Origin of the sequence: Flavobacterium zhairuonense (assembly GCF_004352915.1) — a bacterium.
Taxonomy (GTDB): domain Bacteria; phylum Bacteroidota; class Bacteroidia; order Flavobacteriales; family Flavobacteriaceae; genus Flavobacterium; species Flavobacterium zhairuonense.
The window spans coordinates 1-57671 of record NZ_SJSY01000072.1; the positions used below are offsets into that span (position 1 = coordinate 1).

Below are 57671 nucleotides of genomic sequence, written 5' to 3' on the forward strand. Positions count from 1 at the left end.
GACAATCACGGTAGCTCCGGGCACAGCCTCAGGAAGCTATGAAGTGGAATACACGATCTGCGACAACGATCATGCACTGAACTGCGATACAGTGAAGAGCTATGTTTTAGTGACGGGAGATTTACTAGTATTGAAAGATGATTTAGCGGGCCCAATTGCGGGAGTCAACCATCCAGTGACAGTTGTAAATGTTTTAGGAAATGATACTAAAAATGGATTACCAATTACAGCTTCTGATATAGATCTTTCAGTAACAGTTGCTGATCCAGCAGGATATTTAAGCTTAAATCCAGACGGAACGATAGTGCTGAAAGAAAATGCACCGGCAGGAACTTATGAACTTACTTATCAAGTATGTGAATTAAATACAACAAATTGTGCAACAGCCAATGTTAAAGTTTCAGTTGTTCTTCCTACAATGACAGTAACGACAAACAGCTATTGTTCTAATGATGTACCATACGTGTCATACAATGTAACACCGGATAATTTTACAACAAATAATTTATTGACTGTAAAATGGATTGACAGTGATAACAATGTAGTGGCTACTCAAACGAACTTGCCATTGAGTGGAAGTATATTATGGCCAGGAGCAATCGTAGACAGTAACGGAATTGGAGTTGATTGGCCAGGATGGTTACTGACAAATGGCCAATGGACAGAAGGTGCAGATGGATTTGAAAAAACCAGAACTGGTGTAACAATGGAATTTTCGTTAAACCCAACAGTAAATGTTGTAGTGAGTTATCCGCCTGCAACACCACAGTGTAATGCTAGACCAAAATTTGTAATCAAAGCGAACAATGACAGCGCAGGACCAATCGATGCTAAAAAAGGTATTAGTACTGCATTGAATATATTTAACAATGACCGTTTGAATGGAGTTGTAGTAAATCAAACTGCAGTTGTTTTGAGTACTGTAGTTGCAAATCCTAATTTGATTTTAAATACAGATGGTTCAGTTGATGTAAAAGAAGGTACGCCATCAGGAACATATCAATTGACATATCAAATTTGTGAAGCGTCTAACTTATCAAATTGCAGTCAAGCAGTTGTGAATGTAACAGTGGTGAATTCAGAAGATCCAGCATCAACGCCACAGATTGTTACGAAAGATGACCTGCAAGTAAGTGTAGACGGAGTTAACGGACAGCTTGAATTTGTAAATGTTTTAGATAATGACTTATGGAATGGCTTGCCGATTGATCCAGCAAATGTGGTGATTTCTAATACGCCAAAAAGCCCATATTTTGAATTTAATGCAGATGGAACGGTAAATGTGAAACCAAATACACCTGCAGGAACTTATGCCTTAGTTTATCAAGTATGTGAAAAAGCAAATTCATCTAATTGTAGTTCATCTACATTGAATGTTTTTGTTGAAGTTCCAAATATTGCGATTATCAAAACAGCTGTATTTAATGACGAAAACGCAAATGGATTTGCAAATGCAGGTGAAACTATCACTTACAAATTTAAAGTAACCAATACAGGTAACGTTCCATTAAAAGGAATTACAATTACAGATCCACTACCGGGTGTTGTTGTTTCTGGACAGGCAATTAATTTGGAAGTAGGAGAATCAAACGACAATAATTTTACGGCCAAATATAAAATTACTCAAAGTGATATTATTGCAGGAAAAGTAAGCAATCAAGCAACTGCTTTAGGAAAAAGCATAAGAGGAGTTGAAGTTGAAGATAAATCTGATGATGTGAGCAATACAGGTGATAATCCGACAGTGTTGGATTTAGATGGTTGTAAAGTAAAAGTGCTGAATGCTTTTTCTCCAAATGGAGATTTGAAAAATGCAAGATTCTATATTCAAGGAATAGAATGTTATCCTGACAATACGGTTGAAATTTACAATCGTTGGGGTGTCTTGGTTTTTGATATTGATCATTACAACAATGAAGACCGAGTTTTTGTTGGGTTTTCAGGAGGACGAGCGACGATAAAAGAATCAGATGGTTTGCCAGGAGGAACTTATTTCTATACGTTGAAATATAAAGATAACGATTCAAATCAGCACGAACAGTCAGGTTACTTGTATCTAAATAAATAAAAAATAATAAACGGCTTGACTTTTAGCTGAGCCGTTTTTTAAAGCTTACTAAATGAAAAAATTAATTTTAATTTTTATGTTTTTTTCGGTTGTGTGTTCCGCTCAGCAAGATGCGCAGTATACACAATATATGTACAATACAATTTCGGTGAATCCAGCTTATGCAGGTTCTAGAGGCGTTTTAAGTTTGTTTGGATTGTATCGTACACAATGGATTGGGCTTGATGGCGCACCAGAGACAAGTACATTTTCATTAAATACACCTCTAAGTGATAACAGTAAATTAGGATTGGGTGTTTCTTTGGTCAATGATAAAATCGGACCAACAGTTGAAAACACTTTATCTGCAGATTTGTCTTATAGTATTCCGACCTCTGAATCATTTAAACTTTCATTCGGAGTAAAAGCAACTGCGAATCTTTTTAATCTTGATGTAAGTAAATTGAGTTTCGAAAACCAAGGAGAGGAGCAATTTCAAGATCTTCAAAATAAATTTACACCAAATGTTGGCGCTGGGGTTTATTGGCATTCTGATCGAGCTTATTTAGGATTTTCTATACCTAATTTTATCGAAACAAATCGCTATGACGATAATACGACTGCTATTTTTAAAGACAAAATCAATTATTATTTTATTGCAGGTTATGTATTTAATCTGGACAAGTTAGAATATATAAGATTCAAACCTGCATTATTAACAAAAATGGTGCAAGGAGCACCTTTGCAAGTAGATGTTTCTGGGAATTTCATGTTTTATGATAAATTTACTGTAGGTCTTGCTTACCGCTGGAGTGCTTCAGTAAGTGCTATGGCAGGTTTTCAGGTATCAAAAGGAATGTATATTGGTTACGGCTATGATCATGAAACAACCAATTTAAGACGATACAACTCAGGATCTCATGAAATTTTCCTTCGTTACGAGTTTTTCAATAGTTATAAAAAAATGATCTCTCCAAGATTCTTCTAATTCGTTACAATCATGAGAATTAAAATTTTAAGCTTTTCTGTTTTATTTGTTTGCTTTTTCTTCAATGCAAATGCACAAATGACCAACATAAGCTCCGCAGATAAAAAGTATGATGATTATGCTTACGCAGATGCCATAAAAGCATATGAAAGCCTTATCGAAAAAGGAACAAAAGATGAAAAAATAATGCAAAGACTGGCTAATTCCTATTATTTTTTAAGTGAATTGCAGTCGGCGTTGCAGTGGTATGATGAATTGTTCAGAATGAATGAAGAACAAGAACCTGAATATTTATATAGATATTCGCAATGCTTAAAAGCAACTGGGAATTATCAAAAAGCGAACGAAGTTTTAGAAAAATTCAATTTAAAAGCAGGTTCAGAAAAAAGAGCTTTTTTGATCAGAAATGAGAAAAATTATTTAGACGATATTAAGTTTAATTCTGGACGATATGAAATTGCCGATGCTGGAATAAATTCACCTTATTCAGATTATGGAAGTGTAATTTACGACAAAAAAATTGTTTTTACATCAGCCCGAGATACGGGTGGAATTACGAAAACAAGTTTTAAATGGACAAACAAATCGTTCTCTAAATTATATATCTCTGATTTGATGCCAGACGGAAGTGTTAGTAATCCAAAGCAGCTTCGTAAAAATCAAAAATCAAAATTCAACGAGTCAACGCCAATTTTTACAAAAGATGGCCGAACAATGTATTTTACCAGAAATAATTTCACAGACGGCAAAAGAGGGCAAAACGACAAACAAGTAACGCTTTTAAAACTGTATAAAGCTGATTTTATTGATGGCCAATGGGTAAATGAAAAAGAGCTTCCATTCAACAGTGATCAGTACAGTACTGCACATCCAACTTTGAGCATTGATGAAAAAACATTGTATTTTGCCTCAGATATGCCGGGAACTTTAGGACAATCTGATTTGTTTAAAGTTGCAATAAATGCTGACGGAAGTTTTGGCCAACCTCAAAATTTAGGCTCAATAATTAATACCGAAGGAAGAGAAACTTTCCCATTTGTTTCGGCTGAAAATGAACTTTATTTTGCTTCTGATGGACGCCCGGGGCTTGGCGGACTTGATATTTTTGTAACTAAAATAAATGCAGACAACACGATCGAAGATGATGTGCAAAATGTTGGAGAACCCGTAAATAGCAAAAAAGACGATTTCGGATTTACGCTTGATGGTAAAAACAGAAACGGGTATTTTTCTTCTAATAGAGATGGAGGACATGGTCTAGATGATATTTATCGTTTTACCGAAATTAAGAGATTGGTTTGCGAACAAGATTTAATGGGAACAATTACTGATTCTGAATCAAATGAAGTTTTAGCAAATGTAACTTTGGCTTTGTTTGACGAAAATTTAAATCCGCTTGCAACAATCGCTACAGACGAAAAAGGGAATTACATTTTTCCAAAGATAAAATGTGGCAAAAAATATTCGATAAGAGCTTCAAAAAGTGATTACGGAATGAAAGATGTTTCGGCATTGCTCAAAAAAGAAAATGGCAAAACTACCATGGATTTTACCATGCAAAAAATATTCAAGCCTTTAGCAGCTAAAACCATTGAAATTAAAAAGACAGCAGTAAAGCCAGTAAAAATTGGCCCAATAAAAATTGGTACAGATTTGGCAAAACTTCTTCATATTCCAATGAACTTTTTTGATTTAGGAAAAGCGACGATCAAAAAAACATCTGAACCAGATTTACAAAAAGTCGTCGATGTTTTGAATCAGTATCCAAATGTAAAATTGGATATTCGTTCGCATACAGACAGCCGTTCATCATCTGAAAGCAATCAAATTTTATCAGATAAAAGAGCGCAATCTACAAAAGATTGGCTCATAAGTAAAGGAATTGATGAAAGCCGATTGACAGCAAAAGGATACGGTGAAACAAAATTAGTAAACAAATGTGCTGACGGAGTAAAATGTACCGAAAAAGAACATCAGCAAAACAGACGAAGTGAATTTATAATTGTTGGTCTGTAAAAATAAAAAATAAAAAAAGCTCTTTTCTGTAGTAATGAAAAGAGCTTTTTTTTGCACAAAAGGCAAAAGCGTTAAAAAAACTTATTTTTCACAAAAAATACTCCAAATTGATTTCAATCTTTGCCAGATAATTTTTAAAAATGAAAAAGCAGTGTATTTTATTTAAAATGAATGTGTTAGGTTTTTAAAAAGTTTAGTTGAAGAATAAATTATGTCTTTTTTTTTATAACTTTATAAATCTAAATTTTTTCAGATATGACTGTAAATCAAATACTAAACGCAAAAGGAAGAAATGTTTATTCCGTACTTTCATCTACAACAGTTTATGAAGCATTGAAAGTAATGGGCGAAAAAAACATAGGGGCAATTCTTGTAATTGATGGAACTGACCTAAAAGGAATATTATCTGAAAGGGATTATGCTCGAAAAATTGTTTTGAAGGATAAATCGTCAAAAGAGACTTTTGTTCATGAAATTATGGAAAGCAATGTTATCACAGTAAATCTTTCAAATAATATTGAAGATTGCATGGAGCTGATGAGCACAAAAAGATTCAGACATTTGCCAGTTTTAGAAGATGGAACTGTAGTGGGAATTATTTCAATAAGCGATGTTGTAAAAGCAATTATCGAAATTCAAAAAGATACCATAAATCACTTGAATTCTTATATTTCGCAATAAAAAGAAGCCAAAATATATAGATGAAAAAATAGTCCCGATTTTGAAGGACTATTTTTTTTTGATGTAATAAATTGTTATTTTAACAAAAGAAAGCACTAAAAAAGCCCCATTTTAAACTAAGACTTATATCTTTGTAAGCTAGAATAAAAGCTAAAAATAATGAACAAAGAGAGTAAAAGAAGAGAAGCGCTACTGTACCACTCAGAGCCGACTCCAGGAAAAATTCAGGTAGTTCCAACAAAAAAATACGCAACCCAGAGAGACTTGTCATTGGCATATTCGCCAGGAGTTGCAGAGCCATGTTTAGAAATCGCAGCAGACGTTGAAAACGTTTATAAATATACAGCAAAAGGAAATTTAGTTGCCGTAATTTCAAACGGTACAGCTGTTTTAGGACTTGGAGATATAGGACCTGAAGCAGGAAAACCTGTAATGGAGGGGAAAGGTTTATTATTTAAAATATTCTCTGATATTGATGTTTTTGATATCGAAGTTGATACAAAAAATGTTGAAGAGTTTATCCAGACAGTAAAAAATATTGCTCCAACTTTTGGAGGAATTAACCTTGAAGATATCAAAGCGCCAGAATCTTTCGAAATTGAAAGAAGACTTATTGAAGAATTAGATATTCCGGTAATGCATGATGACCAGCATGGAACAGCAATCATTTCTTCTGCAGCCTTAATTAATGCACTTGAATTAGCAGGCAAAAAAGCTGAAGATGTAAAAATGGTAGTTTCTGGTGCAGGATCTGCAGCAATTGCTTGTACAGATTTATATGTTTTACTAGGAGTAAAGGTAGAAAACATCTTAATGTACAACAGTAAGGGACTTTTAACAAAAGACAATCCTTCACTTTCAGAATTACAATTAAAATATGCTGTTGATGGTCCAAAGATTGAATTGGCAGAAGCTGTAAAAGGCGCTGACGTTTTCATTGGATTATCTTCAGGAGATATTTTGTCGCCAGAAATGTTGTTGACAATGAAAGATAACCCGATTGTATTTGCAATGGCAAATCCAAATCCGGAAATCGATTATAATTTAGCTGTAGAAACTCGTAAAGATGTTATTATGGCTACAGGCCGTTCTGATTTTCCTAATCAGGTTAACAACGTACTTGGATTTCCATATATTTTTAGAGGAGCGCTAGATGTAAGAGCTAGAAAAATTAACGAAGCTATGAAAATGGCTGCGGTAAAAGCTTTAGCTATTTTGGCAAAAGAACCGGTTCCAGAACAAGTTAACGTAGCTTATGGCGCTACAAAACTTGGTTTTGGACAAGAATATATCATTCCGAAACCATTTGATCCAAGATTGATCACTGTTGTGGCTCCTGCAGTTGCGAAAGCAGCAATGGAATCTGGAGTTGCAAAAAATCCAATTACAGACTGGGCAGCTTATGAAGATGTACTTCGTGAGCGCATGGGGAATGACAATAAAATGGTGCGTTTAATTACAAATCGTGCTAAATTAAATCCTAAACGAATTGTTTTTGCTGAAGCAGATCATTTAAATGTCTTAAAAGCAGCTCAAATTGTTTATGAAGATGGAATCGGTTTTCCAATTTTATTAGGAAACAGAGAAATCATATTAGAATTAAAAGCAGAATTAGGTTTTGATGCAGATTTAGAAATCATTGATCCTAAGACAAATGAAGAAGAAGCGAGACGTAACCGTTTTGCAAATTCATACTGGGAAACAAGAGAGCGCAGAGGAGTTTCATTACTTGATGCTCAAAAATTCATGCGCGAAAGAAACTATTTTGCAGCTATGATGGTGAACGAAGGTGAAGCAGATGCAGTTGTAACTGGTCATTCGAGAAGTTATCCAAGTGTTGTGAAACCAATGCTTCAATTGATTGAAAAAGCTCCAGGCGCTTCACTTGTTGCAACCGCCAATATGATGCTTACAGCACGTGGACCAATGTTCTTGTCAGATACAGCAATCAATATTGATCCATCTTCTGAGGATTTAGTGAATATTGCATTGATGACGGCTAAAACTGCAAAAATGTTTGGTATTGATCCTGTTATTGCAATGGTTTCATATTCAAACTTTGGATCATCAACGCATCAAAATGCATCAAAAGTTAGAGAAGCTGTTGCTTATCTGCATAAAAATCATCCTGAATTAACTATTGATGGTGAAATTCAGGCGGATTTCGCTTTAAATTCAGAAATGCTTAAAGAAAAATTCCCATTCTCTAAATTAGCTGGCAAAAAAGTAAATACGCTGGTTTTCCCTAACTTAGAGTCAGCAAATATTACTTATAAGCTATTGAAAGAATTGAATAAAGCAGGTTCAATTGGCCCAATTATGATGGGACTTAACAAGCCTGTACACATTTTCCAACTAGGAGCAAGTGTTGAAGAAATGGTAAATATGGCAGCAATTGCTGTGATAGATGCTCAAGAAAAAGAAATAAAAAAAAATAAATTAGCCCAATAGACTTACAAGAATAAGATATTATTGTCTTAACTTTTTATGTATATTTGGTACTATAAATTATTTTTATGATAGCACATTTGCAAGGGAAGCTGGTTGAAAAGAATCCCACAGAAGTCGTAATTGATTGTGGTGGAGTGGGATACCATGTAAATATCTCTTTACATACTTTTTCGCTAATTCCTAATGCTGATTTTATAAAATTGTATACGCATCTTCAAATTAAAGAAGATGCGCATACTTTATTTGGCTTTGTAGAAAAGTCAGAGCGCGAAATATTCAGAATGTTGTTGTCGGTTTCTGGTATAGGCGCTAATATTGCGAGGACGATGTTGTCTTCAATAGAACCTAAACAAATTATTAATGCTATTGCATCTGGAGATGTAGCAGTTATACAGTCAATTAAAGGAATTGGCAGCAAAACTGCACAGAGAGTTATACTTGATTTAAAAGAAAAAGTGTTAAAGTTGTACGATTTGGATGAAGTTTCGGCAATTCAAAACAATACAAATAGAGATGAAGCGTTATCTGCTTTGGAAGTTTTAGGATTTGTTCGTAAAGCATCTGAAAAAGTAGTTGAAAGGATTGTAAAAGAAGACCCAGAAGCTACAGCAGAAACCATCATAAAAAAAGCGTTAAAAAGCTTGTAACACAACTAACATAAACCAATTGTATGCGTAAAATTTGTATTTTTTTACTGGTTTTATTTTGCGGCAATGTTTTGCGAGCGCAAGTAAATCCAGCAGTTCAAGATACAACCAAAACTCAGTATTCTACAGGAAAAGTAGAGCTGAAGGATCCTCCAAGCATACTATCGGCATATAAATACGACCCAATTTCAGATCGTTATATTTATACCAATTCGGTTGACGGCTTTCCTGTCAACTATCCTATTATTTTAACTCCCAAAGAATATGAGGATTTGGTTTTGAAAGAGTCTCGACGAGAGTATTTCAGAAAAAAAGCTGATGCAATTGATGGAAAAAAAGCGGGTAGTGAAGCCGCAAAAAAGAATTTATTGCCAAGATATTACGTAAATTCAAACTTCTTTGAAAGTATTTTTGGAAGCAATACAATTGATGTAAAACCCACAGGTTCTGTCGAAATGGATTTGGGTATTCGATACACCAAGCAGGACAATCCTTCGTTTTCACCGAGAAACAGATCAAGTCTTACGTTCGACTTTGATCAGCGTATCAGTATGAGTTTGATGGGAAAAGTGGGTACACGCTTAGAAGTTAATGCTAATTATGACACTCAATCCACATTTGCTTTTCAAAACTTATTTAAGCTAGCCTACACGCCTTCGGAAGATGATATTATTCAGAAAGTCGAAGTGGGTAATGTTAGCATGCCTTTAAACAGTACATTGATTCGTGGAGCACAAAGTTTATTTGGGGTGAAAACTCAATTGCAATTCGGTAAAACAACAATTACAGGTGTTTTCTCTGAACAAAAATCACAAACGAAGAGTGTTGTAGCCGAAGGAGGTGGTACAGTTCAAAACTTTGATTTATATGCATTGGATTATGACAATGACAGACACTTTTTCTTGTCACAATATTTTAGAGATAAATATGATGAGTCATTAAAAACATATCCGGTAATAAATAGTCGTGTTCAAATTACTCGAATAGAAGTTTGGGTAACCAACAAACAAAACAGAGTAAGTACAACTAACAATAACCTTCGTAATGTAGTCGCACTCCAAGATTTAGGTGAAGGCCGTTTAAGTGGTGTTCCAGATAATGAAGTTGTAGTGATCAGTTCAACAGCAGGATTCTTTAACCCTTCAATACCTATCGATTCTCCTGCAGAAAATGAGAATAATGCTTACGATCCTGCAGCAATTGGACAGCCAGGCTCGTTTTTAAATTCAAATATTAGAGAAATCGTCACAGCAAAGTCTGGATTTAACAATACAAATGTTAGTGAAGGAACTGATTACTCGATATTAGAAAATGCTAGAAAATTAACAGCAAACGAATTTACTTTTAACCCGCAGTTAGGATATATATCGTTGCAGCAACGTTTGGCAAATGATGAAATTTTGGCTGTTGCTTATGAATATACTGAAGGAGGCAAGATTTATCAAGTAGGGGAATTTGGAAGTGATGGAGTTGATGCGACTGTTGTTACAGGGAATAATAATTCAAATCAGGCAATTATTACTCAGAGTTTGATTTTGAAAATGCTTAAGAGCAATTTGACAAATGTTCAAAATCCAGTTTGGAACTTGATGATGAAAAACGTTTATCAAATTCCGCAAGCATACCAAATCAAGCAGGATGATTTTAGAATGAACATTCTATATACAGATCCTTCTCCTATAAACTATATCTCGCCAGTTGCAGGAACTTCTTTTCCATCTAATCCAACGCCAGACAATAAAGTAGATCAGACACCTTTATTGAATGTCTTTAATTTGGATAAATTGAACTACAATAACGATCCACAAACAGGTGGAGACGGCTTCTTTGACTACTTGCCAGGTATTACGGTTGATGTTCAAAATGGTAGAATTATTTTTACTACAAAAGAGCCTTTTGGGGAATTGTTGTTTAAAAAATTGCAAAACCAAGGTTCTGGTGAAACATATAATGATCCGAGTACATATAATGCGAATCAGCAGAAATATGTATTTAGAAACATGTATCGCAATACGCAATCTGGTGCTTTGCAGGATAGTGATAAGAATAAATTCTTGTTACGAGGAAAATATAAATCTTCAGGAAGCAACGGGATTCCGATTGGAGCTTTCAACGTGCCACAAGGATCTGTTGTGGTCATGGCGGCAGGACGAAGATTGGTTGAAGGAATTGATTATAGCGTCGATTATCAATTAGGTCGCGTTCAAATTTTAGATCCTTCGCTTCAAGCTTCAAATACGCCAATTGAAGTTTCGTTAGAGAATAATTCCATTTTTGGCCAACAAACTAGAAGATTTATAGGATTCAATGTCGAGCATAAAATATCAGATAAATTTGTTGTTGGAGGTTCTTATTTGAAAATGTCTGAAAAGCCATTTACGCAAAAATCAAGCTATGGTCAGGAATCTGTGAATAATACCATTTTTGGATTCAATGGAAATTATGCTACTGAGGTTCCGTTTTTTACAAGATTAGTAAATAAACTTCCAAATATCGATACCGATGTTCCATCAAATCTTTCGATTCGTGGTGAGGTTGCTTTCTTAAAACCCGATGCTCCAAAAGCAAGTGATTTTGAAGGTGAAGCAACCATTTATGTTGATGATTTTGAAGGTTCGCAAACTACTATCGATATGAGATCCGCATATGCATGGAGTTTGGCTTCGACACCTTTTTTGGGTTCAATAAACGACAATACATTTAATGCTAATTCCAATACATTAGATTACGGTTTCAAACGTGCAAAATTAGCTTGGTACACTATTGATCCGGTCTTTTATTCGTCAAAACCAAGTGGAATTTCAAATGATGATTTATCATTAAACACAACCCGAAGAATTTATAGTAAAGAGCTTTATCCAAATACAGATATTGCACAAGGTCAGATCCAAGTAATTAATACGCTTGATTTAACTTATTTCCCATCAGATAGAGGGCCTTATAATAATGATCCAAATTTCGGAACGAATAATCCTTCTTCTAATTTTGGGGGAATTATGCGTGCGTTAAACTCTACGAATTTTGAACAAGGAAATGTTGAGTATATTCAATTTTGGGTATTAGATCCTTATGTAGGAAATGGACAAGCACCAGCAAATAATACAGGGAAAATTTATTTCAACTTAGGTGAAATTTCAGAAGATGTTTTAAAAGATGGAAGAAAACAATACGAAAATGGTTTAGGCCCCGATCAAGTAATGGTAAATCCACAACCGATTTGGGGAGATGTGCCGGCTTCGCAGTCTTTAATCTATGCATTTGATACTAATCCGGATAATCGAAGAAACCAAGACGTTGGTCTTGATGGTTTGCCGGATGCTAAAGAAGGCTCAATTTATACTAATTATGCGGGAGAAAATGACCCTGCAGCCGATAACTATACATATTATCTAAATACAGATGGAGATGTTATTAATCGTTATAAAAAATATAATGGTACAGAAGGAAACTCAGCTGTAAGTATTGATGATCCAAATCGTGGTTCGACAACATTGCCAGACGTGGAGGATATTAATCGTGATAATACAATGAGCACGATTAATGCTTACTATGAATACAGTGTTGAGCTTAAGCCCGGAATGCAGGTTGGGTCAAATTATATTACGGATATCCGTGAAGTGAGTAATGTTGAATTGCCAAATGGTGGAACTACAACAGCAAGATGGATTCAATTTAAGATTCCAGTAGCATCGCCTCAAAATACAATTGGAAACATATCTGATTTTAGATCGATTCGTTTCATGCGTATGTTTATGACTGGTTTTAATGATCAAATGACAGTTCGTTTCGGAGCTTTGGATTTAGTGCGAGGTGAATGGAGAAAATATACAGGAACACTTGATGCAAACGACCCAAATCCAGATGATGATGGCGTACAGTTTGATGTTGCGGCAGTTAACATTCAGGAGAACGGTACAAAATGTCCAGTAAATTATGTTATACCTCCAGGAGTTCAAAGAGAGCAATTGTATAATAATAATACCATAATCAACCAAAACGAACAAGCTTTAGCGGTGCGAATTGGAGGTGGCGGATTGCAGTATTTGGATTCAAGAGCAGTTTTCAAAAATGTAAGTGTTGACATGCGTCAATACAAAAAGTTAAAAATGTTCCTGCATGCGGAATCATTGCCAAATGAAGCGAATTTATTAGATGACGAAATGGTTGGTTTTATTCGTTTTGGTAATGACTTCACGCAAAACTATTATCAAGTCGAAATTCCTTTAAAAGTGACACCAACGGGAGGTTCTTGTACTATAAGTCCTGATTTGGTTTGGATGGAAGAAAATAACATTGATTTGGCGCTTGAATTATTGACTAGTATGAAAATCAAGGCAATGCCTTTGGATGTTAATTCTCCGAAAAGAGATATTAATGGAGTATATTATCCTGATGATGATCCGGATTTAGCTTCAAGTGGAGGTGATGGTGACAGCAAATTAAGATTAGGTATTAAAGGAAATCCGAATTTTGGTTTGGTTAGAAATTTGATGGTCGGAGTTAAGAGTAGGGCTGATCATAAAGATATAAAAGGAGAAGTTTGGTTCAATGAACTTCGAATGTCAGACCTGGACAATAAAGGCGGAATGGCCGCATTGTTGAATGTAGATACCAATATGGCCGATTTTGCGACAGTTTCTGCTACGGGTAGAAAAAGTACAATTGGTTTTGGATCTTTAGAGCAAGGTGCGAACGAAAGAGACAGAGAAGATATTCAGCAATATAATATTGTAACAAATTTGAATTTAGGAAAATTAATGCCTCATAAATGGGGAATTAATTTGCCATTTAACTATGCAATTGGTGAAGAAGTTATTACGCCAGAATATGATCCATTCAATCAGGATATCAAATTAGATCAGTTGATTAAAGAAACTACTGATCCAGCGGAAAAAGACAACATTAGAACCCGTGCAGTAGATTATACAAAACGTAAGAGTATTAACTTTATTGGTGTTAGAAAAGACAGAGCTCCAGAGCAAAAACCTCATGTTTATGATGTAGAAAATTTCACTTTTTCACAATCTTATAATGAAGTGGCGCGTCACGATTATGAAGTAGAAGATTATCGCGATCAACAATCAAATTCAGCTGTGAATTATGCATATAATTTTCAGCCAAAAGAAGTTGTGCCATTCAAGCAGACCAAATTCATGAAGAAAAGTGATTATTGGAAAATGCTGAGTGATTTCAATTTTAATTATTTGCCTTCAAATATTACATTCAATACAAATATTTTAAGACAAAGCAACCGTCAGCAATACAGGCTTGTTGAAGTTGAAGGAATTGGTCTTGATCCACTTTATAGAAGAAATTTTGCTTTTAATTATCAATATGGTTTTGGTTTTAATTTGACCAAATCTTTGAAGTTAACGTATACAGCGGCATCAAATAATATTGTGAAAAATTATTTGAATGAGGATAAAACGCCAAAAGAAGATTTTAATATTTGGGATGATTATTTTGATTTAGGAACTCCAAATCAGCACATGCAACAATTAGTGCTGAATTATGAAATTCCGCTTAATAAAATTCCGGTTTTGAGTTTCGTAAAAGCAAATTATGAATACAAAGCAGATTACAGCTGGCAACGTTCTTCTACGGCAATGGCTGAATTTGAAGATAATGGAGTTATATATAACTTAGGAAATACAATTCAGAATGCAAATTCAAATACGTTGTCTTCAACTTTAAATATGAATTTGTTGTATAAATATCTTGGACTTACTCCTGGTGCTAAAAAAGCAGCACCACCTAAACCAGCTGGCCCGCCAAAGCCAGGAGAAAAAGTTGTAAGTACTCCAACAAAACCAACAGTTGCTAATAATAGTCCGTTTTATGATGGTTTGATTGGAGTTTTAACAAGTCTTAAAACCGTTCAGGTCAACTATACCAAAAACAGCGGAACAGTATTGCCAGGATATACACCTAGCATTGGTTTCTTTGGTACAGCAAAACCTTCGTTAGGATTTATTTTTGGAAGCCAAGATGATGTTCGTTACGAATCTGCAAAAAATGGTTGGTTGACTAATTATGAAAATTTCAACCAGAATTTCACACAGGTGACAAACAAGCTTTTAAAAGTAACTGCAAACATAAATCCATTTCCTGATTTGACAATTGACCTGGCTATGGATCGCGCTTATTCGCAAAATTCATCAGAACAATATAGTGTGATAAATGGAGAATATATGCCTTTGTCGCCATATACGTATGGAATGTTTTCGATTTCAACGGTGTTGATTAAAACATCTTTTGCGACAAGCAATGAAACACAATCTGCAGCATTTGATGAGTTTAGAAATAATCGTTTGGTTATTGCCAATCGTTTGGCTGAAGAGCACTATGGTGCAGGAAATGAAATACCAAGGTATGGAGATGCAAACAATCCAATTCCTGCTGTTGGAGATCCGAATTATGCTATTTATACTGCGAATGTTGGGTATCCAATTGGTTACACAAAAAGCAATCAGGCTGTTTTATTGCCATCATTTTTGGCGGCCTATTCAGGAGGAAATGCATCGAGTAGTTCGACAGATATATTTAGAAGTTTCCCGATTCCAAACTGGAGTATAAAATACAACGGTTTGATGCGATATAAGTATTTCAAAGATAAATTTAGACGTTTCTCGTTGCAGCACAATTACCGTGCATCTTATACGATAAATCAGTTTAGATCTAACTTTGATTATCATGAAAACCCGAATGGGCAAGATGTTAATACGAATTTCTACAACGGTACGATAATGTCAAATGTCAATTTGGTAGAACAATTCAGCCCGTTGATAAAGGTTGATTTTGAACTTAAAAATTCTTTCCGTTTAGTGACCGAAATTAAGAGAGACAGAGCCTTGTCAATGAGTTTTGATAATAATTTGCTGACAGAGGTAAGAGGTGTCGAATATGTTATAGGAACAGGATACCGTTTTAAAGATGTTATCTTTTCATCTCGATTGGCTGATAACCCAACAGGAATTATAAAAAGTGACATTAATATAAAAGCTGATTTTTCATATCGAAATAACCAAACATTAGTTCGTTATTTAGATTATGATAATAACCAATTGGCGGCAGGGCAAAATATTTGGGCATTAAAATTAACAGCAGATTATGCATTCAGCAAAAATTTGACAGCGATATTTTATTATGACCATTCATTCTCGAAAGCAGTTATTTCGACTTCTTTCCCGCTTACAAATATTAGATCAGGATTTACGCTCAGATATAATTTCGGAAATTAAATTTAGGATTCTGAACTAAATTTTATTAGAAGATTATTACATTTGTGGCTTATTTATTAAATTATCAATTTTCAAACATACTATTATGAGCATACCAGCAAATTTAAAGTACACAAAAGATCACGAATGGGTTAGCATCGATGGAGATGTTGCGACTGTAGGAATTACTCATTTTGCACAAAAAGAGTTAGGAGATATCGTGTATGTTGAGGTAGAAACTTTAGATCAAACATTAGATAAAGATGAGGTTTTTGGAACAGTTGAGGCTGTTAAAACAGTTTCAGATTTGTTTTTGCCTTTAACAGGTGAAATCATTGCTTTTAATGAAGATTTAGAAAGCGCTCCAGAAACTGTAAACTCTGATCCTTATGGAGCAGGATGGATGATCAAAATTAAAATTGCTGATGCATCAGAAATAGATTCATTATTGTCTGACGCAGCTTACAAACAACTTATCGGTGCCTAAACAACTTCTTTTAATTTGGGCAATTATCTGCTCAGGGATCATTACGTATTTTTGTTTGACAAATTCAAGTAATATTCCAGCAATTAATTTTCCAAGCATAGATAAAATTGTTCATTTTTGTTTTCATTTTGGATTTACAATTTCGTGGATTTTGTTTTTCAAAAAAGAACTTAAAGGACAACATGCAAATGATTATAAAGCCTATCTGATTTCGTTTATATTTTCAGTTTTCTTTGGAATTACAATTGAAATTTTACAAGGAGTTTTGACAACTACGAGAACTCCAGATGTAACAGATGTTTTAGCAAATACGATTGGTGCAACCGCCGGCGTCTTTTCGGCCATAGGTTTAAGGAAGCAGATCGATAAAATAATAGGAATATAATTACCCACTTCGGTGGGTTTTTTATTATCCTAAAATGAAGCCTAATATTAGTGCTGTTTTTTGAATTTAAAATGTATTTTTGTGCCGATCTGATGTAATAGATAATCATGAACATTAAGCAATATCTTGATTCAACGTATCTTAAAACTGCTTCGCAAGCTGGGCTTTCAGAAGCAGAAAATAATGTTGTGGTTGAAAAAGCAATTGAAGAAGCAATTGCGGAAGGATTTAAATTGATTATGATTCGGCCAGAACAGGTCAGCTTGGCAAAAAAAATGATTTTAGAAGCTCATTCGGCCTTGCTTGTTGGTACTGTTATTGATTTTCCGGAAGGCAAATCAGATTTGGAAACCAAAATTAAAGAGGCAAATGAAGCTATTGAAAACGGGGCAGATGATTTGGATTTTGTCTGCAATTATGAAGCTTTCAAAAATGGTGACATTGCTTTAGTTAAAAATGAAATTTTATTAGGTACTCAAATTGGCTTAGCTCACAATAAAACTGTAAAGTGGATTATTGAAACAGCAGCCTTGACAGATAAAGAAATTATCCAGCTGTCAGCTTTGATAAAAAATGTTGTAATATCTAATTTTAAAGAAGAGAATTACGCATCAGTATTTGTGAAATCATCCACTGGTTTTTATAAAACAGAAAATGATTTGCCAAATGGAGCTACGGTTCCAGTAATTATTATAATGTTAGAAAATGCATCGCCATTGCCGGTTAAGGCTGCGGGCGGTGTGAGATCATATGAAGATGCAATAGAAATGATTCGTTTAGGAGTTAAACGAATTGGAACTTCATCAGCAAAAGCAATTGCTGACGGAGGGAATACCCCAAATCAATATTAAATGAAAACCAAAACCTACTTAACAAACAAAAGCGCCCTTACTTTTGTTTTGATGATGACTTCTTTGTTTGTTTTTGCGCAAGAAAATAATGCTACTTCGGTTAAATCTGGATTTACAAGCGAACAGTTTCCTGTTTTTCAGAATTGCGAAAATTTAATGGATAAAAAATTAGAAGATTGCTTTTATAAAGAGGTTCACGATTTTGTTTTTCAGAATTTTGAAGTGCCAGAGAATTTAAAACAAAGCAATTATAAAGGCGAAGTAAAAGTGCTTTTTGAGGTTGATGCGACAGGAGCTTTCAAAGTAATTTATGTAAATACGGCAAATGAGGATTTGTCTGAAGCAGCGAAAAGTGTTTTTGCAAAATTCCCAACAATTAAACCGTCGACTTACAACGGAAAACCTACGTATTCAAAGTACACCATTACGATTAATATCCCTTTAAAAAGTTCTGAACAATTAGCAGCTGAAGCTTTGGCTGCATCGCAAATTTTGAAGCCGGCCGAAAAGCCTATGACAGAATTGGATAGTATTGTATATAAAAAATACAATAATCCAGAATTTGATAGTTATTTGAATATTCCTTTTTCTCATAGTTATTATGCCCAATTTGATGGCGCGATGAATCAGGTAGGGAGTAATAGTCATACTGCTTCAAAGCCCTATACTTATAGTGAAGTTTCAAAGTATTATAATTTGAGAGCTGTAAACGAGTCGCTTCAAAAGAAGGCCACGACTTGGTTGGGAAGAAAATGGTGGAATGAAAATTTAGTACAGATTCAAGGAGAAGATTATTGGCTGGCTTTGAATCCGATAGTTGATCTGCAGTTAGGAAAAGCTTCAGATCTTGATGCTTCTTATACTTATGTAAATACTCGCGCTTTAAATTTTAGAGGAGGTCTTGGTAAAAAATTAAATTTTACAACAACTATTTTTGAAAGTCAGGGGCGTTTTGCAGGATATTTTAACGATTACGCTGAATCATTAAAACCATCAGGAGGAAATCCGGCGATTATTCCTGGAGTTGGTATTGCAAAGCGATTTAAAACAGATGCGTATGATTTTCCTTTGGCAGAAGCTGATATTACATATGCTCCATATAAGTTTTTTGATCTTCAGTTGGGTTATGGAAGGAATTTTATTGGAGATGGATATCGTTCATTGCTTGAGGGTGATGGGGCGAGCCCATATCCGTATTTTAAAATTAATACGACTTTCTGGAAAATCAAATATACAAATACGTACATGTGGCTGAAAGATGTTCGTCCAGAAGTTACGGTTGATAAAACTTACGCAACAAAATTCATGGCAAACCACTATTTGAGCTGGAATGTTTCAAATAGATTAAATTTAGGGTTCTTTGAATCAGTGGTTTGGACGGATACAAATAATCGAGGATTTGATGTCAATTTCGTAAACCCAATTATTTTTTACAGAACTGTTGAGTTTACTTCATCTTCAAGAAGCGGAAATGCTATGCTTGGAATTACTGGAAAATACAAATGGAATAACAGCATAAATTTATATTCGCAATTTTTGATTGATGAATTTTCGGTTTCAGACGTGAAGGCTGGAGATCAAAGCTGGAAAAACAAATTTGGTTTTCAAATTGGAGGGAAATATTTCAACGCATTTGATGTAAAAGATCTCTTATTGCAGGTAGAATACAATCATGTTCGTCCTTATGTGTATTCGCATAGTGCAGTAATTACAAATTATGGACATAACAACCAAAGTATTGGGCATCAATGGGGCGGAAATTTCAATGAGCTTGTGGTAATTGGAAGATATCACAAAGGGCGTCTTTTTGGTGATGCTAAATTTAATATTGGAAAACGTGGGCTTGATTTTAATACGGCACAGGACAGCTACAATTATGGAGGCGATATTTATAAAAGCTATGATGTAAAACGCCCATATGATAAAGGAGTGAAAGTGGGGCAAGGAAATAAAACAGATGTTTTTATTGCAGATATTCAAGGAGGTTATTTGATTAACCCAATGACAAATCTAAAATTGTTCGGAAGTTTTATTTATAGAAACTTCGATCCGACTCAAGATACACCAACAACTTTTAAACAAAGCACGACTTGGTTTACTATCGGATTGCGTTCAGATATTTTCAATTGGTATTTTGATTACTAGGATTTTTATAGGATTTTTCGAAATAATTGTGTTAAAGATTTGCAAGTCCTTATTTTGTAAAGGTTTTATTGAAAAAAATCTAAATTTATTGGTTTAGATTCTACAATCTAATTTGTACATTTGCAGCACTCAAAAAAAAATATACAAACAATAAAGGTTTGAACGCTACAAAAAATACAATTTCACTAAAATCAATATTTCTGGATTTCAAAGAGATTACTAAGGCTGGTTTGGCTATTAGTGTTTTGTTTTCTTCAATTGCAGGATATTTATTAGGGGTGAATGATGAGCACCCTTTTAAATGGAGTGTTTTGCTTGTTTTGTCAATTGGCGGTTACTGTATGGTTGGGGCTTCAAACGCATTCAATCAAGTAATTGAAAAAGATATCGATGCCTTGATGGATCGAACCAAAAACCGTCCAGTGCCTTCTGGACGTATGTCTCCTAAGATGGCGTTGTTTGTAGCAAGTCTGCTTACGATTATCGGAATCAGTTTGCTTTATACCATCAATGCTAAGTCAGCAATGTTTGCTGCAATCTCCATATTTTTATATACAAGTATTTATACACCATTAAAAACAGTTACTTCATTGTCTGTTTTCGTGGGTGCTTTTCCTGGTGCAATACCATTTATGTTAGGATGGGTTGCAGCAACAGGTGAATTTGGAATTGAAGCAGGAACCTTGTTTTTAATTCAGTTTTTCTGGCAATTTCCTCATTTTTGGGCAATTGGTTGGTTTTTGTATGAAGATTATGAAAAAGCAGGAATCTTTATGTTGCCAACAGGAAAGAAAGATAAAGGAACGGCGTTGCAGATTATTTTGTATACAATTTGGCTTATTATAGCGTCATTACTTCCAGTTTTGGGCTATACAGGACAATTATTTATTTCTCCAATTGCAGCAGTTTTGGTGTTTTTGTTGGGATTATGGATGTTGTTTTATGCAGTAAAATTGTATCAGTTGAGAACTGCAAAAGCAGCGAGAACGTTGATGCTGGTAAGTGTATCATACATTTCACTATTGCAGATCGTATTTATAGTAGATAAATTTTTAAGATAGTTATGGAAATGACAATTAAAGCAAATGATGAACAATTAAGAAAATCAAAATCGGCAAAACTGATTTTGTTATTCGCTATGGTAAGTATGACCATGATGTTTGCAGGACTTACAAGTGCATTTGTGGTAAGTAAATCAAGAGCCGACTGGTTGAAGGATTTTGAACTTCCATCAGCATTTTATTATAGTACAGCGGTAATTATCGGCTGCAGTATTACTTTTTATTTAGCAAAAAAAGCAATTCAGAAAGACAAAAGAAGCGAAGTTACAGCTTTGCTTTTGGCGACTTTAGCTTTAGGAGTTTTGTTTGTAGTATTACAATTTCAAGGATTTGGACAAATCGTTGAAAAAGGATATTATTTTACAGGACAAGGTAGCTCAATTACTACAACTTTCCTTTATGTAGTTACTGTAACGCACCTATTGCACTTGGCTGGCGGATTAATTTCACTTTTAATTATAATTTATAATCATTTTAAACAAAAATACAATTCGACTCAAACTCTTGGTATAGAACTAGGTGCGATGTATTGGCACTTTTTGGATTTATTATGGGTATATTTATTTTTATTTTTATATTTCTTTAAATAAGAAAAAAACGTAAATTTGGGAACTTTTTAACGAATATCTTTTATGGAAGCGACAGTTACTACTGCAAATAACAACGAAAAAACTTGGGGAGGCGGAGATGATATCCAACCATTAGGAGCAAGTTATGGTAAAATGATGATGTGGTTTTTCATCGTATCAGATGCCTTGACATTCTCTGGATTCCTTGCTGCTTATGGTTTTTCTAGATTTAAATTTATTGAAACTTGGCCTTTGGCTGACGAAGTGTTTACTCACTTCCCATTTATGCATGGCGTTTCGGCTCCTATGTATTATGTAGCCTTAATGACTTTTATCTTGATTTTCTCATCTGTAACAATGGTTTTGGCTGTTGATGCGGGTCATCATTTAAAAAAGACAAAAGTTGCTATTTATATGTTCTTGACTATTATTGGAGGTTTAATTTTCGTTGGTTCTCAAGCTTGGGAGTGGAAAAACTTCATTAAAGGAGAATATGGCGCAATTGAAACAGCAGGTGGAAGTTTATTGCAGTTTGTAGACAAAGATGGTAAAAGAGTAGCTCTTGAAGCATTTGCTGTAAAATTACCAGAACAAAGAGAAGCACTTACAAGGTCTAAAGCTAAATGGTTCATGGAAGATGCAGAAACGCAGCCAACTTATACTGTTGCTGAAGTTCAAGCTGGTTTTAAAGCACATCCTGAATTATTGATCAGAACAGAGCAGATTATTGAAACAAACGGGAAAAAGAGTAAACATATTTTAACTAGAGCAGAATCTGAAACTCGTTTAGCAACTGCAAAATATGTAGTTGAAGGAGCAAACTTAACTAGAAATGAATACGGAAGTAAATTATTTGCTGATTTCTTCTTCTTCATCACTGGATTCCACGGATTCCACGTATTTTCTGGAGTTATCATTAATATCATTATCTTCTTTAATGTATTATTAGGAACTTATGAGAAAAGAAGAAGCTACGAAATGGTAGAGAAAGTTGGTTTATACTGGCACTTTGTAGATTTAGTTTGGGTATTCGTATTTACAGTTTTCTACTTAGTTTAATTTTAGATTTTAATTATTATGTCACACGAGCACGTATCAAATACAAAAAGAATCTGGTTTGTTTTCGCATTACTATCAGTAGTAACTACAGTAGAGGTTATTCTTGGTATCTACAAACCTGCAGTTTTAGAAGGTAATCATTTTGTAGGTTTGAATTTATTGAACTGGATTTTCTATATCCTTACAATTTTCAAAGCATATTATATTGTATGGGCATTTATGCACATGGAAGGTGAAAAAAGCAGCCTTAGATGGTCTGTTGTATCACCAGTTATTTTCCTAGTTTTATATTTATTGTTTATTCTTTTGACAGAAGGACATTATATTTATGGGGTTTTTAAAGATTCTACTATTAAATGGAATTTTTAACATGATATTAATTCGAAAAGAAGCTCCGATTTGCGGAGCTTTTTTTATTTTTGTACCTCAATATTTTCCCGCATAAACAATGAAAAAAAATATAGTTCTCTTTGTACTTTTTGTTTTGCCAATTGTAGCCTATTTATTTTTTGCTTCTGGTGTAAATAGTTTCACAACACTTCCTGTAATAACACCTAAAGTGGCTGATTTTGGAAATTGGAATTCATTAAACGGAAAAAAAATCTCTCTTAATAAAAAGATTACCGTACTTGGTTTTGGAGGTACAAATATTTTAGAGAACCGAGGGAATTACTTTAATCTAAATGAAAAAATCTACAAGCGTTATAACGGTTTTGAAGATCTTCAGTTTGTGATTTTATGTCCACTTGGGACAGAAAAAGAAGCTCAAAAAATAGTTGATGCTTTATCTCCTTTTACAGATGTTAAAAATTGGAATTTTGTATTTGCTTCAAAGGAAGAAATTCAAAAGTTTTATGATGGACTTCATTTAAAAGGAAAATTAAATGAGAATCTTGGAACTCCAAATGTTTATATTGTTGATAAAGAGAGAAATCTTAGAGGTAGAAAAGACAAGGATGAGTACAAGGAAGGATATGATACTTTTCATCCGTCAGAGTTGAGCAACGAGATGCTTGATGATTTCAAAATCATTTTATATGAATATCGCGCAGCTCTTAAAAAGAACCACAACGCTACTAAACAACTTTAATTTTATCTACATGTTTAAAAATAAATCATACATCGGAATTTCGTTTATCGTTCTTATTTTTGGAATTTATGCAGTGCCAAAAATTGTTGACAGAATACAAAACGGAGAAGTTGTAAAAGGAAACCGCCTGGATAATGTTGGTTTGAAAGACTCAAAAGATGCTGCTAAATTGTTGACAATTGGACCAGCTCCTAAATTTGAGTTGACAAATCAAGATGGCGCAAAAGTTTCGAACGAAACCTATAAAGGAAAAGTTTATGTTTTGGAATTCTTCTTCACAACTTGTCCTTCAATTTGTCCAAAAATGAATTTAAGCATGTTGGAAATTGAAAAAACCTTCTTTGGAAATCCAAACTTCGGAATCGTTTCAATTACTATAGACCCTAATCATGATACGCCAAAGGTTTTGAAAGATCATGCAAAGTTGCTTGGTGTAAAATCTTCAAATTGGAATTTCCTTACAGGTGATAAAGCAACAATTATGGATTTGTCTAACAAAGGATTTAATTTATATGCTGGAGAAAATGATAAGGTGAGCGGAGGTTTTGAACATTCAGGTTTATTTGCTTTGATTGATAAAGATGGTAAAATTCGATGCAGAAAAGATGAATTTGGAAACCCAATTTTGTACTATGATGGATTGGATAAAAAAGGAGTTAGAGAAATTCAAGAAGATATTAAAGTTTTATTAGCAGAATAAAAATGGAAGATAATTCAATAGAAAAAAAATACAATAAATTTATTATCGCGGTTTCAATTGTAATACCGGTTGTTGTGGCGATTTTGTTTGGTGTAAAACTAAAAGATTTTGGAATTAATGTTGAGCCATTATCTATGTTGCCTCCAGTTTATGCAACAATAAATGGTCTAACAGCGGTTGTGTTAGTTGTTGCTGTAATGGCTATTAAAAATGGAAAACGTTTGTTGCACGAACGATTAATGACTTTTGCAATTGCTTTGTCAGTTGCTTTTTTGGTGATGTATGTTGCGTATCATATGACGGCGGATTCTACTAAATATGGTGGTGAAGGTGTTTTGCGCTATGTTTATTTCTTTATTTTAATAACGCATATTTTATTATCGATAGCAATTATTCCGCTTGTCTTATTTACTTATGTTAGAGCATTGGCACAACGTTTTGACAGACATAAAAAATTAGCTAAAATAACTTTTCCACTTTGGCTGTATGTTGCGGTTACAGGAGTTGTGGTTTATTTAATGATCTCTCCTTACTATGTATAAATTAAAGTATAGAAATAAGAATAAAGAAAATAGACTTTCTAAAAGCAGAAGTATTATCGTGGATTTTTTCTCAACAAAAAGCTTCTTTGCTCTTTTTTCTATTTTCTTTTCTCTGGCAACAAATGCCCAATGTGCAATGTGCCGCGCAGCACTGGCTGGAGATTCAAATACAAAAAAAGCTGAAGCTGTAAATGATGGAATTGTATATTTAATGGTTATTCCTTATTTACTCGTAGGTATAATTGGTTTTCTGATTTACAGAATGTACCAGTCTAAAAAGAAAAAAGCAGTCTAATTTTAGACTGCTTTTTTTATTTTAATCCGTTAACAGAAACATTTACAGTTCCGTTTATTTTTATAAAAGCGATAATCGCCTGATTCGTCAGTTGGATTTTATCAAACTGAATGTCTTCCATTTTTCCGTTTACAAAAACTCCAGGCATTGGCGAATAGTTTTTAAGATACGAAGCCATGCTTTTTTTGCCTTCTTCTAAATTTGGCTGAATTGAATAACGGCAACTTGCTTCCATTTTTCTTAAAATGTAGCCTTGTCCAAGCCAGCTTGCAGTTCTCATTAATTTGCTTTTGGTGTCTAATACATAGTCTAGTTTGTCGAAATAGATTTCTTTTGTTTGCGGATTATATTGTGGAAATCCGTTAAGATATAATGTTCCGTTTACTGAACCTAAAACATCTAAAGCGATAACCATTTTTCCGTCTTTGTGCCAGATGGCCACATTTTTCACAGTTACTTTTTTGCTTCCTGATCCAAATTCTTGATCAGCAAAATTTTTCGTCATTATTTTGGAAGCATCTGCATAAGTTGAGATTGCTGCAATATTAGCACTAACCTGATTTGGGATTTTAGCAACAGGTTTTAAAACAATTTTATTGGCATTGAATTTTGATTCGGGCTGTTTGCCTACAATAGTCTCCATGTTGCACTTCATTCCCATATCTAATAAAAAGGAATCGTTTTTCAGCTTCGCATTTGTCGAATAAACTTCTACAGGAGCAATTCTTAACCAGCTTTCATAAGTGTCGCTCATTTGAAATGGCGTACATATTTTTTCTAATGCAGTCAAAACATTTGGTTTGAAATCCATTGATTTTTCAATTGATTCGTCGATTTTCTTTTCGATTTTTGATTTGAAAATAGAAATTGCTGGATTTATCAAATACGTAATTGGCATACTTTTTCCAAAAACCATCATAGTTGGACTTTCGTTCCAATCCAATGATTTGAATTCGGTTTTAGTGTTTAATTTCCAATTTGTCAAAGCAACATCGCTAGATAATGTGATTACTCCATTCAAATTAAATTCACGAGTATCATAAAGTTCGACTCCTAGTTTTTTGGTCCCAATTCGATATTTTACAGTTGCTTTTAAAGGCAAAATAGTTTTGATTTTTTTATCTGGAGATGCAGGGTCATTCTGAATTTTTATTGGGGCCTGTTTCCATACTTTCATTTCAATATCGTCATCTTCGATATTGTTGTCTTCATAAATCAGTCCGTTCAAAAGAGTATTCGTTTGATTTTCGATATCAGCCAACTTTACGTTTATCGGCAAATTTATAAATGACGGATTTGCATCATAAACCAATGGACTCGCGTCATCTGGTTCTGGTTTTAAAGTTTCTAATTTTTGAGATGTGGAACAGCCAGCAAGAATTGCAATAGCTATAAATAAAGCGAAAATTGAAGGAAGCTTCATTGGTACAATTTTTTTGAGTGACACAAAATTAAGAAAACAATTAAATAATTGTAAAAAAGTGTAACAATTGCGAAAGAGTGCCGTCTTATTTAAATATTAAAATGAAATTATTAACGTTTTGTTATCATAATTTACTTATAAAAAATATTATTATTGTTTTAAAAAATTAACAATACCATGATCGAAATCAAAGATTTGCATAAATCCTATAAAATGGGAAGTTCAGAACTGCATGTGTTAAAAGGCATAAATTTTAATATTGAAGAAGGTGAGCTTGTAGCTATCATGGGATCTTCGGGATCTGGTAAATCGACGCTTCTTAATATATTAGGAATTTTAGATGAGGCTGATTCTGGAAGTTATACTTTAGATAAAACTCCAATTAAAAAACTGAACGAAACGATAGCTTCTAAATATCGTAATAAATTTTTAGGCTTTGTTTTTCAGTCTTTTAATTTGATTAATTATAAAAGTGCACTTGATAATGTGGCGATGCCATTGTATTATCAAGGAATAAAAAGAAAAGAGCGTTATGATATCGCTATGAAATATTTGGAGAAAGTTGGTTTGGGGTCTCACTCGCACCATTTGCCAAATGAGCTTTCTGGAGGTCAAAAACAACGTGTTGCAATCGCTAGAGCGTTAGCTTCAAATCCAAAAGTTTTGCTTGCGGATGAGCCTACAGGAGCTTTGGATACTAAAACTTCTTATGAAGTAATGGAACTTATTCAAGGAATTAACGATGAAGGTAAAACTATTTTGATCGTTACGCACGAACCTGATATTGCCGCTATGTGCAAGAGAAATGTGGTCCTGAAAGACGGATTAATTATCGATGATAAAAAAGTAGAACAAGTTAGAGCTTCATCTTATGTTTAATATTGAGCGTTGGCAAGAAATATTTGAAGCAATCTCCAAAAACCGACTGCGAACATTTTTGACTGGAGTTTCAGTCGCATCGGGAATTTTTATTTTGGTGATTTTGCTGGGTGCTGGTAAAGGACTCCAGAATGGAATTGAAAAACAGTTCGAGCGCGATGCAGCCGGACTTATTGAGGTTTGGTCTGGAACGACAACAAAAGAATACAAAGGATTAAATCCGGGAAGACAAATTCAGCTTAGAAACAGTGATTATAATCAATCTGTTCAAAAATTTGAGGATAAATTAGATTTGCGTTCTGCTTCCTATAATTTTTGGGGTGGTACGATTTCTTATGGTAAAGAATCTGCGAGTTATCAATTCAGAGGAGTAGATCCTGATCATGGTTCAGTAGAAAACCTTACAGTTGTTCAAGGCCGATTTATAAATAGTAACGATTTGGCTAACAATGAAAAAGTAGCAGCGATTGGGATGAAAGTAAAAACAGATTTATTTAAAGATAAAGATGCTTTAGGTAAGGAAATCGCAATCAATAATGTCAATTTTAAAGTAGTGGGAGTTTTTACAGATCCTGGAGGAGAAAGAGAAGAATCCAGAGCGTATTTGCCTAGAACTACTGTGCAAAGAGCTTTTGGTGGAGGAGATAAAATTAGTTATATGTCTTTTAACTTAAAGAAAACAAATGATTACGATGAAGCATTGGCACAATCTGAAAAATTTACTCAGGATGTAAAAGATTTGTTGAAAAGCAAAAACATGGTTGCTCCTGATGATGATAGTGGAATTGGTGCGTATAATTCAGTAAAAGATGCAAAGCAATTTTATGATTTAAACTTATATATACGATTATTCTTTTGGTGGGTTGGTATTTGTACAATCATTGCAGGGGTTGTTGGTGTAAGTAATATCATGCTGATTATTGTAAAAGAAAGAACTAAAGAAATTGGAATTCGAAAAGCCTTGGGTGCATCTCCATTTTCTATTATTACAATGATCCTTCATGAATCTATTTTTATTACAACAATTGCTGGTTTTATAGGATTGTTGATGAGTTTAATGTTATTAGAATTTGTTGGGCCAATGGTACAAAGCGAATATTTCAGAAATCCAGAAGTCGATTTCAGTGTAGCATTAACAACCTTAGTATTACTTGTATTCGCAGGCGCAATGGCTGGTTTTTTTCCGGCATATAGAGCAGCCAAAATCAAACCTATTGTAGCACTTAGAGACGAATAATTATGTTTAAAAAAGATAATTGGGACGAAATTTTACAGGCATTGACCGCAAATCCTTTCAGGACGATCTTGACGGCTTTTGGTGTTTTTTGGGGAATTTTCATTTTGGTGATTCTTCTAGCAGCAGGAAATGGACTGGAAAATGGAATAAAAAAAGGTTTTGACGGAATTGCGACAAATACAATGTTCATGTGGAGTCAGACAACGTCAAAAGCATATAAAGGATTGCCAAAAACGCGCCGTTATGATTTTAGAAATAGCGATGTTGCGGCGTTAAAAGCCTCTTTGCCAGATTTATTATATGTTTCGCCAAGAAATCAGTTGGGTGATTTCAACGGAACCAATAATGTGGTGCGCGGTACAAAAACATCGGCATTTACCATTTATGGAGATTATCCGGAGCTGATTAAGCAACAGCCAATGGATATCATAAAAGGAAGATTTGTAAACCAGCAAGATATTGAAGGAAAAAGAAAAGTGTGTGTGATTGGTCAAGGTGTTATCAGCGAACTTTATGGAAAAGAAGAAGAGTGCATTGGGACCTATATTAAAATTAACAGCATAAATTTTATGGTTGTTGGGGTTTATAAATCTAAACAACAAGGAGGAAATGCAGAACAGGAACAAAAGAATATATTTATTCCATTTACTACTTTCCAACAAGCTTTTAATTATGGAGATAAAGTAGGCTGGATGGCACTTACGGCAAAAGATGAAACATCGATTACCGATTTAAAACCGAAAATTCTTGAAATAATTAAAGCATTGCATTCGATAAATCCTGCAGATGACCGAGCAGTCGGGAATTTCGATTTGTACGAGCAGTTTAATAAAGTGCAAAGTTTGTTTAATATCTTGAAAATCATTGCTTATTTTGTTGGAACTCTGGTTCTGATTTCTGGAGTAATCGGGATTTCGAATATTATGCTTATTGTAGTTAAAGAACGTACAAAAGAAATTGGAATTAGAAGAGCTTTGGGAGCAACTCCTGCAGCAATTCGTGGACAAATTTTATCAGAGTCTATCTTTTTAACTATTATTTCAGGAATGCTTGGAATTGCCGTCGCCACCGGAATCATAGCTCTTTTAAATATGGCTTTAGATTCCATGCCTCCTGGTAGCAATACGATGTTTGCAAGTCCGAGCGTTGATTTAGGAGTTGTATTTGTTGCCTTATTAATATTAGTGGGTTCAGGTTTGCTGGCCGGATTTATTCCAGCTCAAACTGCAATTAATGTGAAGCCAGTTGACGCTTTACGAACAGAATAAATTATCAATCAAAATATAATCGATTAAACCAAAAACAAAATGAAAAAAGGAGTAACCGTAACCATTTTAATCTTTATTGCTATAATTTTCTTTGGTGCACTGTATTATTTATATGCTAAAAATCAAGAATCGCCAATTGTGTTTCAAACAGAAAAGGCAGAGATTAAAACAATAGTAAAAAATACCATTGCAACTGGTAATATTCAACCTGATGAAGAGGTCTTAATCAAACCAAACATTTCAGGAATTATTGAAGAAGTGTATATCAAAGCTGGAGAGAAAATCAAAGCAGGAGATATGATTGCTAAAATTAGAGTTGTTGCCAATGTTTCAAATGTAAGCAGTACGCAAAATCAAGTGCAGACTGCAAAAATTGCATTGGACAATCAGGAAAAAATCTATCAAAGACAAAAGACATTATTTGATAAGGATGTAATTTCTGCAAATGATTTTGATGCGGCTCAAGTGGCTTATAAACAAGCAAAACAAAATTATTTGGCTGCAAAACAAAGTTTAGATATCGTAAAAACAGGAACAACAACATCTTTAGGGAGTTATGCAAATACATTAATTCGTTCAACTGTAAACGGAATGGTATTGCAGGTACCTGTAAAAGTTGGAAACCAAGTTATTGAAAGTAATAACTTTAACGAAGGAACTACAATTGCTAGTGTGGCTGATGTTGGAAGAATGATTTTCATTGGAAAAATTGACGAATCTGAAGTAGGTAAAATCAAAGAAAAAATGCCTATTGAAATTACAGTCGGAGCAATTGAAAATAAAAAATTCGATGCAACTTTAACAGATATCGCACCAAAAGGAGTTACAGAAAATGGAGCTATTCAGTTTGAAATAAAAGCTAGATTAGAAAATAAAGGAGATACTTTTATCAGAGCTGGCTTAAGTGCAAACGCATCGATTATATTGGAAAAAGCAGATAAAGTTTTAGCTATTAAAGAATCGCTTGTGCAGTTTGACAAAAAAACTCAAAAACCTTATGTAGAAGTTGAAACGGCACCGCAAAAATTTCAGAGAAGAGATTTAGTTTTAGGTGTTAGTGACGGAATTTATGTTCAAGTTAAAAGCGGCGTTGCAGCTTCTGATAAAATCAAAATCTGGAATCAAGGCTTGATTAACGAAGGAGATAAGGATAAAAAATAATTTGATTATTTAGAGGAGTTTTTGGGTTTTTAAAATGTTAAATTTGCATGGCTTGTTTGCTGTGCTTCATTCAAAATATATGAAAATAAATAAAATAAATAGTCTTGTTTTTGCCATGCTTTTTGGATTTGGTTTATCAGGCCAAGCGCAGACAAAACAATGGACATTAGAAGAATGTGTACGATATGCATTGGACAATAATATCACGATTAAAAATTCGGAATTAGACGTTCAAAATGCTGAAATAAATAAAAAAGATGCTTTTGGCAGATATCTTCCATCGGTAAACGGAAATGCATCGCATTCCTGGAATATTGGTTTGAACCAGGATGTGACTACAGGTGTTTTGCGTAATCAGACAACTCAGTACTCATCTGTAGGTTTAAATGCTGGAGTTGATATTTACAAAGGGCTGCAAAACCAAAATACTTACAGACGAACAAAACTTGCTATTATTGCATCTCAATATCAATTATTGAAAATGCAGGAAGATGTTTCGTTGAACGTTGCAAATGCTTTTCTTCAGATTTTGGGCTATAAAGAAGATTTAAAAATTAAAACAGAACAACTTGCAATTGATGAAAAACGTTTAAAGCGTTCTGAAGAAATGGTAAGTGCCGGAACAATTCCGCGTGGTGATTTATTTGATCTGAAAGCTACTATTGCAACAGATAAGCAAAATATTGCGGTTTCTGAGAATAATTTATTGATCTCAAAGCTTAGTTTGGCACAGCTTTTACAGCTTAAAGAATTTGCTGATTTTGATGTTGTTGATGATACAAATGCAAAAGATGAAAATAATATCATGGCACAAAGCCCGGTTGATATTTATAACAAAGCAAAAGAAACAAGAACCGAATTAAAACTGGCACAGACCAATCTTGAAATTGCCGAAAAAAATGTTGCTATTGCAAAAGGAGCTTATCAGCCAACGCTTAGTGGTTTTTATGGCTTTAACACAAGAGCAAGTTACAGCGATCAGGTAAAGTTTGATTCTAATAATCAGCCTTATACTGTGGGGCCAGACCCGCTATTCCAGCAATTTAGCGATAACAAAGGTCACAATTTTGGTTTGCAATTGAATGTTCCGATTTTTAATGGATTCTCAGTTAGAAATAATGTTGAACGAAATAAGGTAAGTTTAGAGAAATCTAAAATAGATTTAGAGCAAAAAAGTTTAGATTTGCAACGTAACGTATATACGGCTTTTACAAATGCAAAAGGAGCTTTAAATACGTACGAAGCAGCAACAGTAACTTTAGAGGCAAGACAACAGGCTTACAATTATGCTAAAGAAAAGTATGATGTAGGATTGATGAATTCATTTGATTTTACGCAAGCACAGACGTTGTTGACAAATGCACAGTCTGAAGTTATTAGAACGAAATACGATTATATATTTAAAATAAAGATTCTTGAATTCTATTTTGGAATTCCAATTGTTCCAATTCCTGCAAAATAATTTACTATGTCAAAAAAAACAATTTATTTCTTAGTCGGGGGCGCAATTATAGTTATTGCTGCTTTAATAGGTCTGTCAAAAGCAGGAATTATTGGAAATAAGGATGAAGGCAAAGAAGTAGAAATATCAAAAGTTGTGGCTTCGACAATTGTTGAAACCGTTTCGGCAACTGGAAAAATTCAGCCTGAAATCGAAGTTAAAATAGCTTCAATGGTTTCAGGCGAAATTATTGCGCTAAACGTAAAAGAAGGCCAAGTAGTTAAAAAAGGAGATTTATTGGTTAAGATAAATCCAGATTTGTACACTTCTGGTTTAGAGCGTTCGGTTGCAAACTTGGCTGGTACAAAGGCAGGTTTGACACAATCTGATGCCAACTTTAGAGAGGCAAAAGCAAATTATGAGCGAAATAAGACCTTGTATGACAAAGGCGTAATTTCAAAATCAGATTGGGATAAAGCTATTTCGACTTATGAAGTCGCAAAAGCAACAAAACAAAGTTCGTATTACAATGTTCAAAGTGCTACAGCATCTGTTACTGAGGCTAGAGATAATTTAGGACGTACAACGATTTATTCTCCTGCAGATGGTACGATTTCGGTATTAAATGTTGAATTAGGAGAGCGCGTTTTAGGAACACAACAAATGGCAGGAACAGAGCTTTTGCGAGTTGCGAATTTGAATAATATGGAAGTTGAAGTGGATGTCAACGAAAATGATATTGTGAAAATTAAGATTGGAGACGAAGCAAATGTTGAAGTTGATGCTTATCTAAAAAAGAAATTCCGCGGAGTTGTAACCAGCATTTCTAACTCTGCAAGTACGGCTTTGACTTCAGATCAGGTTACAAACTTTAAGGTTAAAGTTCGTATTCTGAAAGATTCTTATAAAGATTTATTAGAAGGAAAACCAGAAGCTTATTCGCCTTTCAGACCTGGAATGACAGCTACTGTTGATATTATTACAACTACCAAAACAAATGTTTTGGCAGTGCCAATCAGCTCTGTTGTTGTTAAAGCAGATACAACTGCGGTAAAAGAATTTAAAGTTGACGATCCAAACGAAGATAAAAAGGTAGCGCCAAAAGTGGATAAAAAATACGAATGCGTCTTTGTAAAAGTAGGTGATAAAGCTAAAATCAGAATCATTAAAACTGGAATCCAAGATGATACTAATATTGAAGTAATGTCTGGATTAAAGCCAGGTGATGTCGTGATTACAGGTCCATACACAACGGTTTCTAAAGACTTGAATTCTGGCGATAAAGTAAAGCTTAAAAAAGCAGAAACTCCTAAGAAATAACTTGCTATGATTATTGCATTACATGGCGGATTTTCAATGGAAATGATTTATGGTTTTGGTGCGGCATTAGCAACAATTGCTGTATTTCTTATTTACATACATTATCGCTTATATAGATCAGAATATTATAATGAAGAATACGTTTATTTTTCATCTTGGAAAAAGCTGTTTTTGTATATCGGTTTTTTGATTGTCAGTTTGTTCATTGCAATTGGGCTGTTTTGCATATTATCATTCCTTTTCATTGGGATAGCTGTCGCAGTTCGAAAATAATTTTAACTTAAAAAATAAATATTTTGTCTTTTATTCTCAATATCGAAACAGCAACTAAAAATTGTTCAGTATCAATTGCAAAAAATGGAGAAACCATTGTATGCAGGGAAATTGCTGAAGAAGGATATTCGCATGCCGAAAAACTTCATGTTTTTATTGAAGAAATAATTGCTGAATCAAATATCTCGGCTCAGGATTTAAAGGCAGTTGCCGTAAGTCAGGGGCCGGGTTCTTATACCGGTTTACGAATTGGAGTTTCGGCGGCAAAAGGGCTATGTTACGCTTTAAACATTCCGTTGATAGCTGTTGATACATTGGAAACTTTAGCTTCAAGAGTTTCGGTTTCAGAAGGAAAAATAATTCCGATGCTGGATGCCCGCCGAATGGAAGTTTACAATGAAGTTTTTAGCGCCGATTTAAAAACAGAAAGAGCCATTCAAGCCGAAGTCATTACAGAAGATTCTTTTGCAGAATATAAAGAGGTGCTATATTTTGTTGGTGATTGTGCGGAAAAATGCAAACCAGTTTTGACAAAAGAAAACTTTGTCTTTTTAGAAGAAATTAAATATCCTTCTGCGCGTGAAATGAGTAAAATCAGTTATGATAAATACCAAAAAAGCGACACTGTAGATGTCGCTTATTTTGAACCGTATTATTTAAAAGATTTTATGATGACGCTTCCGTCAAAAAAATAATAATCTATATTTATTTTTGAATTGTATAAGGCTGAACAGAAATTCCTGCTTGGTCTAAAGCTGTTTTGCAATTCTCTAAAGTTTCAGAAAAAACAGCTGAGTAGTTGGTGTTTTTAGCCCAAGGACGAACCGCAAAATCCACAGAACTTGCTGATAGATTTTTTACGAAAACTTCTGGAGCTGGAGTTTTAAGCACTTTTGGATTATTGTTTAAAGTAGCCAAAAGGATATCTTTTGCCTTTTTGATATCAGAATCATAAGAAATTGAAAAAGTCAAATCGGCCCTTCTTTCTCCCTGCATCGAATAATTGATTATTGTTCCATTTGATAACGCGCCATTTGGTACAAAAACAGTTTGGTTGTTTCCCGTCAACATTTTGGTCACAAAAATCTGAATTTCTAATACCGTTGCTACAATTCCTTGAGCTTCGATTGTATCGCCCACTTTGAAAGGTTTGAAAACAATGATAAGCATTCCGCCGGCAAAATTAGAAAGCGAACCTTGAAGCGATAAACCAACGGCAAGACCCATTGCACCTAAAATAGCTACGAAAGAAGAAGTATCTATTCCAATTTTTGAAATAAAAGTTACAAACAATAAAACTCGAAGCGCCCACAATAATATGTCGGCGAGAAATTTAGTCAAGGTAGGATCTAAATTTCGTTTCACCATTATTTTTCTGATCAATCTGTTTATTAATCGAATGGCATATAATCCAACAAATAAAATCAGAAATGCTGAAAATAATTTTGGAGAATAATCTATTAATAAATTGATCAATCGAGTAGTGTAACTTGCTAACTGTTCTGGGCTCATAATTATATTTTAAGGATAAAAAAAACCTTCTCAAAAGAGAAGGCGTGTATTATTTTGCAAATATAAAGAATATTTGATTTTATAAGAAAAGAATGCGTTTTTATTCTTTTTCAGCTTCCTCAATTTCTGGCTCGCTTGTATCAACAACAGTTTCAGTAACAATTTTTTTTGCATCATCTGTAGTTTCAACAGTAGCTTCTTTTATGCTTTCAATAACATCACTAATGGCATCAGAAGCTTTTTCGGCATATTCGCTTACTGTTTCTTTTGCTTGATGTGCATATTCTGAAGCAGTTTCGATAATTGGTTCTGAAGCTTCTTTTGCTTTAGCGATTGTTTCCTCAGCAAAAGTCTCCGCTTTTTCAATATAAGGAGCTGCAGCTTCTTTAGCTTGCTCAAAAGTGGTTTCGGCGTTATTTGCCAATTCGTTTACTGATTCTTTGGTTGAACCAAATAAATTTTTGAAAAAAGATGATAATCCCATAGTTTTTTATTGATTGGTTTAGGATTACAATATTAAACTTTTTTGCAGAATAATAATGTCTTTGTACTGATAATTTACTGTAAATGAATTGTATATAATGATGTTGGGTGTTTTTTTAATTGTGTTAATTTTTAAAGATCACTAAAAGTGGGTATTGTAGGAATGAAATAAATAATTTAAATTAACAGAAAATTCTTACTTTTTATAAATTTAACTTTTATTTTATGGCGCATTTTTCTGACCAAGTCCACATAACCATTGGCGGTTTTACCCAAAACATAATTTATTACGATTTGAAGCTGTCACAGAAAATGGCAGATCATCATTATTTTTCATTTGTCTGGCAATATACAGGGAAAGCTGTTATAAAACCTGAAGACCAAGGCAAAGCAATAAGAAGCTATAACGGCAATGAGGTTATTTTTACTTTTAAGAGCCTGACTGGAATCAAGCTTATGAGCAAAGGTATTATAACTAAATTATCCTCAATCGACTTAAATGGAAGTGCAGCAGGTCTTCATGTAAGCGGGATAAGCCATACAATTGTTTTAGACGATAGACCAAAATCCAGAACTTATCTTGAAAGAGGAATGGACGACATTGTGTTGGATGTTTTGTCAGAAGGTCCGACGGAATTTTATCAAAGAGATGCAATTAGGTCGACCTACATGAAGGAATTTAAATATCTGGCTCAGTACAATGAATCTAATTTTAATTTCTTGAAAAGAATAGCTTCTCGTTACGGCCAATGGTTTTATTTTGATGGAATGCGAATGCAATTTGGGCAGACTAAAAGCTCCAAAATTAAATTAATAAACGGAGCTTCTCTTCACAGCTTTAAGATAGAAGTTAATATGAGTGCGCATAAAATCTCACTGGCTGGTTACGATTATAATAATGCGACCAATATCAGAAATTCTTCGCTGAGAACTTCTTCGGGTAGCAAAGACAGTTTTGCTTCTAATGTCGGTTTTAATCAAGGAACTGTAACGCAGCCGGAAGTGAGTTTGGGAACTTATACCAATAATGCACTAAATAAAGAAGATTTAGATGAAATGGTCAATCTCGAAACCGCAGGAAGCGATGCCAACAGTGTCTATTATAGTGGGATATCTTATTTCCCAATAGGACTTGGACAGGCATTTAAAATTATCAACGGGACTACCGAATATCATCTTATTTGTATAGAGGCGATACACCATTCACAAGTTCATGGCAATTATACCTGTGAATTTAAAGCGATTCCAGACGATGTCTCTGCACCGCATTATACAGATACCACTGTTTTTGCTAAAGCAGAAACTCAGCCCGCAAAAATAAAAGACAACAATGATCCAGAAGGCCTTGGACGTGTGAGGGTTGAATTCTTTTGGGGAAATGGAAGCAAATCAAGTGAATGGATGAGAGTAGTGCAAAATTATGCAGGACACGGGAGAGGTTCGTATTGGCGACCTGAAATTGATGATGAAGTTTTAGTAAGTTTTGAAGGTGGAAATGCACAAAACCCGTACGTTATGGGAGCACATTACAACGGACAGGCAAAACCAGAATTCTTTGACCCTAATAACATGATAAAAGCTATTAGAATGCGCTTTGGGCAATTGCTGAAATTTATTGAGAAAGCGGGTATATGGCTTTCTGACCCTAGTGGAAATGAGATTCATCTAAACGAAGAAACCAAAAGTACAACTATAACCGTGCCGGAAACTTTGACCCTAAACTGCAAAAATTTAATCATTAATGCTTCTGAAAGCATTACAACTACGGCAGGATTAAATATCATCGAAAGTGTTGGGGTTGATAAGTCGACAACTGTTGGAATGATGCATAATTTGAGTATTGGTGGAAATAGTATGCTGAATGTGACTGGTAGTATTTTTGAAGACATTCAAGGAAATGCCGAATCACATACGGCACAGGATAGAATCGTAAATAGCCAACAAGGAATTCAAACCTCTACTGAAGAGGGAATTCAAAAACATTCTCAAAAAGATACGCAGCTTAATAGTGCAGAAAAATCTAATCTTTTTTAATTATGACAAGAATTAGAAACGTTGGCGGTAAAATTATAGAAACAACAGGAGGAAAAGAAATATATTATGCTAAAGAAAGTATTGTTTATAATGCCAAGAGAAAGATATCTTTTACTGCAAAAGAGGGAACTTTTTTTGGGGAACCAGAAAGTCCAAATGTAACAATTAAGGAAGCAGAATATAAACTTGAAAGCACTTATGCACATGATCAATTGAGCCAATTGGCAACAGAATTGGCTGAAATGCCTTTTATGTTCTGTATGCTTGAAATATTTGGCTATGAAATTGAAATCTCGGCATTAAGTAAATTATATAGAGATCTTAGTGATAAAAAAATTCAAAATCCTGAAATTATTGTTTCGCAGATTCCTGTAAACGGAAAAAATGCAGGATATAGCAATAAAAGGAAAAAAATTATTGTTTATCAAAAGTTTATTGAAGATGCCGTAAAAGATAATGATAAAAGTGCAGAACTCTTAGCTGCACTTGTTGAAGAATATGGGCACCATATTGATAATTTACTTAGAACAGAACTTGCAATAGAGGGAAAGCCAGATAATGATGTCATAGATGAAGGAGCAAAATTTGCTTACGCACTGTTTAAATTTGATATTTTTAAAGAGTCTTCCTTAAATTATGCTAAAACAGAAATGCCTACATATAAAGGAGATTTAAAAGTTGATTTTTCAAAACTGCATACGGAAATTACCAGATATGTAGATGAAAATGAACAGTATGATGAAGTTCCGGGTACTGATATCTCTAATTTTGGAGCAGGACGAAACCGTAAACTCAACAAAGATGGAGCCTTTGCACATGGTGACATTGAATTTGAAAGTTTAGTTAGTAAAGAATTATTCGATGATCAACAAGTTAGTAAAATATATTATGGCAATTGGTTAAGAGATTTTTCGCAGTTAATAGTTGGTATATCAGTTCGAGGAGCTAATGCGGCGATTAAACTTCAGAAAAATAAAGTTGTACAAGAAGCTATGCCTATGAAACTTTCTCATGAAACCTGGGTGAGTTTAATGGAGATCTTAGCTATAAAAGAATTTATTTACGATCCCGCAAAAGAGGCAGGACATACAGTTACAGATAATTTTATTGATCTTAAAAAAAAATTTGACAATGAGTTTGGTTCTTTAACAAAAGATGTTTTAGGAATTTATAGACCTGAAGAGCATATAGACAATCCAAAAGGGTTAGAAGATGAGTCTCAAATAACTGATGATAAGGGCAAAGCAATTTCATTTAATTATAATGGTAAGTCAAAAACCTTATATGCCGGAGATAATAAAAAATCATGGAGTTTAGACGCAAGTCGTAATATGTTGCACTATTTCTGGACAGATTATCCCGAACGCCCTGCTGCGGTCACCTATATGAAAGAGCAAATTATTCTGGCATGCCAAAAGGGCAAAACTTCCGAAGGATTTAGGGACCTAGGGGCAGGATTACATGTTTTAGAAGATTATTTTGCTCATACTAATTTTACTGAAATTTCATTAATTAAAAATGGAGCTTCAATGGTGTATCCATGGGTGCAAGACAAACAAGGTAAAGCCTCAAAAGAGATTCCTATAGTAAGCGGTACCTTTTTGACTGAAGATACTTTTGCCAGTGTAGGACCAAAGGCGGCAAATCTTTTATTTGACCCTAAAGTAAAGGACTATCAAAGACGAATTCCTAAGCAAAGAACATTAAGTGAAATGTTTATTGTAAAGGTTTTACAAGATTTAGCAAAAGGGCAAAAAAGCGACACGGCAAAAAAGAATCCTTCATACATGGGGGTGGAATTCTCTACTTGGTTAAATTGGTTTACAACCTATTTGTCTTTTCAGGATTTTATGGCTGCCGAATATATTAAGGCAGATAAATTAAAATGGAAATCGAAAGATTTTGCTGAAAAATTAGGTGCAAAAGCACTAGAGGCATTCTCAAAATCTATGGATTACACTTCACAGGTAATGTCTTTTTTTCCAAAAGTAGTCTTTAATATTGTATTAAGTTCTTTTGAAACAACAGTGCCGGAGGCTCAAAGTCATTTAAACAAAAATTATGGCAACTGCCCATCGCATTCTCAAATTGCAAAAGACTCGTACAGCCATCCACTTAATAAGCTATCAGCGACTCTAGCAAAGAAAGCGGTAAAAGATGTAGGGGCAAAGTTTAAAGAAGGCTGGGATGGAAAAAAACTAGCCGATTATACTGCTGATAAATATTTTGTACACCCCAACTCTAAAAATGCTGATTGGAGTGATGAAATTGTTAAAAACTGGAGAGATCAACCAAGCAATAAAAAAATAATTGACAATTTAAAATATGATACTATTTATGAACATGCTCATCACGAAGCCCAACAAATTAGTCAAGAGACTTTAAAAAAAATAAAAGAAGTAATGGATTATTTTAAAAAAAACAGCAAATGATAAAAAAACTAAAAACAGCGATAGTCCTTTTACTTTTAACAATACTAAATACCCAATGTCAAAATATGAAAACAGAAAAAAATAGTGATGTCTCACAAGCGGCTATAAAAATAGACAGTTGTGGTTTGTCTTACAAAGGACAGCATCTGGAATTAGGAACATCTCTAAGTGAATGGGAAAAAGTGTTAGGAAAGCCTAGTAGAGATACAAATTTGGCTTTTGTTTGGGACGATCTGGGAATTGCTATAGACGATTGGCAAAATGAAGGCGAACGAGGTAAAGTAGCTGCTATTTATATATTTTTTATAAATCTAGATAGTCGAGAAGGCAAAGCAGGGCAATTGAATTATGCCAGAGATCATGAAGAAATTACTGAAGAATGGAAAAATAATATACTAAATGATAAAAGTAGTTCTTTTGAGGAAAATAAAATGAGATTAAAAAATCTTGAAGAAGAAAATGCCCCTAAAAACTTCATTTATCCATTTACTACCTACAAAGGTTATGTAAACTTACATGGTTTTCCTGTGGGAGCCGATATGAAAGTAGCCGAAATAAACAGTTATCGAAAAGACCTGCCATTTTCAGGACAGTTTGGTTATGTTGATCAGGATATAGATGGTGTAAATGACTCAGGCAATACAACGGATACTTTTGGAGGCGATTATAGAGCGCCAGGTGAAGAATGTAAAGATGGGCGTTTACAATATTATGAATTGACATACACAGCAACTGGAGCTTTAGAATATTTGAAAATTGGTTATGAACGTTTGGATGATTATAAATATAGAAAAGAACGTGATAAGGATAGAAAAGAACGAGAAAAAATGGGACAATAATCAAAAAGTTTACAATTAATAATTTTATAAATATTTAAAGAATAGAATAATAAATGAAAGAAAATATTAAAACTGGAGTTACAATTATAGCAAAGACAACATTAAAATGGTTGATAGTGTTAACCACTGGACTTTTGTCTTCCATAATGTTTTTTATGATTATATTATTTCAAAACATACGTTTAGCAGGTGGTGGACATGGAAATGCTATTGCGCTCATGATTAATTTGGCGTTAAATAACCCATGCGCATTTATTTTAGTTGTTGGTTCCCCTATTTTTATTCTTTTATATTTCCTATTGGCTAATAAAATAGCAATTCAGTCTGTGCTTTATCTAATGTGGAAAAACAAAGCACAAAATTTTGTGGAGGGCAAAATAATTAGAATTGTAGACAAAGTAACAGATAATAGTGAAATAGTAAATAGTATCTCTAATGAATCTATATTACGATTGAAATTATTGCAGGAAAACAATAAAGATCAGGAAGACTCGAAGATTAAGAAAAAAGTAATTAATTATTTGTTTGCAAAAGTAAAACTTGATGATATTGATTTTAAAAATAAAGATTTAAAATTATCAGACATTATTTCTACAAGAATAAGCAGAATATTATCTGAAGCTGTAAAACCTTCTTATTTGTTTTTTTGGATATTATTAGGTATTCAGCTTGTTTTATTTATAGGTGCCGAAGTTTTTTAAAATAAATGTGACAAAATGGTTAAATGATTTTGAAGACAAAAAATATTGAGACAAGGGTAAAATGATTATAGAAAAACTGAAAAAGACAAACTCAAAAAATAGAAGATAGTACAGAAAGATCTCAAAATAACGTAAAACTTAAATTATGTATTCAGAAAAAATAATACAAGAAATTAGAATTGTTCGTCCTGTTGATAGACAAGGCAATTATTATTTTATTGAAAATATTGTAACTGGAGCCTTTTTTATACTTAGAAGAATTCCACAGGCAGAAGGAGAATATACCATAACTTACAAAGATTGCTATGATAATTTAATGATGAATAATAAAGACTTAAAAATTACATTTAGCAATGATGAGGTAATCCAATTAAATGGATACAGAAGTCAAGTTTATTTCAGTAATCATATGTCTGTAACCGCCTTGCCAATGAAAGATATTCAAGAAATTGCTAATAAAACATTTTATACGGAAGGGCAATATGAAGCTGTAGATTTTGTGAAACTTCATATGTTTGATTACAATAAAGCAGAGTTTTTACTTCGGCACTATTAGTAAGCTATTATGCTAAAAAATCCCGACAGATTAATTTATTTGCCGGGATTTTAAAATATAAAAACTTGAAATTTTGTTGTGTTATAATTTAATTAAGCATTCAAAGCTTCAACCGTAATTGCTTCATCATTAAGCATGCTTTTTAGCATATTTTCGATACCGCTTTTTAAAGTAAAAGTTGATGAAGGACAACCGCTGCAAGCACCTTGAAGAATAACTTTTACAGTTTTGTTGTCTTCATTGTATGAATCAAAAGCAATATTTCCACCATCGGCAGCAACAGCTGGTTTTACATATTCTTCTAAGATGTTGATGATTTGCTGTGAAGTAACATCTAATTTGTCAAACGCTTCATCTTTTGTTGCTTCATTTTTGGCTTTAGTTTCAATCAAACTTTCGTCTAGAACAGTTCCTCCGTTTTCAATATATTGTTTAATGAAAGTTCTTAATTCCAAAGTAATTTCATCCCAATTGTTGATTTCGTATTTCGTTACCGAAATGTAGTTTTCATCAATAAAAATTTCTTTTACATAAGGAAATTTGAACAATTCCTGAGCTAGCGGAGAAGAAGCAGTCTGATCAATATTTTTATATTCAACTGCATTTCTAGTCAACATTCTGCTAACAACAAATTTTAACGCTGCAGGATTTGGAGTTGTTTCTCCATAAACCGTAATTGGCTGTTTTTTAGGTGCGTTTTCGTCAATGTTTACAATAACACCGCCTTTATCAACAAATGCAGCTATTTGCTCTGCTACAGCATCTTTCACATCATCCCAATCAACAATACTGAATCGCTCGATTGCAATGAAGTTTCCTGAAATATAAACTGTTTTTACAAACGGAAGATAAAATAATTGCTGTGCAAGAGGTGAAGATTTAGCCTCGTCAATGTTTTTGAATTCAAAATTTTGATTTCTAGTAATGAAATCATCAAACTCAAACTTAAGAATGGTAGGGTTTTGTGTTTCTTTTATAGTGATTTTTGTCATGGTCGTATATTTTTTGCAAATTTAGTAAAGTTATTTTCTACTAATACTTATATTTGGTTTTTTAATAAAATAATTAAGACTCTTTACAAATAAATCGTATTAAATTAGAAGAGTCAAAAATTTCTTTAAACAATTCTGCCTTTATGAAATTTAGAATCAAGGTTTTGTTCATTTTTTTGATTACCTCATTTTATTCCTATTCGCAAGAAGGAATTCCTGTTTACTCAGATTATTTGTCTGATAACCTTTATTTGATTCATCCATCGATGGCTGGTGCGGCAAATTGTGCAAAAGTTAGATTGACTGCAAGAAAACAATGGTTTGGAGAAGAAGATGCGCCTTCACTGCAAACTTTGAGCTTTAATGGAAGAGTAGGAGAACGTTCAGGAGCCGGAATTATTGTTTTTAATGATAAAAATGGATATCATTCTCAAAAAGGACTAAAGCTTACTTATGCACATCATATTATGTTTTCTAGAGATGAACTTGATTTGAATCAGCTTTCATTTGGTATCAGCGGAGGCGTTATTCAGAGTCAATTAGATGAAACTAAATTTGGAGGAACTTTTGATCCAATTGTTTTTGGTTCTATTCAAAAAGATTCTTATTTCAATGTTGATGTTGGAGCTTCGTATAATTATTTAAATTTTTATGCACATGCAACGGTTCAGGGATTGCTAGAAACTAGAAGAGAATTATATACAGATTATGAAAGTGATAATTTGAGAAAGTTTTTGCTTAGCGCAGGATATGTTTTTGGCAAAAATGACAACTTCACTTGGGAACCTTCGGTATTGCTTCAGGTTTTTGACAAGACAAAAGAAAAAACAATCGACTTGAATTTTAAAGGCTATAAAAACATGGATTTTGGAAGTTTATGGGCCGCATTGTCATACAGAAGAAGTTTTGATGGCGCACAATACAGTACAGGAAGTGGCGTGAAAGCTCAAAAATTGCAATATTTTACTCCGATAATTGGAATCAATTTTAACAATTTTATGTTTGCTTATACCTACTCGCAGGTTATGGGTGACGTAAAATTTGATACTGGTGCTTATCACCAAATTACTTTAGGAATCAATTTGTTTTGTAAAAAAGAACGTTACGATTGTAATTGTCCTGCTATTAATTAATATGTTATGTTGATCAAGTCTGTAAACGGAAAATCGCCTTTGATTCCAGAAGATTGCTATGTTGCTGAAAATGCTACTATTGTAGGGGATGTATCTTTTGGACACTCTTGTAGTGTTTGGTTCAATGCAGTTGTTCGCGGTGATGTTCACTTTATTAAAATTGGAAATAAAGTAAATATTCAAGATGGAGCAATTATTCATTGTACTTATCAAAAACATCCAACAATTATTGGAAATAATGTTTCAATTGGGCATAATGCCATTGTTCACGGCTGTACAGTTCATGATAATGTTTTAATTGGAATGGGTGCTATTGTAATGGATAATTGCGTAATAGAAAGCAATTCCATTATTGCGGCGGGAGCAGTTATTACTCAAAATACAATTGTAGAGTCAGGAAGTATTTATGCGGGTGTTCCAGCAAAAAAAGTAAAAGATATAGATCAGTCTAATTTTGCAGGGGAAATTGAGCGTATTTCGAACAATTACGTAATGTATTCAAGTTGGCTTAAAAACGAAGAATAGACAAGAAATATTTAAAATTTAAAAAACCAAATTCCAATTATACATTTAATTGGAATTTGTTTTTTTTTATTGGAATTTAAAATTATAAATTGATTTTTTCGAAGAAAGCAGTCTTATAGCTTTCGCTGATTGGAATTCGTTTGTCGCTAATCAAAACCTTATTTTTTTGTATCGATTTGACATGTTTTATATTGATGATATAAGACCTATGAATTCGTGAAAATCCTTTGCTGGAAAGCAAATTTTCAAGTTTTATTAAACTAATTAAAGTCAGTGTGAATTTATTGTCTGTTGTGTAGATTTTTACATAATCTTTCAGTCCCTCAATAAATAAGATATCCGAAAAATTCATTTTTACGTTTTCATATTCGGCTCTTACAAACATAAAATCCTGTTCTAATTCAGGAGCTGTTGTATTTTCGGAAATAGCTTGGATTGCAGTTGCTGGATTCACGATTTGCTGTGCTCTTACAACTGATTTTAGAAAACGATGGAACGGAATTGGTTTTACCAAATAATCTACAGCTCCAAGATTGAAACCTTCTACAGCATAGTCAGAATACGCAGTAGTGAAAATTACCAAAGGCTTTTTTTCGATAGTATTCAAAAAATCAATTCCAGAGAAGTGTGGCATCTGAATGTCTAAAAAAATTAAATCGACATTGTTTTGATTGATAAAAGAAACGGCGTCAATAGCATTATTAAAAGTGCTGACTAATTCAAGATAATCTACTTTCTTGACAAAATCTTCTAATAATTCAACTGCTAAAGGTTCGTCATCAATAATTACACATTTCATTCTGCTGGAAATTAGATTATAAAAAGTTTTGTTTTGGTGTTCAAAAGTACTTTGAAATCAATTAATTAAGTTTTAAAATTTTCATAAAATAAGTCTTTATTTTATAATTATCTCTTAACGTTTCAGCATAATATTTTTAATTTATAGCAGTTTGAATTTGATCCAAACTTAAATTCAGATGCACTCGATAATAGGCATTATCTTGTGTTATAGTAAGCTGATGCGCATTTGGATAAAGCAAATCAAGTCGGTTTTGAATATTTACCAAACCAATTCCTGAGTTTTCAGGATCTTTAACATAGTTTTCGATTGTATTTTCGATCCAAAAATCAAGACTGTTATCAAGAATGAAAATTTTGATTTTTACGTGCGCGGCGCCTTTGTAATCTGTTCCATATTTAAAGGCATTTTCAACAAATGAAATCAAAAGCAATGGTTCGATAAATTTATTTCGAGTATCGCCGTGCACATTTATGACAATATCTTCAATATTGTTTAATCGCAGTTTTTGCAGTTCAATATAATTCTGAATATAATTGATCTCTTTTTCTAAAGCCACCGTTTTGTTATCAGTTTCATACAACATGTATCGCATGAGTTCAGATAATGTCACGATGGCATCAGGGACCAAATCAGATTTCTTGTGTGCTAATGAATAAATACTGTTTAAGGAATTGAATAAAAAATGCGGATTTGTTTGTTTGCGCAAATAGATCAATTCAGTACTTGTTCTATGAGTTTCGGCAATTAATTTATTTTGCTGATTATTATAAAATTCAGCCAATGTTCTAATAATTGCGCTTATAGTAATAATTAAAATATAGAAAAAAGAAGGGCCAATTTTAAAGAAAAGTGGTTGTCGCCTAATTTCGGTTCTAAAATGAGGTCCTCCTTTTGGAAAAAATTTAGGATCAGGCATCATTCTTGGCGGTCCCATATTTTCAGGTCTTAAATGTCTGAATTCCGGAAGGAAATAATTAGTTCGGATGACCATGAACAATACGATAAGAGCCAAAACAAAAATAAAGTATAACCAATATTTTTTCTCTAAAAGCAAAGCTGGAACCAAGTAAAAATAGTTTAGATAAAACAATATAATTCCGGTAATCCATTGTGCATAAAAATCATTATTGATTTTGAAAGGACTTTCGTAAAATTGAATTAAAGAAGTCAATATAAAGAAAATCCATATGATGCAATGAAATAGAATTTTGTTTGAGTTAGTATTTTTAATGGCGTCTAGCTTCATTTACAATTTTATTTTTAATAAAATTAAATCATTTTTCGTTATAGTTGGTGACATATTTTGATCGAGTTTGCTAACTACTAAATGTGCAGTTTTTAATGCATCTTCTTCAGATGAAAAACTTTTTACAGTACTGATTACGGGAATAATAGATTGTTTTATTAGGATTTTGTTTTTGGCTGAAATCGTATATCCCCAACCTGTTTTAGTTTGGAAAGAATCAATTTTAAATGTTTCTGTTTTTCCGCATGCAGTAAATTGCAAAACAAGTAAAATAAACAATAAATTCTTCTGGATTTTAGTCCAGAAGAATTGTTTTTCGGTATTAATTATCATCGTCGCTTTGTTCATCAAGTGGTTTAAATTCCCAGGCATCATCAAAATAAGTTGATCCAACTCGTCCGAGCATGTAAAAACCTCGGTTATTGATTGCGAAACCTACTGCATCAGTTCTGGTTGCACCTTCCATAGAAGTTCTTTCAACCCAAAGATCTGTTGATGGGTTGTACTCCCAAACCGTTTTTACACCATCGCCGCCAACAACATATCCTAAACCATTCATTGAAAAACTTGATGCATTTGAACGTGTTACTGCATAATCATCATTGTAAGTGTAATCGTCATCAATGTCTTTATCGATATCACGTTTTCTAGTCCAAGTGTCTGATGCAGGATCAAATTCCCAAAAATCTTCTTGATAAACACCATTGTTGATTCCAGTTCCTAAATAAGCTTTGTCGCCAATTATAAAAACAGTAGCATTACGTCTTTTGTTTCCGCTAAAACCGTTTACTAATGTCCAAGCATTTGTTTGATCATTATATTGATAGAAATCTTTTAGATAGTTTCCGTCATAACCAGTTCCAAAATAAGCTTTTCCGCCAACCTGAAATCCAAGCGCGCCATAACGTCCTGTTCCTGCAAAATCTGTTTTTTGAGTCCAGCTGTTGTTCGTTGGGTCATATTGGAAAAAATCTTTTAATTTATTTGTTCCGTCATAACCAAGACCAACATATCCTTTTTCGTTCAAAGCAAAACTTGAAGCGGAGCTTCTTCCAACTCCAATAAAATCAGCTTTTTGTTCCCAATAATCACCATTTGAATTGTAAGCCCATAAATCTTTTAAATATTCATCGCCGGTATAACCAGTTGCTACATATGCATAATCGCCAATAACGAAACTTGTGGCACTAGATCTTGCTGGGCCATCAAATGCCGACTTTTTAATCCAGTTTCCTATCAAATCGTCATCGTCATCATCATTACTGCAGCCTACAAAAACAAGAGCTGAAAATAGAGTCGCGAATAATATTCCTTTTTTCAAATTATTCATAATGTATTAAATTTATTTATTGTTTGTATTTGATCCCAATTCCTAAAATGTATCCGTTGCCAGTATTAAAATTGTATAAAGTGTGGTCTTCAGAATCGGTGAGTTTGTAATTTTTGTTGAAATCATACCCAGCCTTAAAATTCAAAAACCAATTTCCATCTACATTTCGCTCATATTCAAATGCCGAAGTCATTTGTGACAAACTCATTCTTGAAGCATTGTAATATGAATCTTTTTTTTGGTCTAAATTGTAAAAGTTTCCATTGAAGCTGTTTGTTAAACTGAATTTGTTTCGGATATTATTTGAGTATGAAATTTTTGTATCTGGAAATCCAATCGAAATAGTGCTTTCTTCGCTTAAATTATAGTTTAGTGTTACAAGAGGAATAAATTTCGGATTTCCAAAAACGGTAGATCGCGCCACTCCAATAGAAATAGTTGTATTGGAACTCAATTGCTGATTGATTTCAAAACTTCCTAAAAGCGTAAAATCAAAGGCATCTAAATTTTGCTGAAAGCTAAACATTGGCGTAAGTGAAAACTTCAACTTTGTTTTGTCCCAAGTTTGAAATGAATAATCTGTTTTATTGTGAAATTGATTAAACCGATCTAAATTTTCAAGTTCCGAAAAATGATTAAAATCATAATTTACATTCAGCCTAGAATATTCAGTTGTATTGGTGAGCTGATTTTTAGTGTTTATTTTTTTATTAAATACTACCGAAATACTGCTCTCATTAAAATCAATTTTATCAGTAGGTTCTGTTTTTACATTCACATTTGCCGAAAAAGTTTCTTGAGCCTTCATACTAAAAAATGAAATTGTAAAAACCGAACATATTAAAAGCCTTATTCTCATTGCATAATTATTGGTTCAAAAGTAGGTGGCTGATGCTTTTAAAAAAAAGAATATATATGTATGGCGTTTTTTGATAGACTAAATTGCCTTTTTAAAGGCTGAATTGAAGATTTGTTTGTCATTGGGTATTATAGATGATTTTTTGCTGTTTGTAGTGCAAAAAAGCATGGCTGTATATGTTATAGTGTCGTGCAGAATGAGGCATTTTATATTTGCTCAAAAATTTTATTATGCACAAGTTTATATTGATGTTCTTTTTTGCGATCACGATCATTTCGTGCGGTACAGATACAGATGCTGGGGAATTTGTTGTCGGGTCAGATTATTTGGCTGTGAACAATAAAGTTATTATGATCGACACTGTTACGGTTGATATGGCGACAATAAATTTTGACTCATTGATTACTTCAAATCAGAGCAGAATTTTAGTTGGAAATTATGATGATCCTATTTTGGGAAAAGTAAAATCAAATAGTTACTTTCAATTAGCTGCTGACTCTTATACCTTAAATTCTGGTGGCGGTTCTGATACTGAAACGGTGAATTATGTGTTTGATTCTATTGCCGTGATTTTAAAATACGATAATTATTACTATGGAGATACGACAAGTGTGCAGACACTTAATGTTCACAGATTAACGCAAAGAGTAAAACCAAATACAGAAGATGAAAATTTTTATAATAATTCGTCATTGACTTATGGTGATGAAAGTATAGGAAGTATTTCGTATAAGCCAAGACCAATAGAAAAAGATTCTATCACAATAAAAATGAGTGATGCTTTTGGTTCTGCACTTTTTCAGAAATTAAAAAAGAGAGAAATTACAGATTTTGATAGTTTTTCAGAATACCTCAAAGGATTGGTTATTGTTCCTTCTACAACAAATTCTTCGAGTATGATTGGCTTTCATGTTTCGACCAGCAAAGTGCGGTTGTACTACTCCAAATATCAAGCAGACACTGAAGAGATATCTTATACATTAGATTTTACAATTGCTGACGCAACAAGGCAGTTTAACTCTATTTCGTTAGATAAAACAGGAACCCTGATTCAGAATCTGCCTATTTCGAGCAGTAAATTATCAAGTTCGCTCACGGATCGGCAAGGTTTTATTCAGTCGGGAACAGGAGTCGCATGCAGAATTGATTTTCCAAACATTAAGCAACTCAAATATATTTCAGATAACGGAGCAATTGTCAATGCTGAACTTATTTTAAAACCTGTCAATAATACTTATTCGGCTAAATATCCTTTGGCAGATTCTTTGTCTGTTTTTGTAGCAGATAAATTAAACCGAATAAGTACTTCTTTAGTAAATTCTGCTGGAACTACGGTCTATGGTGTTTTAAATAAAAAAAGTGACGAATTCAATGAAGATGTTGCGTATTCAATTCCGCTTGGGAACTTTTTGCAAAAAGAAATGCTAAAAACATCCGATTCCAAATCCTCTCTGATTTTGACATTGCCAGGGATTTACAAAACAGTAAATCGAATTGTTTTGGGCGATCAAAAACACCCAAACAATAAAGTTCAATTGAAAATTTATTATATCTCCTATTAAATGAAAAGTAAAATCATTTATTTAAGTTGCTTCATTTTATTGTCGCTGACTTCATTTTCTCAAAGTATTTCAAGTTCACCTTATTCGCTTTATGGAGTAGGTAGCGTGTATGATTCTGATTTCGGAATTCTTCCTTCAATTGGTTCTTCGGGTATGGCCTTGCCATCGGATACTTTTATCAATAATTTAAATCCCGCGTCGTTAGGGTTTACTTCTTTAAATCATTTTATGTTTGATATTGGAGGAAAAGCTATAACAACGATTTATCAAAGCGGTTCACGTAGTGAAAAGCGAAATAATTTTCAGTTTTCGCACATGGCTTTTGCTTTTCCGGTTACTAAGAATTCAGGATTTAGTTTGGCGTTGCGTCCATATTCGAGTGCAGCTTTTAAAATTTCGAATTTAGAATTGCCAATAGAAGGCAGTCAGGAGTATTATTATTTAACCGCAGTTGGATCTGGCGGATTGAATAATTTTGATTTTTCGTATGGTTATCGATTTGGAAAAAAACTTTCTCTTGGTTTTGCTGGCTCAGTATTATTCGGAAGCACTACTGATGAAAGGCATTACCTGGTTACAAATACACTCACAACCATTAGCAAAAAAACGAGTTATAAAGGTGTTAGAGCGACATTTGGAGCGCAATATAAAATCGATTCAACTTTTACGATTGCTCCAGTGGTCAAGCTTCCTTCTCAAGTCAATGCTTCAAAAGTACAAAGCGTTGCGACTATTGCAGATGATGTGACAACAACAATTCAGTCTGAGGTTGCGTCAGATATAGACGATTACTATATGCCTTTAGAAATAGGAGTGGGGATTAGCAAACGTTTCAAAAACAATTTAAACATGACTTTAGATTATGAAAAGAGCTTTTGGGATGATACCAAACAATCCGAACTTTACGGAAATTTTGTAAATCAAGACCGATTTGCACTTGGGTTTACCTATAGAGCAAAAAAAGATTATCGAAAATATTGGGATCGCGTTCAATATGCAATGGGAGCCAACTTTGATAACGGATATCTTGAAGTAGATGGCAAACGCATAAATAATGCGGCAGTTTCAATTGGTCTTTCGTTACCGATAGAAAATACATTAACGACCCTGAATATTTCATATTCGTACGGACAAAAAGGGAGAATATCGGATAATTTAATAAAAGAAAATTATCATAAACTGTCTTTAAATTTATCGTTAGACGGAATATGGTTCGTCAAGCGAAAGTTTGAATAGCTTTTAGAAATCTTTTTTGATCACAGGATATTTGTGGTCTAAAATAGATTCTAATACCACAGGATTTGAATTAACATAAAATTCAGGCTCAGCATCTTTAAGATCTGAGAAACCAACTTTATCACGCAAAATATTTTGGGTCTGACGGGCCACTGCTTCACCAGAATCTATAATCTGGATGTGGTCCGGCAGTATTTTTTTTATTTGAGGAATCAAGTACGGATAATGACTACAACCCAAAACAAGATAATCAATATTTGCATCTATCATAGGCTTTAAGTACGATTCTAAAAGCGCTGTCATTTCTGGGGAGTTTAAATTTCCGTCTTCAATAAGCTGTACTAAACCATGGCCCACTTGTTCAATGATTGTAGTGTTCTGAAACATTTCGGCAGTTTTATTAAACAGCTCGCTGTTCAAAGTCCCTTTTGTGGCTAAAATACCAATAACTTGAGTTTTTGAATTATTAGCAGCAGGCTTAATTGCTGGTTCAATACCAATAAACGGAATATCGTATTCTGCACGTAGTTCACGAATAGCATTTGTTGTTGCAGTATTGCAAGCTACAACAATCAATTTACAGCCTCTTTCAATTAAAAATTCTGCATTTTTTTTGCTGAGTGCAACAATTTCTTCTTTGGCTCTTTGACCGTAGGGAGCATTTTTGCTATCGGCTAAATAAATAGTTTTTTCGTTTGGAAGAAGATTATGAATTTCATTCCAGATTGAAGTTCCTCCAATTCCAGAATCAAAAACGCCTATAGGATTGTTGTTTGTCATAAATACAAATTTAGTATTTTTTGAAATAAATTGATATTTGAATTTAGCTGAAATCTGCGAATTATTTTCTTTTTTTATTTTAATTTATTGTAAAAAAAAACTGCTCGATACTTTTAAAAGTTTGAGCAGTTTTTTAATACTGAAGAATTCGTTTATTAGAATCCTAAATCTTTTTTAACATCAGCAGTGATGTTTGGACCATCAGCCAAGATAAGGCTAGAACCGTCTAAAACGTATTGGTAACCTTTAGCTTTTCCAACTTTTTGGATAGAAGCTTTCACTTTCTCCATAATTGGTTTCATGATGTCATTGTCTTTTTGTTGTAGTTCTTTTTGTGCATTGTCTCTGTAATCAACAATTCTTTTTTGCATGTCTTGAACTTCTTTAGCACGCTCTGTGTTAACAGCTTCAGTTGCTGTTGTAGATTCTTGTTCGTACTTTTTGATTTTAGTTTGGTATTCGTCTACCATTTTTTTGTATTCAGCGTCGTATGTACCACTTAATTTTTGTAGTTGATTTTGAGCATCTAGCATAGCAGGCATTTTCGACATAATCTCGCTAACATCAACATGGGCAACCTTAGCCTGTGCATTCATTGTGTTACTTGCTCCTAAAATTAGAACGGCAGCAATTAGTAAAGTTTTGATTTGTTTCATCATTTTTAAAATATTAATTAATTATTGGTCGTATTAGGTTTTTGCGTTTCGGCTTCTTTTGCTTTTTTGGCCGCTTCTCTTTCTTCTAATATTTTCTTTCTTCTTTCTTCTAGTTCTTTTTTACGTTGTTCGTAAAGTTTTTGTCTTTCTGCTGCTTTATCTACTGCTGGCTCAGTTGTTGCTGGTGCAGTTTCGGTTGTTGCCGCAGGTTTTGCTGTTGTTCCGTCAGTTTTAACGGCTTCAGTTGTTTTTGCAGCTTCAGCTGTTTTTGCAGGTTCAGAAACCGTGCCATTTTTTTTAGCTTCTCTTTCTGCTTGAATGGCTTTTCTTCTATCGTCGTATTCTTTTTTCTTAGCCTCTTGTTCTAATCTTCTGTCTTCAATTAGTTTTTCTCTCGCAGCTCTTTTTTCATCAAGTGCTTTTTGTCGATCAGCCATCGCTGGATTTTCGTCAATAGCATTTTCTTTAGCTTCTTTAACTTCCTGATCTTTCAATTGTTTTTTAGTCAATTGTTCTCTTTTGTCAGTTCTGTTTAAAATTCGTATAACCTGATCACTGATGTCAAATTTCTTGTTGCTGAAAAGCATTGTCAAGTCTGAAGACTTATCAAAAATAAAATCATAATTTTTAGCTTCTGCGATATCTTGCACTGCCGTAAAAACTTGATCTTGGATTGGTTTAGCCAATGCGGCCTTTTGGTGAATCAGATTTCCATCAGAACCAAATTGCTTTTGCTGATAATCCATCATTTCTGTTTCCAGAAATTTTATTTCAGTTTCTCTTTCATCAATAAGCTCTTTTGTCAAAAGTGCTTTCTCTGCTTTTAAACTTTCTTTCAGTTTGTTTATTTCTATTTTTTTGGATTCAATTTCTTGTTTCCATTTTTGAGCTTTCAGCTCCAATTGAGCTGTCGCCTCTTTATAGTCAGAAACATTTTCAAGAATATACTCCATGTCTATATAGCCAATTCTTGTCGTTCTTGTCTGTGCCTGACTTGTATTTGCTACAATCAAGGCTAAAAATAAAAATAAAAACTGTTTTCTCATAACATAACTTTATTGATGATTTTTAACCAAACGCTAATTGTCTAAAATTGTTGTCCAATAATGAAATGAGTTTCCCATCCATTTGGTTTATTGGTAACAGAATTAGGAAGTGCGTCGAAACCGTAACCAAAATCGATTCCTAATAATCCAAATGCTGGCATGAATACACGTAATCCTACACCTGCAGAACGGCTCAAATCAAACGGATTGTAATCCTTAAATTGAGGATAAGATGCACCTGCTTCTAAGAATGTCAACGCATAAATTGATGCTGACGATTTTAGTGTAATAGGATAACGTAACTCCATAGAGAATTTGTTATAGATTGTTGCTCCAATCTGTTGACCCGCAGCATTTGTAGGAGTCAATGATCCGTTTGGATAACCTCTTAAACCGATAGTCTCTCTACCATCCATTGAGTATTGCGCCATTCCGTCTCCTCCTAAATAAAAACGCTCAAACGGTACAACTCCTCTTGCTTGATCATAAGCTCCTAAGAAACCAAATTCTGTCAATGTTCTTAATACTAATTTTCCATAAACCTTAGTATACCAGTCTGCTTTGAATTTAATTTTATAGTATTCTAACCAATTGTATTTCTTTTGATCGACTTTGCCTTGATCAGTATCTGCACTAGCATAGTCTGAACCAACACTTACATATCCAGTTTTTCCATTAACGGTTTCTGTTTTCACATAATCGCCTGTGTTTAATGGTTGGCCATCTACTCCAGAGTCATTCGCTCCAGTATATTGTGTTTTGTATTCTTTTTGGTTTTGTAAATCTCCATAATTAATTCCATTAAATAATGAATACGGAGGCGTTACTTTCGCTGAAATACTAAATTCCGAACCATACATTGGGAAAATAGGGTTTGTACCTTTGTTATTTCTGGTTAGGCCTATAGTATAAGCAAGGTTTCGCGATGCTCCGTTACCAAAGGTAAACAATCCAGTGTAATAATTGTTCAAGTCATAGTGCTGGTAACTTACAGATTGTGATAATACAAAGAAGTCATCAGGCACCGTTAAACGTTTTGCTAAACCAACTTGTACAGTAAAAATATTAAAACTTTTGCTTTTATCAACAGTTCTTGTTGCATAATTGTTGTTGAACTGCTTACTGTATGAAATCGCAGAACTAAATTGTACTGGTTTCTTGCCTCCAAACCATGGCTCAGAGAATGATAAGCTGTACGTTTGGAAATATGTACTTCCTTGCAAACGAAGTGCTACTTTTTGACCATCTCCCATCGGAAGTGGTTTGTACGATTCTTTGTTGAATATATTTCTAGCTGAGAAGTTGTTGAACGAAAGCCCTAAAGTTCCAATGAAACCACCTCCACCGTAACCTCCTTGAAGCTCGACCTGGCTAGATCCTTTTTCAACAAGTTGGTATTCGATATCTACTGTTCCAGCTCCAGCATCAACATTTCTGAATTCAGGTTTGATAGATTCCGGATCGAAGAAACCTAACTGACCAATTTCACGAATTGTTCTAACTAATTCTTCTTTGCTGTATTTGTTTCCAGGTTTAGTTCTTAACTCACGATATATAACGTGGTCATTTGTTTTGTCGTTTCCTGTAACATATATTTTGTTGAAATAAGCAATTGGACCTTCTGTTACTCTAATTTCAAAATCAATTGTATCATTAGCTGTTCTAGTCTCTACCGCGTTGATATTAGAGAACAAGTAACCATTGTTTTGGTACAAGTTTGTAATATCTTCTGCATCAGGTTTTGATTTGTCTGCGATACGTTTTTCTAGTAAAACTCCGTTGTAAATTTCTCCTTTTTTAATACCTAAAATACGGTGTAAAAATTGGTCAGAATAAACAGTATTTCCTAAAAATTTAATGTTACCAAAGTAGTATTTGTTTCCTTCTTCGACATTAATTTTTATGGCAAGCATATTTTTGTCCTTATTATAAGTAACAGAGTCGTAAATGATACGAGCATCGCGATAGCCTTTTTCTTTGTAGGCTGCAATTACTTTTTCTAAGTCAGTTTTGTATTTTTCAGGAATAAATTTTGATGCTTTTAAAACACGAAGTACGTTTTTTTGTTTCGTGTCTTTCATTGCGGCTCTTAATTGAGTGTCAGTAAGTTGTTTGTTTCCGGTGAAATCAATACTGCTAATTTTTACCTTATCGCCCTTGTCAATTCGAACCAACATGTTTACTTGGTTTCCAGCAGTGGTGTCAGGTGTATTTGTAATAGTAACTTTTGTGTTATAGTAGCCTTCTTTTTTATATTTATTTTCAATATAGTTTTTAGTTGTCGTAATCAAGTTTTCATTGACAATTTTGCTTTTTGTCAAATTATTATCCTTAATAAGTCCTTCAATTTTGCTCTTCTTGACCCCAACGATTTTAACTTCGTTCAATTTAGGAAGCTCAACAATATTCAGGTCTAGATAGATACTGTCGTGTTCAACTTTATTGATGTAAAAAGAGATTTCGTCAAAAAGGCCAAGTTTGCCTAATTTTTTAATAGCGCTACTGATTTCTTCACCAGGTACAGTAATTTCCTGCCCTTTTTGAAGACCAGAGAAAGTAACAACGGTTTGTTCATTGAAGCTTATTTTACCAACTACAGAAACTTTAGCAAGAATATATTTTTTTCCTTGATCAAAAGGAACTCGCTCTTGTGCTTTTATTTGTGAAAAACTACCCAAAAATAATAGGGTACAGATTAATTGTGGTATTCT

General features: G+C 33.6%; 49 protein-coding genes (1 of these 49 running past the window's edge). 36 read left to right on the forward strand and 13 right to left on the reverse strand.

From position 1 onward, the window contains the following. From EYY60_RS10305 to EYY60_RS10395, 19 genes are all read left to right on the forward strand, one after another. Nucleotides 1-2068, forward strand: a 2068-nt coding sequence (locus EYY60_RS10305; protein ID WP_132989270.1) for a T9SS type B sorting domain-containing protein, incomplete at its 5' end; no start/stop codon positions are given. A 52-nt stretch (nucleotides 2069-2120) separates the two neighbouring features. Continuing rightward, complete coding sequence (locus EYY60_RS10310) at nucleotides 2121-3035, forward strand: PorP/SprF family type IX secretion system membrane protein (protein ID WP_132989271.1); 915 nt, start codon at nucleotides 2121-2123, stop codon at nucleotides 3033-3035. A 12-nt stretch (nucleotides 3036-3047) separates the two neighbouring features. Continuing rightward, entirely contained in the window at nucleotides 3048-5051 is a 2004-nt protein-coding gene (locus EYY60_RS10315) for an OmpA family protein (protein ID WP_132989272.1), read from the forward strand. A gap of 255 nt (nucleotides 5052-5306) precedes the next feature. After that, nucleotides 5307-5732 (forward strand): CBS domain-containing protein, encoded by a 426-nt coding sequence (locus EYY60_RS10320; RefSeq protein WP_132989273.1) that lies wholly within the window; start codon nucleotides 5307-5309, stop codon nucleotides 5730-5732. 159 nt (nucleotides 5733-5891) lie between these two features. Continuing rightward, nucleotides 5892-8183, forward strand: a complete 2292-nt coding sequence (locus EYY60_RS10325) for an NADP-dependent malic enzyme (RefSeq protein WP_132989274.1) — start codon at nucleotides 5892-5894, stop codon at nucleotides 8181-8183. Between the two features lie 65 nt (nucleotides 8184-8248). Then, a complete protein-coding gene (ruvA, locus tag EYY60_RS10330) occupies nucleotides 8249-8830 on the forward strand; it encodes a Holliday junction branch migration protein RuvA (RefSeq protein ID WP_132989275.1) in 582 nt (193 codons plus the stop codon). 23 nt (nucleotides 8831-8853) lie between these two features. Then, nucleotides 8854-16071 carry a T9SS outer membrane translocon Sov/SprA gene (gene sov / locus EYY60_RS10335; RefSeq protein WP_132989276.1) on the forward strand — a complete coding sequence of 2406 codons (7218 nt, stop codon included), beginning with the start codon at nucleotides 8854-8856 and terminating at the stop codon, nucleotides 16069-16071. Nucleotides 16072-16156: 85 nt separating this feature from the next. Beyond that, complete coding sequence (gene gcvH / locus EYY60_RS10340) at nucleotides 16157-16537, forward strand: glycine cleavage system protein GcvH (RefSeq protein WP_132989277.1); 381 nt, start codon at nucleotides 16157-16159, stop codon at nucleotides 16535-16537. Continuing rightward, nucleotides 16530-16922 carry a VanZ family protein gene (locus tag EYY60_RS10345; RefSeq protein WP_132989278.1) on the forward strand — a complete coding sequence of 131 codons (393 nt, stop codon included), beginning with the start codon at nucleotides 16530-16532 and terminating at the stop codon, nucleotides 16920-16922. The genes gcvH and EYY60_RS10345 overlap by 8 nt, the downstream gene beginning before the upstream one ends. A gap of 107 nt (nucleotides 16923-17029) precedes the next feature. After that, nucleotides 17030-17773: a deoxyribose-phosphate aldolase gene (gene deoC, locus EYY60_RS10350; RefSeq protein WP_132989279.1), complete on the forward strand. Its 744-nt coding sequence runs from the start codon at nucleotides 17030-17032 to the stop codon at nucleotides 17771-17773. Beyond that, on the forward strand, nucleotides 17774-19918 hold the full coding sequence (locus EYY60_RS10355; protein ID WP_132989280.1) for an energy transducer TonB: 2145 nt from the start codon (nucleotides 17774-17776) through the stop codon (nucleotides 19916-19918). Nucleotides 19919-20076: 158 nt separating this feature from the next. Beyond that, nucleotides 20077-20979, forward strand: a complete 903-nt coding sequence (gene cyoE / locus EYY60_RS10360; protein ID WP_132989281.1) for a heme o synthase — start codon at nucleotides 20077-20079, stop codon at nucleotides 20977-20979. Nucleotides 20980-20981: 2 nt separating this feature from the next. Then, a complete protein-coding gene (locus EYY60_RS10365; protein ID WP_132989282.1) occupies nucleotides 20982-21569 on the forward strand; it encodes a cytochrome c oxidase subunit 3 in 588 nt (195 codons plus the stop codon). Nucleotides 21570-21611: 42 nt separating this feature from the next. After that, nucleotides 21612-22607, forward strand: coding sequence for a cytochrome c oxidase subunit 3 (locus EYY60_RS10370; protein WP_132989283.1), 996 nt, complete (start codon nucleotides 21612-21614; stop codon nucleotides 22605-22607). 18 nt (nucleotides 22608-22625) lie between these two features. Beyond that, entirely contained in the window at nucleotides 22626-22976 is a 351-nt protein-coding gene (locus tag EYY60_RS10375) for a cytochrome C oxidase subunit IV family protein (RefSeq protein ID WP_132989284.1), read from the forward strand. A gap of 79 nt (nucleotides 22977-23055) precedes the next feature. Further along, nucleotides 23056-23697 (forward strand): hypothetical protein, encoded by a 642-nt coding sequence (locus tag EYY60_RS10380; protein WP_132989285.1) that lies wholly within the window; start codon nucleotides 23056-23058, stop codon nucleotides 23695-23697. 10 nt (nucleotides 23698-23707) lie between these two features. Next, complete coding sequence (locus tag EYY60_RS10385; protein ID WP_132989286.1) at nucleotides 23708-24397, forward strand: SCO family protein; 690 nt, start codon at nucleotides 23708-23710, stop codon at nucleotides 24395-24397. Nucleotides 24398-24399: 2 nt separating this feature from the next. Continuing rightward, nucleotides 24400-24939, forward strand: a complete 540-nt coding sequence (locus EYY60_RS10390) for a DUF420 domain-containing protein (RefSeq protein WP_132989287.1) — start codon at nucleotides 24400-24402, stop codon at nucleotides 24937-24939. Next, nucleotides 24932-25234, forward strand: a complete 303-nt coding sequence (locus tag EYY60_RS10395; RefSeq protein WP_132989288.1) for a hypothetical protein — start codon at nucleotides 24932-24934, stop codon at nucleotides 25232-25234. Before EYY60_RS10390 ends, EYY60_RS10395 begins: the two co-directional genes overlap by 8 nt. Nucleotides 25235-25250: 16 nt before the next feature. On the opposite strand, the gene EYY60_RS10400 is transcribed toward EYY60_RS10395, so the two are convergent. Beyond that, nucleotides 25251-26657 carry a DUF4403 family protein gene (locus EYY60_RS10400; protein ID WP_132989289.1) on the reverse strand — a complete coding sequence of 469 codons (1407 nt, stop codon included), beginning with the start codon at nucleotides 26655-26657 and terminating at the stop codon, nucleotides 25251-25253. A gap of 177 nt (nucleotides 26658-26834) precedes the next feature. Here EYY60_RS10400 and EYY60_RS10405 point away from each other — a divergent pair, with 177 nt between their 5' ends. From EYY60_RS10405 to tsaB, 8 genes are all read left to right on the forward strand, one after another. Next, entirely contained in the window at nucleotides 26835-27536 is a 702-nt protein-coding gene (locus tag EYY60_RS10405; protein WP_035651510.1) for an ABC transporter ATP-binding protein, read from the forward strand. Further along, entirely contained in the window at nucleotides 27529-28773 is a 1245-nt protein-coding gene (locus tag EYY60_RS10410) for an ABC transporter permease (protein WP_132989290.1), read from the forward strand. The genes EYY60_RS10405 and EYY60_RS10410 overlap by 8 nt, the downstream gene beginning before the upstream one ends. A 2-nt stretch (nucleotides 28774-28775) precedes the next feature. Beyond that, nucleotides 28776-30041 (forward strand): ABC transporter permease, encoded by a 1266-nt coding sequence (locus EYY60_RS10415; RefSeq protein ID WP_132989291.1) that lies wholly within the window; start codon nucleotides 28776-28778, stop codon nucleotides 30039-30041. 39 nt (nucleotides 30042-30080) lie between these two features. Then, nucleotides 30081-31202, forward strand: a complete 1122-nt coding sequence (locus tag EYY60_RS10420) for an efflux RND transporter periplasmic adaptor subunit (protein ID WP_132989292.1) — start codon at nucleotides 30081-30083, stop codon at nucleotides 31200-31202. A 79-nt stretch (nucleotides 31203-31281) separates the two neighbouring features. Continuing rightward, nucleotides 31282-32664 (forward strand): TolC family protein, encoded by a 1383-nt coding sequence (locus EYY60_RS10425; protein ID WP_132989293.1) that lies wholly within the window; start codon nucleotides 31282-31284, stop codon nucleotides 32662-32664. A gap of 6 nt (nucleotides 32665-32670) precedes the next feature. Continuing rightward, nucleotides 32671-33963, forward strand: coding sequence for an efflux RND transporter periplasmic adaptor subunit (locus EYY60_RS10430; protein WP_132989294.1), 1293 nt, complete (start codon nucleotides 32671-32673; stop codon nucleotides 33961-33963). Between the two features lie 6 nt (nucleotides 33964-33969). Continuing rightward, the gene (locus tag EYY60_RS10435; protein ID WP_132989295.1) at nucleotides 33970-34236 is read left to right on the forward strand and encodes a hypothetical protein; all 267 of its coding nucleotides are present in this window, start codon (nucleotides 33970-33972) and stop codon (nucleotides 34234-34236) included. 23 nt (nucleotides 34237-34259) lie between these two features. Then, the gene (gene tsaB / locus EYY60_RS10440) at nucleotides 34260-34931 is read left to right on the forward strand and encodes a tRNA (adenosine(37)-N6)-threonylcarbamoyltransferase complex dimerization subunit type 1 TsaB (RefSeq protein WP_132989296.1); all 672 of its coding nucleotides are present in this window, start codon (nucleotides 34260-34262) and stop codon (nucleotides 34929-34931) included. Between the two features lie 10 nt (nucleotides 34932-34941). On the opposite strand, the gene EYY60_RS10445 is transcribed toward tsaB, so the two are convergent. After that, entirely contained in the window at nucleotides 34942-35748 is an 807-nt protein-coding gene (locus EYY60_RS10445; RefSeq protein ID WP_394346641.1) for a mechanosensitive ion channel family protein, read from the reverse strand. A 100-nt stretch (nucleotides 35749-35848) separates the two neighbouring features. Beyond that, nucleotides 35849-36232 carry a YtxH domain-containing protein gene (locus EYY60_RS10450; RefSeq protein WP_132989298.1) on the reverse strand — a complete coding sequence of 128 codons (384 nt, stop codon included), beginning with the start codon at nucleotides 36230-36232 and terminating at the stop codon, nucleotides 35849-35851. A gap of 224 nt (nucleotides 36233-36456) precedes the next feature. Here EYY60_RS10450 and EYY60_RS10455 point away from each other — a divergent pair, with 224 nt between their 5' ends. The 5 genes from EYY60_RS10455 to EYY60_RS10475 all read left to right on the forward strand — a co-directional run bounded on the left by EYY60_RS10455 (nucleotide 36457) and on the right by EYY60_RS10475 (nucleotide 42793). Continuing rightward, the gene (locus tag EYY60_RS10455) at nucleotides 36457-38265 is read left to right on the forward strand and encodes a type VI secretion system Vgr family protein (RefSeq protein WP_132989299.1); all 1809 of its coding nucleotides are present in this window, start codon (nucleotides 36457-36459) and stop codon (nucleotides 38263-38265) included. 2 nt (nucleotides 38266-38267) lie between these two features. Further along, the gene (locus EYY60_RS10460) at nucleotides 38268-40697 is read left to right on the forward strand and encodes an HET-C-related protein (RefSeq protein WP_132989300.1); all 2430 of its coding nucleotides are present in this window, start codon (nucleotides 38268-38270) and stop codon (nucleotides 40695-40697) included. Further along, nucleotides 40694-41536, forward strand: coding sequence for a DUF7738 domain-containing protein (locus tag EYY60_RS10465; protein ID WP_132989301.1), 843 nt, complete (start codon nucleotides 40694-40696; stop codon nucleotides 41534-41536). Before EYY60_RS10460 ends, EYY60_RS10465 begins: the two co-directional genes overlap by 4 nt. Before the next feature lie 53 nt (nucleotides 41537-41589). Further along, nucleotides 41590-42237: a hypothetical protein gene (locus EYY60_RS10470; protein WP_132989302.1), complete on the forward strand. Its 648-nt coding sequence runs from the start codon at nucleotides 41590-41592 to the stop codon at nucleotides 42235-42237. A 145-nt stretch (nucleotides 42238-42382) separates the two neighbouring features. Continuing rightward, entirely contained in the window at nucleotides 42383-42793 is a 411-nt protein-coding gene (locus EYY60_RS10475; RefSeq protein ID WP_132989303.1) for a hypothetical protein, read from the forward strand. A 92-nt stretch (nucleotides 42794-42885) separates the two neighbouring features. On the opposite strand, the gene EYY60_RS10480 is transcribed toward EYY60_RS10475, so the two are convergent. Then, nucleotides 42886-43785, reverse strand: coding sequence for a NifU family protein (locus EYY60_RS10480; RefSeq protein WP_132989304.1), 900 nt, complete (start codon nucleotides 43783-43785; stop codon nucleotides 42886-42888). A gap of 143 nt (nucleotides 43786-43928) precedes the next feature. Between EYY60_RS10480 and EYY60_RS10485 the strand changes: the two genes are divergently transcribed. Together EYY60_RS10485 and EYY60_RS10490 are read left to right on the forward strand one after the other, a co-directional pair. Next, nucleotides 43929-44918, forward strand: a complete 990-nt coding sequence (locus tag EYY60_RS10485; RefSeq protein ID WP_132989305.1) for a PorP/SprF family type IX secretion system membrane protein — start codon at nucleotides 43929-43931, stop codon at nucleotides 44916-44918. A 6-nt stretch (nucleotides 44919-44924) separates the two neighbouring features. Continuing rightward, on the forward strand, nucleotides 44925-45443 hold the full coding sequence (locus tag EYY60_RS10490) for a gamma carbonic anhydrase family protein (RefSeq protein WP_132989306.1): 519 nt from the start codon (nucleotides 44925-44927) through the stop codon (nucleotides 45441-45443). Nucleotides 45444-45525: 82 nt separating this feature from the next. On the opposite strand, the gene EYY60_RS10495 is transcribed toward EYY60_RS10490, so the two are convergent. The 5 genes from EYY60_RS10495 to EYY60_RS10515 all read right to left on the reverse strand — a co-directional run bounded on the left by EYY60_RS10495 (nucleotide 45526) and on the right by EYY60_RS10515 (nucleotide 49629). Beyond that, on the reverse strand, nucleotides 45526-46242 hold the full coding sequence (locus EYY60_RS10495; RefSeq protein ID WP_132989307.1) for a LytR/AlgR family response regulator transcription factor: 717 nt from the start codon (nucleotides 46240-46242) through the stop codon (nucleotides 45526-45528). Nucleotides 46243-46378: 136 nt separating this feature from the next. Next, nucleotides 46379-47491, reverse strand: coding sequence for a sensor histidine kinase (locus EYY60_RS10500; RefSeq protein ID WP_132989308.1), 1113 nt, complete (start codon nucleotides 47489-47491; stop codon nucleotides 46379-46381). Continuing rightward, complete coding sequence (locus EYY60_RS10505) at nucleotides 47492-47824, reverse strand: DUF4907 domain-containing protein (protein ID WP_132989587.1); 333 nt, start codon at nucleotides 47822-47824, stop codon at nucleotides 47492-47494. It lies immediately after the preceding gene. After that, the gene (locus tag EYY60_RS10510) at nucleotides 47814-48821 is read right to left on the reverse strand and encodes a Kelch repeat-containing protein (protein ID WP_132989309.1); all 1008 of its coding nucleotides are present in this window, start codon (nucleotides 48819-48821) and stop codon (nucleotides 47814-47816) included. The genes EYY60_RS10505 and EYY60_RS10510 overlap by 11 nt, the downstream gene beginning before the upstream one ends. 16 nt (nucleotides 48822-48837) lie before the next feature. Next, the gene (locus EYY60_RS10515) at nucleotides 48838-49629 is read right to left on the reverse strand and encodes a DUF6268 family outer membrane beta-barrel protein (protein WP_235832316.1); all 792 of its coding nucleotides are present in this window, start codon (nucleotides 49627-49629) and stop codon (nucleotides 48838-48840) included. Between the two features lie 281 nt (nucleotides 49630-49910). Here EYY60_RS10515 and EYY60_RS10520 point away from each other — a divergent pair, with 281 nt between their 5' ends. After that, complete coding sequence (locus tag EYY60_RS10520) at nucleotides 49911-51242, forward strand: DUF4270 family protein (RefSeq protein WP_235832317.1); 1332 nt, start codon at nucleotides 49911-49913, stop codon at nucleotides 51240-51242. Further along, nucleotides 51243-52478: an aromatic hydrocarbon degradation protein gene (locus EYY60_RS10525; protein ID WP_132989311.1), complete on the forward strand. Its 1236-nt coding sequence runs from the start codon at nucleotides 51243-51245 to the stop codon at nucleotides 52476-52478. A 3-nt stretch (nucleotides 52479-52481) separates the two neighbouring features. Here the strand turns inward: EYY60_RS10525 and murI are convergent, their stop codons facing one another. The 4 genes from murI to EYY60_RS10545 all read right to left on the reverse strand — a co-directional run. Continuing rightward, nucleotides 52482-53258 carry a glutamate racemase gene (gene murI / locus EYY60_RS10530; protein ID WP_132989312.1) on the reverse strand — a complete coding sequence of 259 codons (777 nt, stop codon included), beginning with the start codon at nucleotides 53256-53258 and terminating at the stop codon, nucleotides 52482-52484. A gap of 155 nt (nucleotides 53259-53413) precedes the next feature. Beyond that, nucleotides 53414-53917: an OmpH family outer membrane protein gene (locus EYY60_RS10535; RefSeq protein WP_208749468.1), complete on the reverse strand. Its 504-nt coding sequence runs from the start codon at nucleotides 53915-53917 to the stop codon at nucleotides 53414-53416. A 14-nt stretch (nucleotides 53918-53931) separates the two neighbouring features. Then, nucleotides 53932-54960 (reverse strand): OmpH family outer membrane protein, encoded by a 1029-nt coding sequence (locus tag EYY60_RS10540; RefSeq protein ID WP_132989313.1) that lies wholly within the window; start codon nucleotides 54958-54960, stop codon nucleotides 53932-53934. Between the two features lie 41 nt (nucleotides 54961-55001). Beyond that, nucleotides 55002-57671, reverse strand: partial view of a BamA/OMP85 family outer membrane protein gene (locus EYY60_RS10545; protein WP_162847873.1) — the 3' portion only. 87 nt of this gene lie beyond the right edge of the window; only the last 2670 of its 2757 coding nucleotides appear in the window; its start codon lies off the right edge, out of view — the gene reads right to left on this strand; it ends in the stop codon at nucleotides 55002-55004.

Excerpts from the sequence above, each read along its gene's own strand:
- EYY60_RS10310 (WP_132989271.1), top strand. The coding sequence starts at position 2,121 with ATGAAAAAATTAATTTTAATTTTTATGTTTTTTTCGGTTGTGTGTTCC.
- EYY60_RS10315 (WP_132989272.1), top strand. The coding sequence starts at position 3,048 with ATGAGAATTAAAATTTTAAGCTTTTCTGTTTTATTTGTTTGCTTTTTC.
- EYY60_RS10320 (WP_132989273.1), top strand. The coding sequence starts at position 5,307 with ATGACTGTAAATCAAATACTAAACGCAAAAGGAAGAAATGTTTATTCC.
- EYY60_RS10325 (WP_132989274.1), top strand. The coding sequence starts at position 5,892 with ATGAACAAAGAGAGTAAAAGAAGAGAAGCGCTACTGTACCACTCAGAG.
- ruvA (WP_132989275.1), top strand. The coding sequence starts at position 8,249 with ATGATAGCACATTTGCAAGGGAAGCTGGTTGAAAAGAATCCCACAGAA.
- sov (WP_132989276.1), top strand. The coding sequence starts at position 8,854 with ATGCGTAAAATTTGTATTTTTTTACTGGTTTTATTTTGCGGCAATGTT.
- gcvH (WP_132989277.1), top strand. The coding sequence starts at position 16,157 with ATGAGCATACCAGCAAATTTAAAGTACACAAAAGATCACGAATGGGTT.
- deoC (WP_132989279.1), top strand. The coding sequence starts at position 17,030 with ATGAACATTAAGCAATATCTTGATTCAACGTATCTTAAAACTGCTTCG.
- EYY60_RS10355 (WP_132989280.1), top strand. The coding sequence starts at position 17,774 with ATGAAAACCAAAACCTACTTAACAAACAAAAGCGCCCTTACTTTTGTT.
- EYY60_RS10365 (WP_132989282.1), top strand. The coding sequence starts at position 20,982 with ATGGAAATGACAATTAAAGCAAATGATGAACAATTAAGAAAATCAAAA.
- EYY60_RS10370 (WP_132989283.1), top strand. The coding sequence starts at position 21,612 with ATGGAAGCGACAGTTACTACTGCAAATAACAACGAAAAAACTTGGGGA.
- EYY60_RS10375 (WP_132989284.1), top strand. The coding sequence starts at position 22,626 with ATGTCACACGAGCACGTATCAAATACAAAAAGAATCTGGTTTGTTTTC.
- EYY60_RS10380 (WP_132989285.1), top strand. The coding sequence starts at position 23,056 with ATGAAAAAAAATATAGTTCTCTTTGTACTTTTTGTTTTGCCAATTGTA.
- EYY60_RS10385 (WP_132989286.1), top strand. The coding sequence starts at position 23,708 with ATGTTTAAAAATAAATCATACATCGGAATTTCGTTTATCGTTCTTATT.
- EYY60_RS10390 (WP_132989287.1), top strand. The coding sequence starts at position 24,400 with ATGGAAGATAATTCAATAGAAAAAAAATACAATAAATTTATTATCGCG.
- EYY60_RS10395 (WP_132989288.1), top strand. The coding sequence starts at position 24,932 with ATGTATAAATTAAAGTATAGAAATAAGAATAAAGAAAATAGACTTTCT.
- EYY60_RS10400 (WP_132989289.1), bottom strand. The coding sequence starts at position 26,657 with ATGAAGCTTCCTTCAATTTTCGCTTTATTTATAGCTATTGCAATTCTT.
- EYY60_RS10405 (WP_035651510.1), top strand. The coding sequence starts at position 26,835 with ATGATCGAAATCAAAGATTTGCATAAATCCTATAAAATGGGAAGTTCA.
- EYY60_RS10410 (WP_132989290.1), top strand. The coding sequence starts at position 27,529 with ATGTTTAATATTGAGCGTTGGCAAGAAATATTTGAAGCAATCTCCAAA.
- EYY60_RS10415 (WP_132989291.1), top strand. The coding sequence starts at position 28,776 with ATGTTTAAAAAAGATAATTGGGACGAAATTTTACAGGCATTGACCGCA.
- EYY60_RS10420 (WP_132989292.1), top strand. The coding sequence starts at position 30,081 with ATGAAAAAAGGAGTAACCGTAACCATTTTAATCTTTATTGCTATAATT.
- EYY60_RS10425 (WP_132989293.1), top strand. The coding sequence starts at position 31,282 with ATGAAAATAAATAAAATAAATAGTCTTGTTTTTGCCATGCTTTTTGGA.
- EYY60_RS10430 (WP_132989294.1), top strand. The coding sequence starts at position 32,671 with ATGTCAAAAAAAACAATTTATTTCTTAGTCGGGGGCGCAATTATAGTT.
- EYY60_RS10435 (WP_132989295.1), top strand. The coding sequence starts at position 33,970 with ATGATTATTGCATTACATGGCGGATTTTCAATGGAAATGATTTATGGT.
- EYY60_RS10445 (WP_394346641.1), bottom strand. The coding sequence starts at position 35,748 with ATGAGCCCAGAACAGTTAGCAAGTTACACTACTCGATTGATCAATTTA.
- EYY60_RS10450 (WP_132989298.1), bottom strand. The coding sequence starts at position 36,232 with ATGGGATTATCATCTTTTTTCAAAAATTTATTTGGTTCAACCAAAGAA.
- EYY60_RS10455 (WP_132989299.1), top strand. The coding sequence starts at position 36,457 with ATGGCGCATTTTTCTGACCAAGTCCACATAACCATTGGCGGTTTTACC.
- EYY60_RS10460 (WP_132989300.1), top strand. The coding sequence starts at position 38,268 with ATGACAAGAATTAGAAACGTTGGCGGTAAAATTATAGAAACAACAGGA.
- EYY60_RS10465 (WP_132989301.1), top strand. The coding sequence starts at position 40,694 with ATGATAAAAAAACTAAAAACAGCGATAGTCCTTTTACTTTTAACAATA.
- EYY60_RS10470 (WP_132989302.1), top strand. The coding sequence starts at position 41,590 with ATGAAAGAAAATATTAAAACTGGAGTTACAATTATAGCAAAGACAACA.
- EYY60_RS10475 (WP_132989303.1), top strand. The coding sequence starts at position 42,383 with ATGTATTCAGAAAAAATAATACAAGAAATTAGAATTGTTCGTCCTGTT.
- EYY60_RS10480 (WP_132989304.1), bottom strand. The coding sequence starts at position 43,785 with ATGACAAAAATCACTATAAAAGAAACACAAAACCCTACCATTCTTAAG.
- EYY60_RS10485 (WP_132989305.1), top strand. The coding sequence starts at position 43,929 with ATGAAATTTAGAATCAAGGTTTTGTTCATTTTTTTGATTACCTCATTT.
- EYY60_RS10490 (WP_132989306.1), top strand. The coding sequence starts at position 44,925 with ATGTTGATCAAGTCTGTAAACGGAAAATCGCCTTTGATTCCAGAAGAT.
- EYY60_RS10495 (WP_132989307.1), bottom strand. The coding sequence starts at position 46,242 with ATGAAATGTGTAATTATTGATGACGAACCTTTAGCAGTTGAATTATTA.
- EYY60_RS10500 (WP_132989308.1), bottom strand. The coding sequence starts at position 47,491 with ATGAAGCTAGACGCCATTAAAAATACTAACTCAAACAAAATTCTATTT.
- EYY60_RS10505 (WP_132989587.1), bottom strand. The coding sequence starts at position 47,824 with ATGATAATTAATACCGAAAAACAATTCTTCTGGACTAAAATCCAGAAG.
- EYY60_RS10510 (WP_132989309.1), bottom strand. The coding sequence starts at position 48,821 with ATGAATAATTTGAAAAAAGGAATATTATTCGCGACTCTATTTTCAGCT.
- EYY60_RS10515 (WP_235832316.1), bottom strand. The coding sequence starts at position 49,629 with ATGAAGGCTCAAGAAACTTTTTCGGCAAATGTGAATGTAAAAACAGAA.
- EYY60_RS10520 (WP_235832317.1), top strand. The coding sequence starts at position 49,911 with ATGCACAAGTTTATATTGATGTTCTTTTTTGCGATCACGATCATTTCG.
- EYY60_RS10525 (WP_132989311.1), top strand. The coding sequence starts at position 51,243 with ATGAAAAGTAAAATCATTTATTTAAGTTGCTTCATTTTATTGTCGCTG.
- murI (WP_132989312.1), bottom strand. The coding sequence starts at position 53,258 with ATGACAAACAACAATCCTATAGGCGTTTTTGATTCTGGAATTGGAGGA.
- EYY60_RS10535 (WP_208749468.1), bottom strand. The coding sequence starts at position 53,917 with ATGATGAAACAAATCAAAACTTTACTAATTGCTGCCGTTCTAATTTTA.
- EYY60_RS10540 (WP_132989313.1), bottom strand. The coding sequence starts at position 54,960 with ATGAGAAAACAGTTTTTATTTTTATTTTTAGCCTTGATTGTAGCAAAT.